The organism is Photobacterium sp. DNB22_13_2, from assembly GCF_052873915.1.
The window spans coordinates 1-57,671 of the sequence record NZ_JBNNXU010000018.1; the positions used below are offsets into that span (position 1 = coordinate 1).

At 44.6% G+C, this 57,671-nt stretch carries 53 protein-coding genes (1 of these 53 running past the window's edge); 25 read left to right on the forward strand and 28 right to left on the reverse strand.

Features of this window, described 5'->3' with window-relative positions:
- Positions 1-256: 256 nt before the first annotated feature.
- Complete coding sequence (locus tag ACVA58_RS20990) at positions 257-1,732, reverse strand: peptide MFS transporter (RefSeq protein WP_446512315.1); 1,476 nt, start codon at positions 1,730-1,732, stop codon at positions 257-259.
- A 554-nt stretch (positions 1,733-2,286) separates the two neighbouring features.
- On the opposite strand from ACVA58_RS20990, the gene ACVA58_RS20995 reads away from it, so the two are divergent.
- Positions 2,287-2,622, forward strand: a complete 336-nt coding sequence (locus ACVA58_RS20995) for a hypothetical protein (RefSeq protein WP_446512316.1) — start codon at positions 2,287-2,289, stop codon at positions 2,620-2,622.
- Between the two features lie 60 nt (positions 2,623-2,682).
- On the opposite strand, the gene ACVA58_RS21000 is transcribed toward ACVA58_RS20995, so the two are convergent.
- Together ACVA58_RS21000 and ACVA58_RS21005 are read right to left on the reverse strand one after the other, a co-directional pair.
- Complete coding sequence (locus tag ACVA58_RS21000; RefSeq protein WP_446512317.1) at positions 2,683-3,198, reverse strand: YgjV family protein; 516 nt, start codon at positions 3,196-3,198, stop codon at positions 2,683-2,685.
- A gap of 10 nt (positions 3,199-3,208) precedes the next feature.
- Positions 3,209-4,066, reverse strand: a complete 858-nt coding sequence (locus ACVA58_RS21005; protein WP_446512318.1) for a DMT family transporter — start codon at positions 4,064-4,066, stop codon at positions 3,209-3,211.
- Between the two features lie 140 nt (positions 4,067-4,206).
- Here ACVA58_RS21005 and ACVA58_RS21010 point away from each other — a divergent pair, with 140 nt between their 5' ends.
- The gene (locus ACVA58_RS21010) at positions 4,207-5,115 is read left to right on the forward strand and encodes a LysR substrate-binding domain-containing protein (protein ID WP_446512319.1); all 909 of its coding nucleotides are present in this window, start codon (positions 4,207-4,209) and stop codon (positions 5,113-5,115) included.
- 85 nt (positions 5,116-5,200) lie between these two features.
- Positions 5,201-7,459 (forward strand): peptidase U32 family protein, encoded by a 2,259-nt coding sequence (locus ACVA58_RS21015; protein WP_446512320.1) that lies wholly within the window; start codon positions 5,201-5,203, stop codon positions 7,457-7,459.
- 83 nt (positions 7,460-7,542) lie between these two features.
- Here the strand turns inward: ACVA58_RS21015 and ACVA58_RS21020 are convergent, their stop codons facing one another.
- Positions 7,543-8,607 (reverse strand): Preprotein translocase subunit SecY, encoded by a 1,065-nt coding sequence (locus ACVA58_RS21020; protein ID WP_446512321.1) that lies wholly within the window; start codon positions 8,605-8,607, stop codon positions 7,543-7,545.
- A 375-nt stretch (positions 8,608-8,982) separates the two neighbouring features.
- On the opposite strand from ACVA58_RS21020, the gene ACVA58_RS21025 reads away from it, so the two are divergent.
- Positions 8,983-9,438 carry an acyl-CoA thioesterase gene (locus ACVA58_RS21025; protein WP_446512322.1) on the forward strand — a complete coding sequence of 152 codons (456 nt, stop codon included), beginning with the start codon at positions 8,983-8,985 and terminating at the stop codon, positions 9,436-9,438.
- Between the two features lie 86 nt (positions 9,439-9,524).
- Positions 9,525-9,773 (forward strand): hypothetical protein, encoded by a 249-nt coding sequence (locus tag ACVA58_RS21030; protein WP_446512323.1) that lies wholly within the window; start codon positions 9,525-9,527, stop codon positions 9,771-9,773.
- A 65-nt stretch (positions 9,774-9,838) separates the two neighbouring features.
- On the opposite strand, the gene ACVA58_RS21035 is transcribed toward ACVA58_RS21030, so the two are convergent.
- The 3 genes from ACVA58_RS21035 to ACVA58_RS21045 form a co-directional block, all read right to left on the reverse strand.
- On the reverse strand, positions 9,839-10,102 hold the full coding sequence (locus ACVA58_RS21035) for an Lpp/OprI family alanine-zipper lipoprotein (protein WP_107347771.1): 264 nt from the start codon (positions 10,100-10,102) through the stop codon (positions 9,839-9,841).
- Between the two features lie 425 nt (positions 10,103-10,527).
- Positions 10,528-11,871 carry a TldD/PmbA family protein gene (locus tag ACVA58_RS21040; protein ID WP_446512324.1) on the reverse strand — a complete coding sequence of 448 codons (1,344 nt, stop codon included), beginning with the start codon at positions 11,869-11,871 and terminating at the stop codon, positions 10,528-10,530.
- Positions 11,871-13,253: a TldD/PmbA family protein gene (locus ACVA58_RS21045; RefSeq protein WP_446512325.1), complete on the reverse strand. Its 1,383-nt coding sequence runs from the start codon at positions 13,251-13,253 to the stop codon at positions 11,871-11,873. Before ACVA58_RS21045 ends, ACVA58_RS21040 begins: the two co-directional genes overlap by 1 nt.
- Positions 13,254-13,515: 262 nt before the next feature.
- On the opposite strand from ACVA58_RS21045, the gene ACVA58_RS21050 reads away from it, so the two are divergent.
- The 4 genes from ACVA58_RS21050 (at position 13,516) to ACVA58_RS21065 (ending at position 16,872) form a co-directional block, all read left to right on the forward strand.
- Positions 13,516-14,490 (forward strand): CobW family GTP-binding protein, encoded by a 975-nt coding sequence (locus ACVA58_RS21050; RefSeq protein WP_446512326.1) that lies wholly within the window; start codon positions 13,516-13,518, stop codon positions 14,488-14,490.
- Between the two features lie 176 nt (positions 14,491-14,666).
- Positions 14,667-15,041 carry a hypothetical protein gene (locus tag ACVA58_RS21055; protein ID WP_107347767.1) on the forward strand — a complete coding sequence of 125 codons (375 nt, stop codon included), beginning with the start codon at positions 14,667-14,669 and terminating at the stop codon, positions 15,039-15,041.
- A gap of 421 nt (positions 15,042-15,462) precedes the next feature.
- Positions 15,463-15,723, forward strand: coding sequence for a hypothetical protein (locus tag ACVA58_RS21060; RefSeq protein ID WP_446512327.1), 261 nt, complete (start codon positions 15,463-15,465; stop codon positions 15,721-15,723).
- A gap of 120 nt (positions 15,724-15,843) precedes the next feature.
- Entirely contained in the window at positions 15,844-16,872 is a 1,029-nt protein-coding gene (locus ACVA58_RS21065; protein WP_446512328.1) for a S66 family peptidase, read from the forward strand.
- Positions 16,873-16,894: 22 nt separating this feature from the next.
- On the opposite strand, the gene ACVA58_RS21070 is transcribed toward ACVA58_RS21065, so the two are convergent.
- The 4 genes from ACVA58_RS21070 to ACVA58_RS21085 all read right to left on the reverse strand — a co-directional run bounded on the left by ACVA58_RS21070 (position 16,895) and on the right by ACVA58_RS21085 (position 21,935).
- Positions 16,895-18,934, reverse strand: a complete 2,040-nt coding sequence (locus ACVA58_RS21070) for an acetoacetate--CoA ligase (RefSeq protein WP_446512329.1) — start codon at positions 18,932-18,934, stop codon at positions 16,895-16,897.
- 23 nt (positions 18,935-18,957) lie between these two features.
- Complete coding sequence (gene maiA, locus ACVA58_RS21075) at positions 18,958-19,614, reverse strand: maleylacetoacetate isomerase (protein WP_446512330.1); 657 nt, start codon at positions 19,612-19,614, stop codon at positions 18,958-18,960.
- Positions 19,615-19,715: 101 nt separating this feature from the next.
- Complete coding sequence (locus ACVA58_RS21080; RefSeq protein WP_446512331.1) at positions 19,716-20,747, reverse strand: fumarylacetoacetate hydrolase family protein; 1,032 nt, start codon at positions 20,745-20,747, stop codon at positions 19,716-19,718.
- Positions 20,748-20,798: 51 nt separating this feature from the next.
- A complete protein-coding gene (locus ACVA58_RS21085) occupies positions 20,799-21,935 on the reverse strand; it encodes a homogentisate 1,2-dioxygenase (RefSeq protein ID WP_446512332.1) in 1,137 nt (378 codons plus the stop codon).
- A gap of 387 nt (positions 21,936-22,322) precedes the next feature.
- Here ACVA58_RS21085 and phhA point away from each other — a divergent pair, with 387 nt between their 5' ends.
- The 5 genes from phhA to ACVA58_RS21110 all read left to right on the forward strand — a co-directional run bounded on the left by phhA (position 22,323) and on the right by ACVA58_RS21110 (position 27,254).
- A complete protein-coding gene (gene phhA / locus ACVA58_RS21090; RefSeq protein ID WP_446512333.1) occupies positions 22,323-23,177 on the forward strand; it encodes a phenylalanine 4-monooxygenase in 855 nt (284 codons plus the stop codon).
- Between the two features lie 9 nt (positions 23,178-23,186).
- Entirely contained in the window at positions 23,187-23,531 is a 345-nt protein-coding gene (locus tag ACVA58_RS21095; protein WP_446512334.1) for a 4a-hydroxytetrahydrobiopterin dehydratase, read from the forward strand.
- 165 nt (positions 23,532-23,696) lie between these two features.
- On the forward strand, positions 23,697-25,028 hold the full coding sequence (locus ACVA58_RS21100; protein ID WP_446512335.1) for a PqiA/YebS family transporter subunit: 1,332 nt from the start codon (positions 23,697-23,699) through the stop codon (positions 25,026-25,028).
- Positions 25,021-26,667, forward strand: a complete 1,647-nt coding sequence (gene pqiB, locus ACVA58_RS21105; RefSeq protein WP_446512336.1) for an intermembrane transport protein PqiB — start codon at positions 25,021-25,023, stop codon at positions 26,665-26,667. The genes ACVA58_RS21100 and pqiB overlap by 8 nt, the downstream gene beginning before the upstream one ends.
- 17 nt (positions 26,668-26,684) lie before the next feature.
- Positions 26,685-27,254, forward strand: a complete 570-nt coding sequence (locus ACVA58_RS21110) for a PqiC family protein (RefSeq protein ID WP_446512337.1) — start codon at positions 26,685-26,687, stop codon at positions 27,252-27,254.
- Between the two features lie 98 nt (positions 27,255-27,352).
- Here the strand turns inward: ACVA58_RS21110 and ACVA58_RS21115 are convergent, their stop codons facing one another.
- Positions 27,353-27,568, reverse strand: coding sequence for an acetyltransferase (locus ACVA58_RS21115; RefSeq protein ID WP_446512338.1), 216 nt, complete (start codon positions 27,566-27,568; stop codon positions 27,353-27,355).
- A 131-nt stretch (positions 27,569-27,699) separates the two neighbouring features.
- Here ACVA58_RS21115 and ACVA58_RS21120 point away from each other — a divergent pair, with 131 nt between their 5' ends.
- Positions 27,700-28,617, forward strand: a complete 918-nt coding sequence (locus ACVA58_RS21120; RefSeq protein ID WP_446512339.1) for an ROK family protein — start codon at positions 27,700-27,702, stop codon at positions 28,615-28,617.
- A 116-nt stretch (positions 28,618-28,733) separates the two neighbouring features.
- Here ACVA58_RS21120 and ACVA58_RS21125 read toward each other — a convergent pair whose 3' ends face one another.
- The 3 genes from ACVA58_RS21125 to ACVA58_RS21135 all read right to left on the reverse strand — a co-directional run bounded on the left by ACVA58_RS21125 (position 28,734) and on the right by ACVA58_RS21135 (position 30,679).
- Complete coding sequence (locus tag ACVA58_RS21125; protein ID WP_446512340.1) at positions 28,734-29,786, reverse strand: porin; 1,053 nt, start codon at positions 29,784-29,786, stop codon at positions 28,734-28,736.
- A gap of 3 nt (positions 29,787-29,789) precedes the next feature.
- Entirely contained in the window at positions 29,790-30,269 is a 480-nt protein-coding gene (locus ACVA58_RS21130; RefSeq protein WP_446512341.1) for a hypothetical protein, read from the reverse strand.
- An 89-nt stretch (positions 30,270-30,358) separates the two neighbouring features.
- Positions 30,359-30,679 carry a hypothetical protein gene (locus tag ACVA58_RS21135; RefSeq protein WP_446512342.1) on the reverse strand — a complete coding sequence of 107 codons (321 nt, stop codon included), beginning with the start codon at positions 30,677-30,679 and terminating at the stop codon, positions 30,359-30,361.
- A 25-nt stretch (positions 30,680-30,704) separates the two neighbouring features.
- On the opposite strand from ACVA58_RS21135, the gene ACVA58_RS21140 reads away from it, so the two are divergent.
- A complete protein-coding gene (locus tag ACVA58_RS21140; protein WP_446512343.1) occupies positions 30,705-33,134 on the forward strand; it encodes an ATP-binding protein in 2,430 nt (809 codons plus the stop codon).
- 625 nt (positions 33,135-33,759) lie between these two features.
- On the opposite strand, the gene ACVA58_RS21145 is transcribed toward ACVA58_RS21140, so the two are convergent.
- Positions 33,760-34,920 (reverse strand): MFS transporter, encoded by a 1,161-nt coding sequence (locus ACVA58_RS21145; RefSeq protein WP_446512344.1) that lies wholly within the window; start codon positions 34,918-34,920, stop codon positions 33,760-33,762.
- Between the two features lie 60 nt (positions 34,921-34,980).
- Between ACVA58_RS21145 and ACVA58_RS21150 the strand changes: the two genes are divergently transcribed.
- Positions 34,981-35,163: a hypothetical protein gene (locus ACVA58_RS21150; protein ID WP_446512345.1), complete on the forward strand. Its 183-nt coding sequence runs from the start codon at positions 34,981-34,983 to the stop codon at positions 35,161-35,163.
- A 482-nt stretch (positions 35,164-35,645) separates the two neighbouring features.
- On the opposite strand, the gene ACVA58_RS21155 is transcribed toward ACVA58_RS21150, so the two are convergent.
- Positions 35,646-36,557, reverse strand: a complete 912-nt coding sequence (locus ACVA58_RS21155; RefSeq protein ID WP_446512346.1) for a DNA ligase — start codon at positions 36,555-36,557, stop codon at positions 35,646-35,648.
- A gap of 275 nt (positions 36,558-36,832) precedes the next feature.
- On the opposite strand from ACVA58_RS21155, the gene ACVA58_RS21160 reads away from it, so the two are divergent.
- From ACVA58_RS21160 to ACVA58_RS21170, 3 genes are all read left to right on the forward strand, one after another.
- The gene (locus ACVA58_RS21160) at positions 36,833-37,894 is read left to right on the forward strand and encodes a PTS transporter subunit IIC (protein WP_446512347.1); all 1,062 of its coding nucleotides are present in this window, start codon (positions 36,833-36,835) and stop codon (positions 37,892-37,894) included.
- A 228-nt stretch (positions 37,895-38,122) separates the two neighbouring features.
- Positions 38,123-38,785 (forward strand): chromosome segregation ATPase, encoded by a 663-nt coding sequence (locus tag ACVA58_RS21165; RefSeq protein ID WP_446512348.1) that lies wholly within the window; start codon positions 38,123-38,125, stop codon positions 38,783-38,785.
- A 49-nt stretch (positions 38,786-38,834) separates the two neighbouring features.
- Positions 38,835-39,158: a cupin gene (locus ACVA58_RS21170; protein ID WP_446512349.1), complete on the forward strand. Its 324-nt coding sequence runs from the start codon at positions 38,835-38,837 to the stop codon at positions 39,156-39,158.
- 105 nt (positions 39,159-39,263) lie between these two features.
- On the opposite strand, the gene ACVA58_RS21175 is transcribed toward ACVA58_RS21170, so the two are convergent.
- Positions 39,264-40,757, reverse strand: a complete 1,494-nt coding sequence (locus ACVA58_RS21175; protein ID WP_446512350.1) for an NAD(P)-binding protein — start codon at positions 40,755-40,757, stop codon at positions 39,264-39,266.
- A 438-nt stretch (positions 40,758-41,195) separates the two neighbouring features.
- Here ACVA58_RS21175 and ACVA58_RS21180 point away from each other — a divergent pair, with 438 nt between their 5' ends.
- Positions 41,196-42,170: an outer membrane beta-barrel protein gene (locus ACVA58_RS21180; protein WP_446512351.1), complete on the forward strand. Its 975-nt coding sequence runs from the start codon at positions 41,196-41,198 to the stop codon at positions 42,168-42,170.
- 126 nt (positions 42,171-42,296) lie between these two features.
- Here the strand turns inward: ACVA58_RS21180 and sstT are convergent, their stop codons facing one another.
- From sstT to ACVA58_RS21215, 7 genes are all read right to left on the reverse strand, one after another.
- Positions 42,297-43,538 (reverse strand): serine/threonine transporter SstT, encoded by a 1,242-nt coding sequence (gene sstT, locus ACVA58_RS21185; protein ID WP_446512352.1) that lies wholly within the window; start codon positions 43,536-43,538, stop codon positions 42,297-42,299.
- Positions 43,539-43,802: 264 nt separating this feature from the next.
- Positions 43,803-45,497: a BatD family protein gene (locus tag ACVA58_RS21190; RefSeq protein WP_446512353.1), complete on the reverse strand. Its 1,695-nt coding sequence runs from the start codon at positions 45,495-45,497 to the stop codon at positions 43,803-43,805.
- Between the two features lie 4 nt (positions 45,498-45,501).
- The gene (locus ACVA58_RS21195) at positions 45,502-47,487 is read right to left on the reverse strand and encodes a vWA domain-containing protein (RefSeq protein WP_446512354.1); all 1,986 of its coding nucleotides are present in this window, start codon (positions 47,485-47,487) and stop codon (positions 45,502-45,504) included.
- On the reverse strand, positions 47,480-48,445 hold the full coding sequence (locus tag ACVA58_RS21200; protein WP_446512355.1) for a vWA domain-containing protein: 966 nt from the start codon (positions 48,443-48,445) through the stop codon (positions 47,480-47,482). Before ACVA58_RS21200 ends, ACVA58_RS21195 begins: the two co-directional genes overlap by 8 nt.
- Positions 48,438-48,941: a DUF4381 domain-containing protein gene (locus ACVA58_RS21205; protein WP_446512356.1), complete on the reverse strand. Its 504-nt coding sequence runs from the start codon at positions 48,939-48,941 to the stop codon at positions 48,438-48,440. Before ACVA58_RS21205 ends, ACVA58_RS21200 begins: the two co-directional genes overlap by 8 nt.
- Positions 48,934-49,896: a DUF58 domain-containing protein gene (locus ACVA58_RS21210; protein WP_446512357.1), complete on the reverse strand. Its 963-nt coding sequence runs from the start codon at positions 49,894-49,896 to the stop codon at positions 48,934-48,936. The genes ACVA58_RS21205 and ACVA58_RS21210 overlap by 8 nt, the downstream gene beginning before the upstream one ends.
- A complete protein-coding gene (locus tag ACVA58_RS21215; protein ID WP_446512358.1) occupies positions 49,893-50,849 on the reverse strand; it encodes an AAA family ATPase in 957 nt (318 codons plus the stop codon). Before ACVA58_RS21215 ends, ACVA58_RS21210 begins: the two co-directional genes overlap by 4 nt.
- A 568-nt stretch (positions 50,850-51,417) precedes the next feature.
- On the opposite strand from ACVA58_RS21215, the gene ACVA58_RS21220 reads away from it, so the two are divergent.
- The 4 genes from ACVA58_RS21220 to phaC all read left to right on the forward strand — a co-directional run bounded on the left by ACVA58_RS21220 (position 51,418) and on the right by phaC (position 55,719).
- Positions 51,418-52,158, forward strand: coding sequence for an SDR family oxidoreductase (locus ACVA58_RS21220; protein WP_446512359.1), 741 nt, complete (start codon positions 51,418-51,420; stop codon positions 52,156-52,158).
- 39 nt (positions 52,159-52,197) lie between these two features.
- On the forward strand, positions 52,198-53,406 hold the full coding sequence (locus tag ACVA58_RS21225) for an acetyl-CoA C-acetyltransferase (protein ID WP_446512360.1): 1,209 nt from the start codon (positions 52,198-52,200) through the stop codon (positions 53,404-53,406).
- A 79-nt stretch (positions 53,407-53,485) separates the two neighbouring features.
- Complete coding sequence (locus ACVA58_RS21230; protein ID WP_255043286.1) at positions 53,486-53,833, forward strand: phasin family protein; 348 nt, start codon at positions 53,486-53,488, stop codon at positions 53,831-53,833.
- A 68-nt stretch (positions 53,834-53,901) separates the two neighbouring features.
- The gene (gene phaC, locus ACVA58_RS21235; RefSeq protein WP_446512361.1) at positions 53,902-55,719 is read left to right on the forward strand and encodes a class I poly(R)-hydroxyalkanoic acid synthase; all 1,818 of its coding nucleotides are present in this window, start codon (positions 53,902-53,904) and stop codon (positions 55,717-55,719) included.
- Positions 55,720-55,949: 230 nt separating this feature from the next.
- Here the strand turns inward: phaC and ACVA58_RS21240 are convergent, their stop codons facing one another.
- The 3 genes in view from ACVA58_RS21240 to ACVA58_RS21250 are tightly spaced (at most 9 nt apart) and all read right to left on the reverse strand, a layout consistent with a single transcriptional unit that may run on beyond the window.
- A complete protein-coding gene (locus tag ACVA58_RS21240; RefSeq protein WP_446512362.1) occupies positions 55,950-56,633 on the reverse strand; it encodes a 3-oxoacid CoA-transferase subunit B in 684 nt (227 codons plus the stop codon).
- Positions 56,634-56,635: 2 nt separating this feature from the next.
- Positions 56,636-57,286 (reverse strand): CoA transferase subunit A, encoded by a 651-nt coding sequence (locus tag ACVA58_RS21245; protein ID WP_446512363.1) that lies wholly within the window; start codon positions 57,284-57,286, stop codon positions 56,636-56,638.
- 9 nt (positions 57,287-57,295) lie between these two features.
- On the reverse strand, positions 57,296-57,671 hold the 3' portion of the coding sequence (locus ACVA58_RS21250) for an acetyl-CoA C-acetyltransferase (protein ID WP_446512364.1). The gene runs 842 nt beyond the window's last position; 376 of the gene's 1,218 nt are visible here — the last part of the coding sequence; its start codon lies off the right edge, out of view — the gene reads right to left on this strand; its stop codon occupies positions 57,296-57,298.

The window sequence follows — 57,671 nt, forward strand, 5'->3', positions numbered from 1 at the left end:
GCAGACGCTCCGGTTTTCAGCATTATAGGCTGAGAAAGTTTTTTAACAAGTCTAATAATATGATTTTTTTTGTGTTATGTTTAAAAAGATAGTACCCACGCTTTCTTCACTTCATCCTCATTCCTTGGTTGAATTTCCACCAAATATCAATGTTTTGCTTGATGTCTCTTCAGCTCTTGTTGTTTATGAATTTTAGGTAATAAAAAAGGCCCATACAGAGCCTTTTAAAATCATAGTGTCATTGAATAATCACTGATTATGCTTCAGCCAACGTAGCATTTTCCTGCTGTTCCGTTTCTGCTTTTTTCAGCATTACTCGAATCAAACGAGAGGCGAGTAGGGCAACGACAACCATCACAACTGCCAATATTGTCAATAAGCTGAAGTAATCACCGTAGACTGTTTGAACCACCTCTTGGGTGACCTCCTGTCCTTTCTCCATTGCAATAGAGGTTGAAAATACTGCACCGACAATACCACTTAACGCGATAGCGACAGAGAACAGACTGACAGAAAAGTTTTCAATATGCTTTGGCGCAACCGACAGGATGAAAGCAACGACTAAGCTGCCAACAATCACTTCTGCCAATGCTTGGAAGAAATGGATCGCCAAGAATATTTCAGGGCGGATAATGACGTTTTCGCCGATGTTGTAGACCGCCATCGTCAAAATACCGAAGGCAATGGCAGTCAAAACAAAGGAAAAGCTCACTTTGGTCGCGGTAGAGAAATTGATATTTCTTTTTTCTAGCGAAGAGAAAGTCCAAGAGACCAGAGGACCGCCGACAATACACCATAGCGGGTTCATCGCCATTGACGCTTCTGGAGCGATAGGGATCATACCGAACAGATCACCACGCATGGTGTTGATGGTCACCATGGTCATCGAGGTCATCATTTGACCGTAATAGACGAAAAATGCAGTAGTGAGGGCTGTGATAATTAAAATAGTGCCCATTTTAAGTGAATCAGATCGGTTAGCCTTCATCATCAGCCAGATAAAGTAACCGATAGCGGCTGCACCAATGGCATAAACAATGTTTTTGCCGATATCCATGTTTGAAAACATGAAGAAAACCAGGCCGATCATAGATACTGAAATAACGCTGAAGGCAATCCAGTTTTTAGCACCAGTCGGTTGGTTATCCATTTCAGTTGCAACTGATAGCAGAGGCTTGCGCGAAATAACCAAAATGATAAAAGCGACTGCCGCCATTGCGCCTGAAAGGGCAAAGCTGCCATTGAAACCAAGGATCAAGACGAGCATCGGGAAAAAGTACTGGCCTAGGAGTGCCCCAATGTTGTTGACCGAGTAGTTAACCGGGTAGGCATTCTCAAAGTGCTCTTCAGTTTGGAATGTGCGCTTGTAGAGGCTAGGGTAAGAAGGTGACATCAAGCCGCGAGAGTAGCTTGCTAGCGCGATACCGATCAAGCTCATAGGCACGTTAAGGGTTGATGCACCCATTACCAACAGGGCATAGCCAACAGCAAAGCCCAGATAGCTGATTGTTAACGAGCGGTAGGCACCAAGGAATTTATCAGCAATAAATCCGCCTGCGATCGCGAATAATGGACCAATTGATGAAAAGGCACCGACAACCATCATGGTGTCGGCTTCACTGTAATTGAGGTTTTCCAAGAAAAAACGGGTGAGGATCACCATCACACCGTAGAAGGAAAGGCCAAACATCATCTGGCACACCATCATCGACTTATTGAGTCTATTCCACATAATACTTCTCTATGGTTATGGCTTTCGGGTTTGAATTGCTTACTTGCAGTTTGTAACGAAATGTAAATTCAAGGGGATGTTATCACTTCTTACCGTCAGGTACCCCTTAAAATGTGGTTTTAGTGAGCAAGTAATCATTAGTTATTTTTATCAATAACGTGAGTATTATTTATGTAATGGTTTACAGCGGATTATAATGGCTCCAGGTAATCAGACATATGGCTTATTTTTTAATAAGTTGCCTAAGGCGTGTCAGAGATGAAGAGGTAGATTCGTTATTATTAATAGTAATGATTTTTGTTTGTTTATTGATGGTGTGGTTAGTTGACGACAGGCAATAACAAGGATTATGTAAGGTTTGGCCTGAAGATGAATACACGGTTATCAGCCGTAAGCTATTCTCCGAAATCATGAATATTAAATACAAATAAATAAAAGGCGTCGAAAATTGTACAGTTATGTCAAAATTGACGGTTTTGAACGGTAATCTCTTCCATTCTGCTTCAATCCTTGCATAATTCAATTGATAGGCTGGTTAAGTGGATAAATAGACTTTGTTTAGTAAAAGAAAAACAAAAAATACTTTTCCTTTGGACTTCTACGGCGAGGATGGAAGCTGGCGATTTATTATTCGTGCTGAACGCCCGTCAGAAGTCGTGGATGCGATGTACTGGCGTGCTTATATCTCTTGCCACCGAAAAGAATTCGATCTGTTACATATCGCAACGGGGAAGTTTAACTATAAGTATAACTATTCTTCTTATGACGCATCAGAGATGCATTATGCATCCGGCAGTGATGCGCTGCGGGTTAACATGATGGGCCCAATTGTTCCAATTTCAGCCATTCTTGAAATGGTTAGGCTTAGAGCAGACTCGGCAACAGCTTGACATTGAATCATTGTAATACGAAAGGGCCTATACCCAAGTAGCTTGGGTATAGGCCCTTTTTTATATTGGATTGGCTGCTGCGGAAGGTGTTTTGATATAATAGCGATAATAACCAATTAAATTACTCGCGAGAAAGAGCGCTTCTAGTACTACAGCAGACGGTGAACCGATAAGGATATTGTGGGTTAGCCATAAGCTAGTACCAATGATCATAAACTGTCTTAACTGCTTATCATGTTTAGAAAAGGCGGCCACATTTTGGAACAGCGCTGCAGCACAACTCACAAGACTCGCCAAGCCAGAAAACGTCATGTAGGTAATGATGAGTGTGAAAAATGAGAAAAGGCCAGCCATTTTCTTAGAGCTGGTATATAAACTCGTTGTGTAACGAATAGCTCCTAGCGCCATTAAGCCTGCTGCTGTCCATTGCTCTAGCAGAGCAAAGTGGATACCAATTAGAGTAACTGCGCATACAAAGCATTTGATGATTTTTGTTTTGTCTTTAAATTGAAATGAAATCAGATCAAAGATAACAGCAAAGCCGATCATGATTTGAGAGAGTACAAAAGCTGACATATTCGGATCCTTAGTCTTTGATAGTTTTTTGCTTTTCAATTTTGGCAAGCCAAACCAACGGCAATATAATCATTGCAGTGCCAAGCAACGTAACCATGTCGGGTGTTTCCCCGAACCACACCAAACCCACTGCGACGGCGCCGAGCAAACCGCTATATTCCGCGCTGGCAATTTTATTGCTTTCCGCTGCCCGGTAGGCCACCACACAAATGCCGGCATAAACAAGGATAAAGCTGCTAGATCCTGCAGCTGTTATCAAAGGGGACCAGTCCCAAGCTCTTCCTTCCCACAAAGCTAGGCCAAGTGAAGCCGGGATCCCGGTTAGGTTGGTCAGCAGTAGAGTCTGGGCAACACTTTGATGTTTAGGCAGCTTGCGAATCAACAGGTTATTACCAGCAATGGTTAACGCCACTACCAAAGCTGCTAATGCTGACCATTCAAACTCTGTAGGCCTTATGATGACGATGACACCAGCAAAACCCAGTACACCAGCGGCAATGGAGTAGCGCGATAGCTTTTCGCGATATAACAGCAATGCTAAAGGCAACATTAATAGCGGAGCAGCGTAAAAAATGGCATTGGCGGTTGCCAGCGGCATGGCATTAAGAGAGAAAACCATAAAAATGGCACCCATCAACCAAATATGCGCCCGCAAGGCATGCCATTTCAGCCCATCCAGCAGTTCTTGTTTGCTACTGCGATAACAAAAAGGGAGCAAGATCAGCACCGCGGTCAGCTGCCTGAAAAACACAAATTGAAAAACCGCAATATCTTGACCAAGCGTTTTAATTAAGGCATCAGAAAAAACGGCAATAAGGTTCCCGACAATGAGTAAACCCATTGCCATTCCTACAGACATTGAAGGCATGACCAAGCTCCTGTCATTGACTGAAGTGTGTTCAGTGTTAGCGCAAAAAGAAAGTCACGAGTTGTGACTGGGTAATCTTAATCTATAAATACCCTTCATATATAATGATAAAAATTCACTTAGTATGAGCTTACCTAATAATGAAATTGCCACCATTGCGGGCTGTTCAATGTTTCGAATCTGTCGCCCGCTTAAATAGCTTCTCGCATGCTGCTACGGCTCTGAACGTAACACAGAGCGCCATTAGTCATCAGGTACGACTGTTAGAGGAGTACCTGGGTGAAACTTTGTTTGTTCGGCAGGGGAGGCGCTTGTCTTTAACGCCAATGGGTGAGAAATATTACGAAGAGATCTCCCATTCACTGCAGAATATTGCACAGGCCAGCCAGCAAATCCGAGAGGGGGAAAGTGGGAAGATTCGTCTTGCTATGTACAGCTCATTAGCAGTGAAATGGCTGGTACCAAGGCTGGAGAGTTTACGTCAGCAACATCCTGAAATTGATTTATCTCTTGCTATGTTTGCCGATGAACCAGAATTTACTGATCAGGTAGCAGATTGTTTCATTACAGCCCATCCTCCTAAGAAAAACTATGTCAGTGATTTTTTGTATAAGGAGTTGCTATACCCATTCTGCAGCCAAAAACTTTGGCTGCAGATTCAAGACAAGCCCTTGCCAGAGGCGCTCTGGGAGCATCCTTTATTGTCGGTACATTCGATTTTTAAAGGCGGTAATCAGGCCAAAGACTGGCAAGCTTGGTGCCAGCGAGGCGGGTTTATTCTGCCTGATGACGTAAAGGTCAGTCACTTTAGTCATATGGTTCTTGCCGCAGAGGCTGTGAAGTATCATCAGGGAATTGCCTTTTTGAATGACTACTTCCTCAATGAGCATGATCATCAGCAAAACCTAGTACGTATTCCGATGCATGAGCTGCCAACGGGTGACAACCTCTATTTTGTGTATAAGCAATCACGTGCCAAGCAATTTGAAATTAAAACATTGGGCCAATGGCTTAAGCTGCAGTGTTTTGAGCACGATAACGAAAGTTAACGTCGATTAATATCCTCAATGCTATTAATGGAATTTTAGCGCCGTACCACGTAGAATACGCCCCCTTTGAAGATGTGGTTGGTAAGTGGGTATTGTTGTGAATAAAAACCAATTCGAGCTGTTGGCACCGGGTGGTGACATTGAATCGATCAAAGCGGCTATTGTCGCAGGTGCGGATGCAATCTACTGTGGGCTTGATAACTTCAATGCCCGAAACCGTGCAACGAATCTTACTTTCGAGAATCTTAACGGTATCATCAACCTTGCCCATCAATATGACTGCAAGATCTTTCTTACTCTGAATATCATTATTTTAGAAAGTGAAATTCCTACGCTTATTCGTCTGCTAAATAAGTTGGTAAATACGAAGATTGATGGTGTCATTGTTCAAGATTATGGCTTGTTTTATATCCTAAAAGAGCATTTCCCGACCCTTGATGTTCATGCTTCGACTCAAACAAATACGCATAACGAAGGACAGATTCAGTTCTTACATCAACTCACCGCAAGCCGTGTGAACCTGTCTCGTGAGTTGAATATCCGGGAAATTAAACACTTAGCCCAGTTTGGGCTTCAACACAACGTGTTGATGGAAGTGTTTGTGCATGGCTCTTACTGTATTGGGTTCTCAGGCTTGTGTTACATCAGTTCGGTACGTAATGGTAATTCTGGTAACCGTGGCCGTTGCAGCCAACCTTGTCGTGATCAGTACCAAACGACTGATGCGGGTAAGGATTATCCGTTGAACATGAAAGATAACTCGGCTTATTCGGATATGGCTGCTTTGGCTGATGCTGGCGTTTATTCACTGAAAGTCGAAGGGCGAATTAAAAAGTCCCACTATGTACATACAGTGGTTGATAGTTGGCGCAAACAAATTGACAACTATTGCCAGTCTGGCGAGGTCTTAACGGATACCACGGGTTTATACACTGTGTTTAACCGAGACTTTTCGAATGCTTATCTGCAGGGCGATATCAATAAAAGTATGTTTATTGATAACCCGAGAGATCATTCGGCTAATCACTTTTCAAAGATCTATAGCTGTACTAGCACTGAGCAGGTAAAGCAGGTCAAGAAGAAGTTATATGATGATAAAACAGAGATCATCAATAAGGTTGATGCACAAACAAAAGATCTTGATATCAGTATCAACTCTTTGAGTGTTTCTGTTTCAGGCTCTGAAGGTGAGTTGCTTTCAGTCACTATCAGCACACCTAATGAAACTTGCACTGTCACATCGTCTACACCATTGATAAAAGCGGGTAAGCACAGCTTAGATGACGCAACCGTCACCAAGTGGGCCAATGGTTTTGCAAATGCTGACCATTATGTTGCTAGCGTTGAGCTCACAAATCTCGATGATGGATTGTTTATCCCTTATAAAGAGCAAACGGTTATAAAAGAGCAGGTTGCTTTCATCTTAAATGGTTCTAGACCAACGGTGAGCCCTGTTGAGCTTCCTAAGCTGGTTGCACAGCAGCACGACAGTAAAGCGACCCCAAGCTTAAACGTATTGATTTCGTCTGAAACGGATATTGAGCTGGCACAAGATAATGAAGTGAATGTGTACTATCAGCTACCTGAAGCGATGCACAGCAATTTAGCAAAAATGGTATCGCTGTTTAACTCAAATACTGCGCTTATCCCATGGTTCCCTGCTATTTTGATTGGCGAAAATTATCAGGCTGCGGTTGAATTTTTGAAAAGTATCAAGCCTGTTCGAATCGTGACCAACAACAATGGTGTGGGATTTGCTGCGTCACAGCTTGGGATCCATTGGATCGCGGGTCCGCAGATGAATGTGACCAACTCGTATAGCTTGAAGTGTTTAAAAGAAGAGTTTAACTGCGCTGGCTCGTTTATTTCAAACGAGATCAAACAGCAGCAAATGAGACAAATCGTTAAACCCGATGGTTTCGAGCTGTTTTACAGTATTTACCACCCAATTATGCTGTTAACAAGTCGCCAGTGTTTATTCCACCAAACGGTAGGCTGTAAGAAGAAGCGCTTTGATGACAAGTGTTTGAGGAAGTGTGATAAATCAGCATCGATTCTGAGCATGAAAGAGTCATCTTTCGTGATTGATAAACAGCGTGGTGATCATAACTCACTGTACAGTCAAGAAAACTTCCTGAATCTGGATGTTATTAAGGATCATGCACAGCTGTTTGATGGGTATTTAGTTGATCTAAGAGATATTAAAACGTTAACCCAAACAGGGCTGGATAAGCCGGCGTTGCTTAAAGCTTTCCGTTCGCAGTTGAATGGCGATGTTGAACCTACTTCGCTGTATGAAGAGGTTTCCCCAACTACGATGGCCCAATACCGTAAAGGTCTTTAGAGGTACAGCGTTCGCTCGCTATAAAAAAGCCCGACTTCATTATGAAAAATAAAGTCGGGCTTTTTGTTATTTGTCCAGTGAGCTTATCCGTTTTGTGGAACACCGTGCCATTGATAATGGTTGTTAGGTTTTTTGCTCACGATCCCTTCTGTCATGAATTGGCTGAAGATCTCATCAACCTCATCGCTGCTGGTCTTCAGGTACTTGGTGACAGCGCGCTTAGTGCAGTTGACCTGATTAGTACTCAATGCATCGATCGCTTGTTCATACAGTGATTTAGGCGTTTCTGGCTCAGTAGGAATATCCGGCGTTAGTTCCGGTTCTTCGCTATTGCCTGCAGCTTGTTCTTGTTGCTGGTTTGTCAGCAATTCAGGCTCTTTGATTTCATTATCGGCGAAAGTATCTATGGTAATTGGGCCGACACGTCGGAATTGATTTTTAAAACGAAGTTCCTCACCAATCAAGCCAACGAAAAAGGCTGCAAAGAAGTCTAGTAACACTGATAAGAAAATTACCAAGCTTAGCTGAGCGGTTTCAGTTTCGACCTTTAATGATTTCGCTAGGCTGTCGATAAGGCCAATCACTGAACCTTGGTTGACGACCGGTAAGCTGTCACGCTCTGCAGCAAGCTTTAACTGTTGTTCGCGTAGGTCATCATTTTCACGTTGGATGCGGGCAACACCGGTTGCGATACGCTCCATCTCGATATATTTTTCTGCTGCAGTGTTATTGAGCTCGATCTGTCTTTCAATCGCAGAAATCTGCATATTGTAATTGTTGACCGTGCTCTGCTGAGCATTGACATGACTCTGGGCTTGATTGGTTGCGCTATTGATACCACCAACAGAGCCGCCAATTGAAATAGCCGCGAGTACCGCATAAAAAGCAAAGGCAGAAATGGCGCCAGCGTAGTTGCGTCGTGCTCGACGCTCGCCAAATTCATACCAGGCAAAAAACTTTCCTAATTCGAAAATGACGGCAAGGCCGGCGAATAAGATCTGCATGACCGGATCTTCATCGATAGAAAGGAATAGCAGCAATGAAAAAATGATGGATGCAAGGATGGATGCACCGGTAAAGCTGTATACCGTGCCCATCGCAAAGACCCCTTTGGGGTAACGAACTGGAATATTGTTATCGTAAAGCATAATGTTTGATCGTTTTAACTGGCTCTAAGCCGACTGAAACCTGCCGAAAAATGAATCATGATTCGTCAGGTCGAAAAAAGGTGGCTTAGGATACCGTAAATCTACCCGCTAGCCCTTATAAATTAAGGCCTTTGCCGTTTTTACGCTGAAAATTTACACGCTGCTTTCATAACTGTAGAAAAGATACTCATCATCTTGGGCATATCCCTTTCGGGAATGACGGGAATGAACCGAACCGACAAGAAACAAGTTCGTATGTTGCAAAGTTGTTATCTCAGGTATAGGTTAGTAGTCGAACGCTTGTTTAAAATAGCTGTTTGTCATAACAGCTGTTTCGTTTAGAGAAAATTCATAACATTTAGCAAGGATCAGCATATGTCTAATTTACTTGAGGGTTACCCTGTTGTTACTGAAATTCCGGTGGCATGGGGTGAGATGGATGCACTAAACCATGTCAATAATGTGGTGTACTTCCGTTATTTTGAGACGGCGAGACTGGAATACTTTGCCGGGATCGGTCTGATGGAAGAAATGAAGGCGACTCAAACGGGCCCCGTACTCAGTGAAACCTCAAGTCGATACCGACGCCCAGTGACCTACCCTGATACCTTACTGGTCGGAAGCCGAGTGGCTGAATTGACAAAAGACAGTTTCGTGATGGAATACAAAATCGTCAGTAAGCAGCAGGGGGCGGTGACAACGTCGGGGGAAGCGAAAGTTGTGATGTTTAATTTCGCACAACAAAAACGTGCAAACTTGAGCCTTTCCTTGATAGAAAAAATGGTATCGATGCAGCCAGATCTCAGTGGCTATGCCGTAGCAACCGATTGATTCACTTCACAGTTGATACATATCTGCTCCCTAGCTTCGCCTATAATTTGGTATGTTAACTGTTGAAGCTGCATTAAGGAGTAGGGATGTTTATCGTTATCCAGCATGAGATCACAGACCCTGAATTGTTTTGGCAGAAAGCAAGCGGGATGCTAACTCATCCGCCGACAGGTATGCGGCTACATACAACGATGGTGGTTGAGAGACATACATTGTGTCAGTGCATGTGGGAGGCTGATTCGATTGATGTGGTCAGGGATTACCTTGAACCCGAATTAGGTGAGGCGAGTATCAATACCTACGGCTTGGTCGATCCTGACAATGCAATTGTCTGAGAAGGTACTCGTTAATTGGAAATGCAATTTCAAAGTGGCGCAACTTATCGCGCCACTTTTTTACATTACTTCTGGTAAGAGCTAGCAATGTTATCAATGCGCTGGTTAGCACGCATTGCTTCTTGGTAAGCTGCGTCAGATGCAGCACGTGTATCATTTACTGCGCCGGCCATTTGATCTTGCTGACCTTGTAGCGATGCAACTTGATCAGATAGAGCGTCAACTTTATTTGTCAGCTGGCTCAGTTGCTCAGCTTCTTCGCTGCTTGAACAGCCCATAAGTGTTGCACTTAGAATTAGGCCAGCGACTAGAGTCATAGAACGTTTCATCATTATTCTCCACAATTGGTTGATATTAACTACTGCTACAAACACTGAATAAGCATTACACAAATCAATTCTATTTAACAAGAGAATAAGCAAAAATTTGCACTGTGTATTTATGCCATATACAGATTTTATTATGTTTATCAGTATGCGTGTATTTAATCAGGATTTATGCAAGCAATTGTTATGGGAAGTTCAGCAAATGATTGTTTTTTAGCAGGTAAAGTCAGGATAAAGTAAAGAAGCAGTTAAGTGTGATTCAGATCACGCTTGTGAACTGTGTGCTATTTTGATTTATTGAATATGTAAAATAAGAAGTGACGATGTCACTCTGAAATAAGGGTTAATGAATGGCCTTAATAACAATCTTGTCATTAAGGCCACCAGCAGGTAATTAACCTGCTGGTGGTCATTCGGTTATTTTCGCATTATTTACCCGCAATACTGAGTTTACTAAAGCGGATAAGAGGGGCGAAGAAGCTTTTACCATGATCGTGAGTCAATGTATCGCCTACAGCATCAATTTCTTTGATCATCTGATAGAAATTACCTGCTACGGTGATACCTCGAACCGGTTGAACACGCTTGCCATCTCGGCATAGGAAGCCGCTTGCGCCAAACGAGAAGTCACCGCTTACCGCATCGGCACCGGAGTGAACACCCTGAAGTTCGATCAACTCCAGATATTCACCGCCGGTCAGTTCAGCTTCGCTGCTTTGTCCTGTAGCAATAACAGTATGACGGGCAGACACGCCCAAACCGCCTTTGGCTGAGCGAGAGCCGTTGGCGGTATTCTCAATACCGAAGAAACTGGCGGTATGGCTGTTATGCAGTAGGTTCTGCAGTTTCCCTTCACCAATCAGAATGGTATCGCAAGTCGCAAAGCCTTCGCTGTCGAAGGCTTTAATGGCCGAGCCGCCTTCGATATAAGCTGTATCTGAAACCGTTAATAACGGACTCGCAACCACGGAGTTAACGGAGTCGCGCCATGGGTTAATTCCCTTCATTGCTGACTGGCCCGAGAAGCACATGCCAAACGCGCCAAACAAGCTGCTTAGGCAGCTGAGGTCAAACACCACACTGTAGTTGCCCGTACTGATCGGTTCGCCATCGAGCAGGGCTTTGGCCATGTCATAGCCATGGTTGATACAGTACTCTGGATCGAGTTCGTTGAAACGACGACCAGTCGACATACCACCATGCATCGACTGCTTACCGTCCTTTTCATACAAGGTGTAGGCATAACAGTAGGTAGAGCGCTCTTGGTGATAACAACGTGTGCCGAGTGTATTCGCTAGAATCACTTGGCTGTCTGATTCCCCGAAGCCGTTGTACGGTGCTGAGGTTGCGTTCGGTTTTTCAACGACACCTTTTTCCAGAGCCAGTGCAAGAGAAATCTTGTCATCAACCGTGGCTGCGTCTGTTTGATAAATCTCTGGATATTCCGTTACAAGCTGGCTGTTAGCACACGCGATCACTTGATGAGGATCTTGCTTGGTGAAGGCGGCATTGGCGAGAGCGTGCTCAACCATCATATCTAGGCTAGCTGGCTCCAATGACTCAGAATAGCTGGTAGCAATGTGCTGATCTTTGATGACACGAACGCCAATCACCTGACCTGATGTCACTTTGTATTCGTCCAACTCTCCCGCATTGGCTTTCAATGAGAAGTTGTTGCTGCCGCTTGCAATCACATCGGCTTCGGCGCCTGCTGCTTTGGCACGCTCAAGTACTTGATCAATCGCGCGTTGAAGTTGTTGTTGATCCGCCATTAGTTACCCCCTACAAGAATGTTGTCCACTTTAAGTGCTGGCTGGCCAACCGTGGTAGGCACCGAGCCGCTTACAGAGCCACACATTCCTGCGGCCAAGGCGAAATCACGCCCGATCATCGAGATCTCTTTCAGTACTTTAGGACCTGTGCTGATCAACGTCGCTGATTTTAATGGTTTGGTGATCTGGCCGTTTTCGACCAAATAAGCTTCTTGTACGGCAAAGTTAAACTCACCTGTACCGGGTTGAACTGATCCACCGCCCATCTTCTTGGCATAGATTCCTTTTTCAACGCTGGCGATCATTTCATCCAAAGAGCTGTCACCCGGTTCGATGAAGGTATTACGCATCCTTGAGGTTGGTGCATACTTGTAGGATTCGCGACGGCCGGAGCCGGTTGGGGTTAATCCGGTTTTCAGTGAGCCCATGTGATCAACCATGAAGCTAGTCAGCTTGCCGTCTTTGATCAACTGGGTACGCTGGGTTTCCATCCCTTCGTCATCGATATTGATTGAGCCCCACTCATTGGTCATGGTGCCATCATCGACCGCACTTACTACTGGATTAGCAATCATCTCTCCCATCTTATCGTGGAAGACAGAGGCTTTTTTGGCAACCGAGGTGGTTTCCAGTAGGTGACCACAGGCTTCGTGGAAGATAACGCCACCAAAACCATTGCCGATAATCACTGGCATTTCACCCGATGGGCAATTTTCGGCGAATAGCTTCACCATTGCTTGTTTCGCCACTGCATGACCAAGCTCTTTGGCATCCAACTGGGTATTGAATTCCCAACCTGTTAATGCGCCAGGCGCTTCAAATCCGGTTGATTGCTCACTACCGTTTTGTGCAATTGCAGTGGCAGCAACACGGGTGTAATGGCGGGTATCGCCAATGTGTAAGCCTGTTGAATTGAAGATCTCGATTTGTTGCTCACGTTGCAAAATACGACCGATGAACTGATTGATTTTTTCATCTTCATCTCGTGCGGCAGCATCGCACTGACGCAGGAAGGCAATTTTGGCATCAAGGTTAGGGCTTTGGCTTAAAGGCTGCTGACAAGCATGTTTGGTCTGGTAGCGGCTCAGGTTAAGCGTGCCAGCATTGACGATTCGGTCGCGTTTATCTTTGGCGGCTAGTAGCCCTGTGACTCGCTTTAGTTCTTCCTCGTCGGTGCTGTTGGTGTAGCCGTAAAGCACTTTGTGGCCGAAAAACAGGCGCACGCCGATACCAAAATCGATACCGGAATTGACCTTGTCAATGTCACCGGACAGAAGTTCAACTGAACTAGATTGATGATGTTCGATAAACAGTTCGGCAAAATCGGCGCCAAGGAAGAGGGCATGGTCGATCACTGCTTGCGCTGTTGCAGGGTTTAGCATAGATGCTCCTTGCGTGTTAGCAATCTCACGAAAAAAGTTATGTAAACAAATTGTGAGCGGAATTGCCATTAATGGCTTGGTTTAACGGAATTTATGGTTGGCAAGCGCTCAAAAAGGGTGACTTTTCACCCAACGCTCTAATCTTGGATAATAAACTAAAATAAATCAAAAGCCTTAGCCCCACAATAGAGCCACAATGATTTGTGGCGTGGGCATATTTCATGTAAATTTCCCGTCAATGTTTACGGAATCATGACTCATTATGCGCATACCAACGAATGTCATCACCGGATTTCTTGGTGTTGGAAAAACCACGACAATCCTTAATCTGCTTAAGAACAAGCCAGCCAATGAAAAGTGGGCTGTTCTGGTTAACGAATTTGGCGAAATCGGTATTGATGGTGCCATTCTTACTGATTCTGGCGCGATGATCAAAGAAGTCCCTGGTGGCTGTATGTGCTGTACTGCCGGCGTGCCGACATCTGTCGGGATCACTGCGTTATTACGCCAGAATCCAGACCGACTGTTGATAGAGCCAACCGGACTTGGTCATCCTCATAAAATCATCTCAGTGCTAACGTCTAATCAGTTTAAAGATTACATCGATTTGAAAGCGACTGTTGCTTTGGTTGACCCTCGAAACCTCTCTAATAAAAAGTATACGGAAAACCAGAACTTCAATGATCAACTCGATGTGGCTGAGATTGTTATAGGCAATAAACTTGACGAGTGTGACGAGGTGGATGCCGGAATTTTTGATCACTGGGTGGCGACGCAGCAGCCTAAGAAGCTGGCGAGTATGTTGGTCAAACAGGGCGAGTTTCCTATAGATTTGCTAGATACTGACCGAGCAGAGCAAGATCAATCATCAACGATAGATGCTCACCATCACGAGCATGCTGATATGGAGCCGCAGTTCCAGCTGCCGCCAAACCAGAAATATATCCGCAAGGAAAACAAAGGTCAGGGCTACTTTAGCTGCGGCTGGCTCTTTGGCGCCGAGGTCATTTTCGACTTTGACCAACTGTTTTCTTTGTTCTGTAACCTGACGGCAGAGCGTGTGAAAGGCGTCATTAATACGAACAAAGGCTGCCATGCCTTCAATGTTCACAAAGGCGTCGTCTCGGTCAATCAAATGACCCTTGAAGGGTTCGAAAGTCGTCTTGAGGTCATTGATAACCAACTCATGCCTTGGGATGAGCTGGAGTCTATCTTGATTAAGATCTCAAATTTATAACCCTTTATTTATAAAAATGAAAATTGCTCCTACAGTTTTTACGCAGTGAGCTCTGCGATTTGTAAGATGAGGTAATGCAATTCAAGTGTTATTCTTGATTATTCAAACGAGTAATCGAAACATCACCAGATTACCGAGGCTGTAGGTCAACCCGAGTTAGAGCAGGAGAAACAACGATGACTCATGAAACTAAAACAATGGAAGTGCCTTTAGCTATCGCTGAGAGAGTTCAGGCTCTGATTGATGGCCACATCGCTAAAGAGAAGTTCAATGCTGAGCGTCGTGAGGTGGTGAACAACTTCCTTGCAATGGATAATCTTAGCTGCGAAATGGCAGTATATAGCTTACCTCAGGGAGAGCTGCTAGACACGCTTAGGTTCGTGTATGAGCTATCAGGGACTAACAGTAAGTTTATCAAAAACATACTGACATTATGCCGCGAGAACCCGAAGAAAGCGCTATCAGACGCCCAGCGAGCATCAGCAAAGAGCATGCTATTTAATCTGCTCAATGATCCATCGGTTGTTTCGGCGATGAAAGAAATTTCATAACGCTACTCTTTCAAGTGCTTTTAAAAACGCCCATACCGATAAATCGGTGTGGGCGTTTTTTTGTGCGTTGGTTTCATAAACAGAAAAATTGGAGTTAATGAAAAGTACTACTACTTTGAATGGATGTGTCAATGTTACAAAATGTGACTTTGCTGCATTCCCATTGTCAGTATGAGTTACTAAACTACTTTTTTAAAAGGATTTTTACAAAGTGATAGGTAAGCGGCGAAACGAATTGTGTCGGCCTAAATGCATCTCTTTGGACTTATGGGCAACGGAGGGCGCAGAACATGAATTCTGACGATATTTTGCTATTTTCAACTGTTCGAGCTCCGTTTAATACCTAAGGTGAATTACGCGCGTCTATGAGCCATTCTGCGCATGAAGCGCTGAAAGGTAAGCTGTCTCTACGCCTAAAGATATGATCAAGGCTGTAATGGAAGATCTAGGTATATTACTTAGTGTCTCTTATGGTGGGGTTACCTTCTTAAATAACGAAACAGGCGCAACCGGGTTTTGGTCTGAAAATGGCAACGGTTATGTTACTCAGTACTCTTCACTCATTCATATTGAGCCCATAGTGTATTTGCAATTAACTGTTTTACCCGAGCAAGCGGATCAGGCATTGGCCGATATTAAGAAATCCATCAAGGTTGTGTATGACAAATACAACACAGGGTAAATATAGATTCGACTAATGTGCAAGCGTTGCATTTTAATTTGGATCAGATTTAATGAACAGCTAGATATACCCATGTGTCTTGAAGTCATTTGGGTATAGTAATCAAGGAAGAAGATAGTTATGGCAATATTCCCTCCAGCACTTAAACAAGGCGATACCATTGGCTTTTTCTCGCCATCATCGCCTGCGACCTGTTTTGCTCCTAAGCGTTTTGAAAGGGCAAAAGTGTATTTACAGCAAAAAGGGTTTAACCTGAAAGCGGGAAAATTGACTGGTCAGTCAGACTATTACCGGTCGGGCAGTATCCTGGAAAGGGTTGATGAACTAAATGCGTTAATCCGCGATCCTGAAGTCCGGTGTATTATTTCTACTATCGGCGGAAATAACAGTAATGCGCTACTGCCTTATATTGACTATGCGGCGTTAAAGAAAGATCCCAAAATTATTATCGGTTATTCGGACGTTACCGCCTTGCTGTTGGGCATCTATGCTCAAACCGGCCTTGTTACCTTTTACGGCCCTGCCTTAGTGGCGTCGTTTGGTGAGTATCCGCCGCTCGTCGATGAGACGTTTGCCTCCTTTGAGGCGCTGTTATGTGAAACAGCATATGAAAGTCTATGTCAAAAGCAAAGCCTGCCTTATCAATATCAAATGCCAAACAATTGGACGGATACAAAAATTGATTGGGAAAGCCAATCTGAAGCCAAACCTGTGCAACCGAACGAATGGGCGTTTCTTGGCGCTGGTGTGGTGCAGGGAAGGATCATTGGTGGGAATTTGAATACTATGTCCGGGATATGGGCAAGCCCATATATGCCGGAAATACAGCAAGGGGATATTTTGCTGATAGAAGACTGTTTAAAGGGGATCGAAACAGTCGAACGTTCATTCAGCCACTTAAAGATTTGCGGCGTGTTCGACAAGGTATCCGCCATTATTTTAGGAAAGCATGAACTGTTTGATAATAAGAGGACAGGTCGCCAACCACTGGATGTATTGATGGAAGTGCTAAATGGGCAACCTGTTCCTATTTTAAATGGTTTTGATAGCTGTCATACCCACCCGATGCTAGTTACCCCGCTGGGTGTTGAAGGGAAGATAAATTTCGACCTGAAAACGATTTGTATTACGTCACCATGGTTGAAGTAAATTAGTTTGTAAGATGAATGACTTAAGTTTTCAACTCATCTCTATCCCTAAACTCTTCCAGAGACTCAGGGTTGGCTAGCGCGCCGACGTTTTTCACTGGCTGGTTGTGGACGATATTGCGAACGGCTAATTCAACCAGCTTACCTGATTTAGTGCGGGGCACGTCTTTTACTGCCAGAATCACTTCGGGAACATGGCGGGGGGAGCCGTGCTCGCGGATCTTTTGCTTGATGTTGGTTTTCAATTCGTCTGTAAGCAGTTCACCTTCTGCTAGCTGAACAAACAAGATAACGCGGACATCTGTGCCTTGGTTTTGTCCTATGACTAGTGAGTCTTTAATTTCATCCAATCGGTTTACCTGACGGTATATTTCTGCGGTTCCAATTCTTACCCCGCCGGGGTTAAGTACGGTATCGGAGCGACCGTAAAACACCATGCCACCGGTATTCGATACGCTAACATAATCACCGTGGTGCCAAACTCCGGGGAAGGTATTCCAATAGGCAACATGGTACTTGCTGCCGTCTGGATCGTTCCAAAAGCCAATTGGTTGATTGGGGAAGCTATTGCGACAAACCAGCTCACCGTGTTGCTGGTGTATTGCTTTGCCTTGTTCACTGAATACCTGAACATCCATGCCAAGCGCGAGCCCTTGGCATTCTCCTCTATAAACCGGATTAATGGGATTGCCAATGGCAAAGCAGCCGCAGATGTCGGTACCGCCTGAAATGCTGGCAAGTTGAATGTCGTTATGAATTGAATCATAGACATAATCAAACTGCTCAGGCGCAAGCACCGAACCGGTAGAGCACAGGGTTCGGAGTGCTGACAGGTTAGCGTTATCTTTTGGGTGATAGCCTTCCTTTTCCAAAGCCTCAAGGTATTTGGCTGAAGTGCCGAATAACGTCACTTGTTCTTGCTCGGCCAGCTTCCATAAAACATTACCATCGGGATAGAAAGGGGAGCCGTCATACAGAATTAAGGTCGCGCCAGAGGCGAGTCCTGACACTAGCCAGTTCCACATCATCCAACCGCAAGTCGTGAAGTAAAAAATTTTGTCACCGGTGCGGATATCCGTTTGTAGCTGGTGCTCTTTAAGGTGATTAAGTAAAGTACCGCCTACGCTGTGAACAATGCACTTGGGCTTACCGGTTGTGCCTGATGAGTACAGGATATAAAGCGGATGGTTGAATGGGACAGGTGTAAAACCGAGCTCACTGGGTACTGTGCTATCGAGTATATCGCTCCAATAGTGGTGGTTTATGGTATCAGGAATGGAGGCTGACTCCTGTGGCATCAGTTCAGGCGCTGCGGGGATTTCGATTAGATGTGCGAGTTCCGGAATATTGGCACTGACTGCAGCGACTTTGTCGACATAAGAAATAGCCTTGCCGTTGTACTGGTAGCCTTGGGCAAAAAACATCACTTTAGGTTGAGTTTGTCCAAAGCGCTCGATAACACTGTCGGCACCGAAATCCGGTGAGGTCGATGTCCAAATCGCTCCTAACGAAGCGGTCGCCAGCATAGCCACGACCGTTTGGGGGATATTCGGTAAATACCCCGCAACAACGTCCCCTTTTTTGATCCCGATCTGATGGAGAAAGCTCGCGACCTGAGACGTTTGTCGGTATAGCTGCTGCCAACTAATGTGTTGACGTTGCTGAGGATCGCCTTCGCAATGGAATATGATGGCATCCGCCGCCGCGTGAGTACGCCAGTTTCGGAGTAGGTTATCGGCATAGTTGAGTTTTGCGTGCGGGAACCACTGGGTATCTTTCGCTGGTGCAGTACTATCTGGTGGGCAAAATGTTACAGGGGGCTTTTTTGCTCCTTCGACTAGGCAAAAGTCCCACACCATACTCCAGAACTCTTCACTATGGCCAACACTCCAATGATGCAGCTGATTGTAGTCATGAAAAAGGGTGTTCTTTTTCTCACTTAGCGCAACCATGAATTGATAAAGCTTACTGTCGTGAATGCGATCTTTCTCCGGCATCCATAGCAACTGGGGCTGATTATCTGCTGGATGACCAATGCTAGAAGATTCTGGGGTTGTCATCATTTTCTCCTTCATTGAGCTTTTATTTATTGGTTATCCGGGTGGGCTTGCTGAAATGCTGGTAGTGCTAGGCAACGCTTCTCTACCTCTAGCAATCGTGGGTAATGATTGGTTTCAAAGCCGAATCGCTTGGCGTTGTAAAGTTGGGGGATCAGGCAGATATCGGCCAGAGAGGGGGTGTCAGTACAAATAAATGGGGTATGGTATCGTTCAGATAGGCTTTCTAAGCTTTGAAAGCCTTGCTTGAGCCAGTGGTGATACCAAATCATTTTCTCGTTTTGGTTTACTCCAAAGTCACTATTTAAATAGTTGAGCACTCTCAGGTTGTTCAGGGGGTGAATGTCACAGGCAACAATGAGTGCAATTTCGCGGCATTGGGCCTTATGCCAAGCATCATTAGGCAGTAAGGCGGGCTCCGGGTAGGTCTCGTCAATATACTCAATAATTGCTAGAGATTGGCCTAAGACGGCGGTGTCATCGTCAGATGCTGTGTTTGCGTTTTCTGTAACATCACGCGAAAATCCAGGTACAAGTTGATTGGGATTTAGCGCGGAGTAGGAGGCACTGTTTTGTTCTTTGTCCAATAGAGAAATGGCCACCTGCTCGTAGCTAAGTCCTTTTATATTTAGCGCAATTCGCACCCGGTACGACGCCGATGAGCGATAGTAATCATACAGTTTCACGGTATTGTATCCTTAGGCTCAATATTCAAGGTCCAGCCTTATCCCCAAGCTATTCTTGCTGAACCAAGCATCTTGAACTGAATTGGGTATCGTATTTTTAATTATTGTTGATGATGTGGGTTATGGTGGTTTAAATCCTCGTCATGATACTGATGCTCATACTGAACTACCGTTTGCTCAATCGCACCGAAAATGGAATGGCCGTTGTCGTCAAACATTTCAATTTTGACGGTATCGCCAAATTTCATGAATGGGGTTTCAGGGTGGCCAAACTCCAAGGTCTCTAGCATCCGGCGTTCCGCTAAACAGCAAGAGCCGCTGCTGCGATCAATATTAGAGACAGTACCTGAGCCGATAATGGTGCCTGCACAAATGTTTCGGCTCTTTGCCACATGTTGGATAAGCTCAGCAAAATTAAATGTCATGTCGGTGCCGGCATGGGGCTGTCCGAATAATTTGCCATTGAGATGAACTGTGAGGCGGTGGTGGAGTTTGTAATCATGCCAGTTATCGCCTAGTTCATCAGGTGTGACGGCAACAGGTGAAAAGGTGGAGGAGGGCTTGGACTGGAAAAAACCGAAGCCCTTGCCCAGTTCACTTGGGATCAGATTGCGTAGGGAAACATCATTAACCAGCATCAGCAGTTTGATGTGTCCATGGACTTCTTCGGTACGGGTGCCCATGTCTATATCGTCGGTGATGATGGCAATTTCACCTTCAAAATCGATGCCCCATTGCTCATCAGCAACCTTGATATTGTCAGTGGGGGCCAAGAAACCGTCCGACATCCCCTGATACATCAAGGGATCGGTCCAAAAGCTTTCCGGCATTTCTGCTCCTCTGGCTTTGCGCACTAACTCGACATGGTTGACGTATGCGCTGCCATCCGCCCATTGATAGGCGCGTGGCAGTGGGGAGCTACATAATGTTGGGTTAAACGGAAAGCTATGCTGTGCAGTTCCCTCATTGAGGTTGCGGTATAAATGCTTTAAGTCCGTTTCGACTTCGTGCCAGTTATCAAGAGCAAACTGCAATGTTGGGGCGATATCGTGGGCATGGACTGCTGTTTGCAGGTCACGGGAAACTACAATGAGTTGGCCGTCTCGACCATGGTTAAGCGATGCAAGTTTCACGTTCGTCTCCTTTCTCTTTGTATTTGGCTATTCAACTATTCAACTATTCAACTATTCAGCGGTTTGTCCCTGCCATGAAAAAACATAATCTTTGTTTTCAGCGCCTTCGGGTAAAGGTGCCACTTCCAGTGGCCAGCGGGCATCAATCATAACCGCGACTTCATCTGTTTCTTTTTTTGGGGAAGTCATGCTGGTAGCGAGCGCTTTGGGGTGAGGGCCGTGGGAGAAACCGCAGGGATGATGAGTGATCATGCCTGCTTCAATATTGTCTCTGCTAAAGAAGTTACCCTTGTGGTAGAACAGTACTTCATCGAAGTCATCGTTGTTATGATAAAAGGGCACCTTCAAAGCATTTGGATCACTTTCGATAGGCCTTGGCACAAAAGTACAAATCACAAAGCCATCAGCAACAAAGGTGGTATGTGCTGAAGGGGGAAGGTGGTAGCGATGGCTCATCAGCGGCCGGATATCCCGCCAGTTAAGCTTGAATGCGGTTAGGTTCCCCTTCCAACCTAGGGCATCAAGCGGGTTATAAGGATAGGTAATCGTATTGAGCTGGTTACGGGCTTTTAGTTGTACCTTCCATTGCTGATCGTCACTCTGCTGTTGGAGGAAGGTATCGTTGATTCTTGCGTATTCCAACACCGCTGGATCATACACCGCATGTTGGCCGACAATGCCGCGTTCGGCCATTTGATAGGCACTGTTTGATGCCTCGATGAGCAGCATGGTGACAGGCTTTTTGGGTTCAATACGCCAACTAGTTGCCCTTGGCAACACGATATAATCGCCATCTCGGAAGGTCATATGGCCGTAGTCGCAAAACAAGTCACCACTTCCCTGATGGATGAACAACGCTTCATCACCGTCGCCATTTCGTGCAAGGGCTCCCATGGCACGGTCACAATGCCATACCCTGAGTTTGAGGTTATTGTTGTACAATATCAGTGAAGCATCCCAAGGTGACAGTCCTTTAGAAGGCATTTTGGATGTATCTATGGCTCTAGGGCGAAGTGGCCCGTCCCAGTCTATCCAGCCTGTTGGGGGATGGCGGTGGTACATGTGGCTCGCTGGGCCAAAAAAGCCTTCTCTGCCACATTCGCGTTCGAATGTGCCTTTAGGCAAGTCACAGTGTGCTTGTCGTGAAGCCTCTCCTTCGGTAATAGGAAATTGAAACCATTGCCGCATTACACATCCCTCTCTATCACAGTCATTCCATGACCCTGTTAATAAAATGTTAGTTCAATGGCTTAACTCTGGCGTACTCATGCAAGCAAGGCAAATCAGAACCTGAACGGAATAGCGCGAAGGGTGTTCTTGATTTTTTACAAAAATATTGGTCTAGCATGCTCGTTTGTTGGCTTTTTTAAGCAGTTGAATGAATTGAGATCGACAATGTTACGGCTATTAACTGACATTTTGGGTGTAAAGTAATTGTTACATTTGGTGGTGTTTTCATTGCTGAGAACCACTATCCGTGCTTTCGCTAACCGACCTAATCTAAAGGAAATGAACATGAAACAAGCGGATTGATAATTTGCCAGGGCGAGGCAGAATCACAGATGAAGGTCTCTTATGGGTAGCGGAACAAAATATGTATCTAATAAGCCAGATGAAAAGGGCGTGGTTCACTGGGAACGCTCAGAAAACCAAGTTTGGCACGATCTGGTGCAACGACAATTGGCGTGTATAGAGGGGCGTGCATGCCAGGCATACATTGACGGGTTGGATTTGCTGAAATTGCCTCAGGATCGCCCCCCTCAGCTATCGGAAATTAATGAGGTATTGCAGTCAACCACTGGGTGGGAGTGTGTTGCCGTACCCGCGCTGATCAATTTTGACCGTTTCTTTGCCTTGCTGGCAAATAAGCAGTTCCCCGTTGCTACTTTTTTGCGGCGAAGAGAAGAATTTGATTATCTTCAAGAGCCTGATTTTTTCCACGAGATTTTCGGCCATTGTGCGATGCTGACTAATCCGGCTTTTGCTGCTTTCACTCATACTTACGGAAATTTGGGAGCAAAGGCAAATTCTGCACAAAGGGTGTATTTAGCAAGGCTATACTGGTTTACAGTTGAATTTGGATTATTGCAGCAGCAAGACGGTTTGCGGATATATGGTGGTGGGATCTTATCATCGCCGGGTGAGACGCAATACTCGTTAACAGGAAAAGGGGTATCAGGGACAAGCTCGGCTAGTGATCAAGACTTAGTGATAGATGAAACAAGGCCTCTGTATAAACCGTTTGATCCGGTTGATATCATGCGTACACCTTATCGTATCGATATTATGCAGCCGCTCTACTTTATTCTTGAAGACATCAAACAGCTCTATGAGTTGGCGCATCAGGATATTATGTCAATGGTGGCCCAAGCACAGAAAATGGGGTTACATGCACCTTTGTACAATACAAAAATCAAGGAAGTGGGTTAAGGGGAACTGATGACAGAATTACATCAACAAAAGTGCGAAGCGTGTCATGCCGGCGCACCAAAAGTCACAGAAAATGAAAAAATCGCCTTACTGGCCACCTTACCTGAGTGGAAGGCGATCGAAGTGGCAGGCGTCGAGCAGTTGGAGCGTCAATTTACTTTCAAGAATTTTAAATCGGCGTGGGCGTTTACCGACAAGGTCGCTGCATTGGCTGAGGAAGAATTTCATCACCCAGAGATTACCTTGGAGTGGGGGAAGGTTAAAGTTCGCTGGTGGAGTCATTCAGCCAAAGGGCTTCATAAGAATGATTTTATCTGTGCAGCAAAGACTGATCAGCTTTTGAATACCGATTAGTCTAGGGCGAGATAACTTTTCGAGACCGAGTCCGCCCTCTTATTTCAGAGAAGCACCCGAATAATCCGGGTGCTTTTTCTGTTATGTGCTAATAACTTAAATAGAGTAATATACTGCTCACTAAGAGGACAGCCTTGCCGAATCATCAAGGCAAATGAGGTACAAATGGGTGAACCACAACAACAAGCGTTAGTCAGCTGTGAAGAATGTGGATTAGTGGTAGCGTTGCCAGAGCTCAAAGATGATGAGAAATCAGTTTGCCCAAGGTGCCACCACACACTGGTAAAACGTATTGCCCAGCCATTTCAGAGACCCTTGTCTTATGGCTTGGCAAGTCTCGTTATGTTGGTAGCCAGCATCAGCTTTCCTTTTATGTCTTTCAGTGTAAAGGGGATTAGCCAGGAAATCACGCTGATGCACTCTGCTGAAATGCTAAGTGTTTTTCAAAATAGCTTGCTGGCATTATTGCTTTTATTGACCGTATTAGTATTGCCGGCTTTGTATTTACTCTCATTGCTTTATTTATATTTCCGTGCAGGTCAGCGATTAAAGCAGCAGGATAAAAAACCAATCGCGATGTGGGAAAAGCGATTATGCCGATTAATGATACGCATTGAACCATGGTTGATGGTCGACGTATTTTTGATTGGGGTGCTAGTTAGCTTGATTAAAATTGCCTCATTGGCAGATATTGGTTTGGGAATGTCCTTTTGGGCGTTTTGTTTATATACCATGCTAGTCGTGAAATGCGTATCGATGGCTGATCGAACTTGGTTATGGTTGCAGTTTCTGCCACTTAAGCCGCAAGATGGCGTGAAAGCTGGAGACTGTCACAACAGTTATAACCATATTAGTTGTCATGTCTGCTCGCAATTAAACCCGATAACTGAAGAGAAACATGCACGTTGTATTCGCTGTCATGGGCGCCTTCATCCTTATGATCCACAACAAATGTTACAACGCTCATGGGCATTACTTATAGCATCGGCGATCTTTTTTATTCCAGCCAACCTTTATCCCATGATGTACACAGTTAGTTTGGGCAAGGCCGAAGGTTCGACCATACTTGGAGGGGTAGTGCTTTTGTGGCAATTAAAATCGTACCCCATTGCGGCGGTGATTTTTATTGCGAGTGTCGTGATACCGCTGGCGAAAATTATTGCATTGACTTGGCTGTATATTATGGCAGGAAAGGGCAGTAGCCCTGATGAAAAGAAAGCGGTACAAAAGCTGAAGGTGTATCGAATTACAGAATTTATCGGTCGCTGGTCGATGATTGACATTTTTGTTGTAGCAATCTTGGTAGCCTTGGTTCAACTTCAGAACCTTATGGCAATTTACCCTGGCCCAGCGGCATTATCTTTTGCCTGTGTTGTTCTGTTAACCATGATATCTGCAATGACTTTTGATCCACGTGTGTTTTGGCCCAAGGATTCGGCGTTTGTCTCACCCGCAGGCTATGTGAATAAGAATAAAGAGAAGAATAGTTATGAGTGAATCGTCACCTCCACAGGCTAAGAAAGAAGCCATAAAACAAATATCTTCTATTTGGTTAGTGCCTGTTATTGCTGTCGGTATTGGTATTTGGATGCTGTTTCAATTTATTACCAGTCAAGGCCCAGAGATTGTGTTGAGAATCGACACGGCAGAAGGGATTGAAGTGGGTAAAACTGAAATAAAAGCGTTGAATGTCAAAGTAGGCGTCGTGACTGGTGTGACATTGAATGAGGACTACAGCGCCATTGAGGTGACAGCCCAAATGGACAAAGACGCGGCACGTATGCTCAAGGATGATACCTTGTTCTGGGTCGTGAAACCGCGTATTGGTAAATCAGGGGTATCTGGGTTAGATACTTTGTTATCGGGTGCTTATATACAGCTGCAACCGGGAAAAAGTGGTGAAGAGCAGCGTACTTTTGATGTGTTGGATATTCCGCCGGTAGCACCACCAGATGCTAAAGGATTACGTCTGGTTTTGACGCACAATGAAGCGGGTAAATTGGGTGTTGGTGACCCGGTGCTTTATGAAGGCTTTACGGTTGGCCGAGTAGAGAATGTCACCTTTGATACGGAAACAAAGAAAGCCCATTATCAATTATTTATTTTTGAGCCGTACGACAGCCTTATACGGAAAAGTACTCGATTTTGGCTGACCTCGGGGGTTGATCTTCAGATGTCTGCTGAAGGCTTCAATTTGAAAATTGGCTCAATTGAATCGTTAATCACCGGTGGTGTGAGTTTCCGAGTCCCCAAAGGGCGTGAACCGGGAGAGCTCATTACGAAGAGTAAATCCAAGTTCCGTTTGTATAACAATATTAAGCAAGTACGCGAACGCTTTTTCGAGGACTACCTAGAATATGTGATGTTGTTTGATGAATCTGTCCGAGGCTTGAAACCAGGTGCGCCGGTTGAGTATCGCGGTATTCAAATTGGTACCGTCCGCAAAGTGCCGCTTGATATCATGGCAAGTGAGAAAAATTTCTCCAACCGTGAAATTCCAGTATTGGTTCGTATCGAATTGGACAGGGTAATTGCTCATGTGAAGTACGATAATTTGGATATGTTAAGAGCGAGCCTTGAGGAAGAGTTCAAGTATGGGTTACGAGGGTCACTGAAAACCGCGAACTTGTTAACAGGGGCGCTCTTGGTTGATGTTGGCGTGTTTGCGGAAGAGAAAACCTATAAACATGAGAATTACGGTGAATATGATGTGTTCCCGACCAAGGCTGGTGGCTTTGCTCAAATTCAAAAAGAAATTTCTTCAATGTTGAAGAAGATCAATAATTTGCCCGTTGAAGACACTTTGCTGACTCTTAACAAGACTCTGGAAACTTCTCAGAAGACATTACAGGCTGCTGAAAAGGTTTCGACAGAGCTCAGTGGCTTACTTGCTCAGAAAGATACCAAAGCGATCCCGGGAGAAATTCGGGAAAGCTTGCGGCAGATCCAAGATACCCTTGATGGTTATGGTAAAGATGGGGCGACCTATCAGAGCTTGGATCAAGCATTGATACAGTTTGAGCAAGTAATGACTGAGCTTCAGCCAGTATTACGGCAGATAAATGAGAAACCAAATTCACTTATCTTTAGTGGTGAGAAAGCCGCCGATCCAATCCCCGTAGGAGGACGTCAATAATGTACAAGGGAATTTTTATGGCATTAGTCCTGCTGGCGGGAGCTGGGTGTAGTTCAACGGAGCCTGTGACGAAAACGTATCTGCTTCCTGATCAAAGTAGCGAGTTAACCATGGCATTTGCCAACAAGCACCAGCCGGTGGTCATTGTTCGACCAATAGAGGTTGCAGAGCACTTAGCAGGGACTGGACTTGTTTATCAAACAAGCGAAACGGAAGTTGTGCAGGCGCAGCAGAACTTATGGGCAGAGAGCCTTTCTCGTCAGCTAACTCGCATCGTTACTGACGATTTACGCCAAAAACAATCTAGGTATTGGTTTGATGAGTTAACACCTGCGGTTAACAGTAGTACGTTGCCCAAACTGCAGGTGAAATTTACCCAGTTCAATGGTCATTATTCTGGGTTAGCAAGGCTGAGCGGACAATGGTTGTTAGTTGACCAACAAGGTGAAGCCTTGGCAAGACAGCCATTTTTCATTCAGGTGCCTTTAGAGCAAGATGGCTATGATGCTCAAGTGAAGGCACTTGCTGAAGGGGTGGAACGATTAACCAACCAGATCAGTCAGAGTATGAATGGGCTTACATTTTAAGCCTTTTTGAATCAGCGTTAGATTGCTAGTTATTTGGTAAAAAAGAGCCCTCATCATGAGGGCTCTTTTGTAGTGGTCGCCTTGTCCCTAAGCAAGGGTCAACGCTGACCATGTCGGTAGTAACCGTTGATCCAGCACTCTGGTAGTTCTTCACCGGACGGGAAGGCTAAGTTCTGTTTGTCGATAGCAACAGGGTCGGCCAGATCTTCACCTGATTGGTACTGCACTTTGACATGTGAGGAGAACGGGTTGATCAAAGAAGACATGTCGATGACGTCAACTAAATCACCAGTGCGTGACTCTTTTAGAAACATCACAAATCTCCAAAATATATTGAATTAATGACGATAAAAAACCATCAGTAGCCACTATGTTTTGGTATAAGTATGGCTGATTTTACGGGCTTTGCAGAGCATGTGTGAAAAGCAGACCGAGCAGGAGAGCTATGAGTAAGTATTATTGGGGCGTTGACCTTGGCGGCACGAAGATTGAGTGTGCTGTAATGCAATATGATAATGATCATTGCGTGCTGCGCAAACGCCTCCCCACAGAAGGTGAAAAAGGGTATCAGCATGTTCTGGGGCAGATAAAACGCCTAATTGATCTTTGTGCAGAGGACGTTGGAGAATATCCTGACGCTGTGGGTTTTGGCACACCTGGTACCTTAGACCCAGCGACCGGTACCATGAAAAATTGTAACTCGACGCATCTTAATGGCCAACCTTTGGATCAAGATTTGACATCTCTGCTAGGGATCCCTGTTCGTTTGGCTAACGATGCGAACTGCTTTGCATTGGCTGAAGCAAGGCTGGGTGTCGTTCAGGATATTAAACCGGATGCTGAAGTGGTTTTCGGTATCATCATGGGCACTGGGGTCGGAAGCGGTATTGTTGTTAACGGTAAGGTGCTTAATGGTTGCCACGGTATCGCGGGTGAGTGGGGACATAATGTACTTGAACCTAATGGCGCGCCTTGTTATTGCGGTAAACAAGGGTGCGTCGAAACGGTTATGTCAGGAAAAGGCTTGGAGCGCTTCTATCGGGAGCAAAGTGTATCTGGTGATGAGTGTTCGTTAAGATTACCTGAGATTGTAGCGTTAGCAGAGCAGGGTAATGGACTGGCACAAGCAACAATGGAGCGGTTATATAAGAACTTTGGTCTTGCTGTTGCTTCTATCATCAATGTGTTGGATCCGGATGTGATCGTCGTGGGGGGCGGAGTGGGTAATATCGACTCTCTTTACACCAAAGGCAGAGAAGCGATCTTACCTCATTTGTTTAATCCAGAGCTAAACACAGTGTTGACCAAGCCGGCATTGGGCGATAGTGCGGGGGTATTTGGTGCAGCGATGCTCGTGAAGTAGCGTAACGCTACTCGATCAAAGTACTTTTTCTTGTAGGTTCGAAAGAAGAAGCGCCTCAGGCTAAGAACCGGAGACGCTTATGTTTTTTCGGGTTGCCCAAATGGGCTTAGTGGCAGCTAGAAGATGAAATTGAGCATCAAGGTATAAAGTTGGACATCTTTGTCTTCATTATATCGAATCGGTGCTGTGACAAACTGGCCATCATTGCCTGCGTTATAATCTTCGCGATCCATATAAACGCCTTGCCACTCAGCATTGAGTGAAATTTTATGGGTTAGATCATAGCGCACCCCCGCTGTAACACTGTTTGATTTACGGCGATGATGACTCTCTCCGTATACCAAGTAAGGGGTGAATTTATTGATGTTGTAGGCTGCGCTGATATACCAGTTGGTTTGTAAATCATCTGTTTGCACTTCTGACATAAACAACCAGTCATTCATTGAATATTCACCACCGAGTGTATAGATGTTCAATGTTTCTTTGTCTGATGAAATACTCGGGCTAACTGAGTATGTTGAATTCATATAGCCAAAATGAACGCGATAGTTAAAGCCACTCACTTCTGCAGATAAACCCGCCATATGGTCCGTTTTGAAATTAAACTTTTGACCACTGAATTCAACTTTGTTGTCATTTCCTAAACCGTAGTAGGGAGTTAATGTGACAACGGCTTCATCGTTGACCTCCAACAGCCATGAGGCACTGATCCCTTCATAGGATGTAAAGCCCAGAATGCTGTCATATACCTCCTGCGGTGGGCGAGCCCAAGGATAAGCCTGACCAACATAGAAGTACTCTGAAACCAGAAAAAGAGGAATGCGTAATTTACCTGCACGTACAGAGAACTGGCTGAACTCGTAATTTAGGTAGGCCCACTCTAATTCAGGACTGGACCAATCATCTTGTGGTCGCTTAACTACTTGAACGGAAGCGTTCAAGTGGTCGATGATGGATAGGTCAGCTTGTATTCCGAAGATGGTATCGCAGTCATAACAGGTTTCATCGGTAATCTCACGATTTACAAATAAAGGGGCGCTGTTATCAGACTTTGCGATTGAGGTTGAACCAAAGCCACTGATTGAGAAGTTATCCGTTATCTGTATGGCTGCCACACTGGTTAAAGGGGATACAAGCAGAGCGACTGCGAGTAATGATTTCTGAGTCATACCTTACTCTCCTTGTAAGACGGTAATGAGTATATTGGCATTTTCAGGAACGGCACTAACAGGGGCATAGGCGATGCCGTTAGGGTTGTCGTTTAGCCACTCAATGATATCTCTGATATCATCGCTGCTAAGCTCTTCTGGTGGTGTGCCTTTCCCAGAAAATGATAGGCTTGCCCAATAGCCATTCATTTGCGTAACCGATTTTCCCAGCAGCATATTGTAAAATTCTTCCCGGTGAATAGATCTTTCCGGTAAATCCACTAATACAATCTTGATGCTACCGTTGAGCTTTTTGGTTTTTCCTTTATACAACATCCTCGCTTTACTTTTTGTTAGTGCAGGGATCTCATTATTTAATGAAAAAACAGCAAACTCGATATCTTTGATATTGTCGTTACCGTATGCCGGTAGTGTTATTATTGGCAATGTTGTCAATAATAATGTGAAAGACAATAAACTTTTTAAAGTCAATCCTTTGATCATTGATTTAGTTCCATCATTAGTGTCCATTCCTGCTATAAATGTTAGTAGACATTGACGTTAGTACAAATATACAAAATTGGATTTTTTGATCAAGGTGAGGTTATGGGGCTGCTTAATCGTTTTTCGATAAAATTTAGGTTGATTTCTCTTGTTGTTCTGCCACTTACATTCTCTGGCGTGTTTGCAGCAATAGAGATTTCAAGCTTATTCGACAAGGTCTCTTCTTTAAATATATTAACGGCACGAATGGAGTTGCTGAAAGCTAATTCACAGTTTTCAAATGCAGTCCATGAATTAAAGAATAATAAACTGTCCGGTGTTGAAAATAATGAAACGGTTGCAAGTTCTATTGAACGAATATCACAGTATTCAGCTTTGATTCCACAAGCATTCCCAAATATTGATTCCACCGAACAGTTATCTTCCAGTGCTGAAATGAAAGATTTGATCGGCGAGTATGAATCTGTCGAATCGATAGATATCAATGATTGGTCTGATTGGGGGTTTGATCTCCTTATACAGAATTTAGTGTCGTTAGAAAGGACTCCGTTGAATGTAGCTGATACCAATATTGAGCAAAAGCTAACAGTTTTGTATCAGCTTCAATGGCTACAGCTTTGGGCTCAACAAGAAAATTGGTATATCCGTATCATTGCTAACCAGCCAGAACAAGCGGAAGAATACAAGGAACAACTTGATACGATAATCGAAAGACAACAACTGATCATCGAACGGTATTTATCCGTTAATGCAACGCCATCACAGATCGAATTGTTGCGAAAAACATTTGCAAACCCCGTTTTCTCCACAAGCTACCAATTACGAGCAAGTATTTTTTCAAACTCTTTTACTGGATTCACCCAACGCGATTCGTTTTCGGCATTGGATGAACGGTATACCTTAATTCAGTTTGTGGTGACTGAGATAAGCCGTGAATTAGCCCAGGATATACAAGGGAGTATCAGTCATTCTAAGAACTTGATTTGGCTCTATACCTGTGTGATTTCACTTTCTGTAGTCATGATTATCTGGCTTGGGGCAAACTTAATAAGGCGTATAGGTTCATATTTAAGCCGGATCCTCAAAGCAATGTCATTACTGGAAACCAGCAGCAATGATCATTCCGCTGCCAAAGTTAAGATTGATGGTAAGGATGAGTTTACTGTCTTCAGTCATCAGTTAAATGGCATGATTGAGGAGAGGATTGAAAACCATAATAAGCTGATTATTGCCAAAGATGAGGCTGAAAAAGCTAACTTGGCTAAGAGCTCTTTCTTGGCCAATATGTCTCATGAAATTCGTACTCCGCTTAACGGTATTATTGGTATGTCCGGTATTTTAGCCGATACAGACTTGTCTCCATCCCAAGTGGAGTATATCCAGACCATTGAAACCTCTTCTCAGACCTTGTTGCTGCTTATCAATGACATTTTGGATTTATCGAAAATAGAGTCGGGTAATCTGGTATTGGCTTCGAGCGAAAGTCGGGTTGATGAGGTCGCATACGATACTATGACAGTCGTTCTTGCTAAAGCGGCAGCCAGCAAGCTTAATCTCGATGTGAAAATCGCTCCCGATTTGCCTGCGCTGGTTATTTTGGATGAACACCGTTTGCGACAAGTGTTGATGAACTTGGCGTCAAATGCTGTGAAATTTACTCAAGAAGGCGGGGTGACTCTGGAGATAGATTGTGTGCTGCATCAAGATGACCGTGCCCAACTTATTTTTTCAATGATCGATACAGGTATTGGTATTGAGAAAGATAAACAAGCGCAGGTGTTTGCCCCATTTATTCAGGAAGACAGTTCCATTACTCGTCAATTTGGTGGAACAGGGTTAGGTTTGGCTATTTGTCGCCAGTTAGTTGAACTTATGGGGGGACAATTAGCCCTAGAGTCTGAAAAAGGGGTTGGGAGTCGCTTCTATTTCAGTTTGGACGTGGAAGTATGCAAACCACATGGCAGTTCACTGAATGCCTTTAAAGCACGAAGAGCGTTAGTGCTTGGGGCTAATCAGATAGCGAAGTACCGAGTTGATAGTGAGTGCAGAGCATTGGGGATGCAAGTGCAGTCAGCAGATGTTGCCGATTTATCAATCAAGCAGGAACACGATTTTGATGTGATTTTTTACTGTCAGCAGAGTATCAAGCAAACCACGTATGATCTTGGCCTGATTAACTCATTGATGCCAAGTTTGAACATCATACTCTGCATAGACCATCGTGATGAGCAACATGATTTCGGTAATTTGATTTCAGGCATTGTCACCCTGCCTTTCTTTGGCAAACGCTTGGTCAAGTCGCTCAATAAAGCTCTGGATGAGAAAAAAGTCGTTGGTTTGGGCAAACATGCAGATGAGGTTAAAGAGCACTCGACTGCCAATGGAAGGAGCTCTGGTACTCAACTTTCAAGCCCTGAAGCTAAATCGGTTCATGCTCCGCAAGAAGATACGTCTGATTCAGATAAACCAATGGTTCTTATCGTTGAAGATAACGCTGTGAACCAAAAAGTCGCGAGCCTGTTTTTGAAAAAAGCGGGTTATAAATTTGAGATTGCCAACAACGGGCAAGAAGCCGTTGATAAGGTAAAAGAAGGCAATACCTACTATGCCGTATTGATGGATTGCATGATGCCTGTCATGGACGGTTTTACCGCGACAAAAGAAATCCGTGAACTGGAAAAAACAACAGAGCGGCCAAGCCTGCATATTATCGCCCTTACAGCCAGTGTTCTCGATGACGATATTTCGAAGTGTTATGAAGTTGGAATGAATGATTATGTTGCCAAGCCATTTAAAAAAGACATTTTGTTAGAGAAACTAGCAACGTTTAAGCAGACTGAAGGGGTCGAAGGCCAAGCGGTATAACTGAATATGGTGTAATTATCCCACCGCGTTGTAAGAGATCTCTTACAAAGTGGTGGGATTTTAATAATTATGCGTGTCAGATGTTTTTCTTGCCAGTTGTTGAGTACTTGTAAATCAACCACTTATAGGTGGCATGTTGTATAGTAAGGAAGTGGATATCAAAAATGTGATCTTTAACGGTTGTTTAGAATTTCAGTTCACGTAATCTTAACTGCGTCGGAAGGAACTGACGGAACGGAACAGGAAAGCGGCCAAGGATGTTGGCACCCTCAGGATGAGGGCGGTGGATCAGGATGATTTATCGAACAGGGACTGTGAAGGGAAAATCGAATGGAAGCGATACAGTAAGTAGGAAACTTACTGGTCAGGACGACAGAAATGGACCACTTCAGGATGAAGTTAGGGACACCTCCAGGATGGAGACGAGAGTCGAGACAGGAAGAATCGACGGGTCAAGGCGAGACCAATAGGACATGTCCAGGACGGATATAAAAGGGAAGCGCTGAAGGATACAGCTTTATCATGGAGTGATGCAGGGAGCACTATAGTAGCCGGATTGCTGCATGTAAGACCAAAGGGCGCGACGAAAGTCGCGCCCGCTCTTTTTCTGTCTTATTTAAAAATGCTATTGAGCCAGCGCTGTTGGCTTGGTTCGCAAACTCACCATCAACATGTAAATAGCTGTTGCAAGTAACACCGCAAAGAAAAAACCAGTCAACCCCGTTTCTGTATGCATCAAGTAATTCGCCGCAACAGGGCCAAATGCCGACCCCACACTGTAGCTAAACAGCATAATTTGCGTAGCAGATACAATTGAAGCCGACTCTAACCCGTCACAAGCTAACGTAATCGCAATCGGATAGAGCGCAAATGCCGACATACCCAGCAAAGCCAAAGCCACCACTTGAACCCCGTAACTGTTATCGAGGTGAAGTAAGCCCATGGCAAACACGCCCAGTAGGCTCATCAATGCCAGCAGCAGTGTCTTGGGTATACGATAAGACAGCTTACTAAGAACTGGCTGAATGCTCATTCCGCCTAATACCGTTGCTGCCATCAAACTACCTACTTGATCTAGATTGCTGGTTGCAGCTTTAAGTGCAAGCGGCAATAAACCATAGATAGAGCCCATTACAACGCCTGAAACCAGACAGCCAATTAATGCTGGTTTACTAAGTGCCAGGATTTGCTGCAAGCTTAAGCTAACATGCTCTTCTTGGGACGGGTTTGCTTGTTTGGCGGTCATTGCCGGAATCATGGCTACGACCAGTAAAGTGACGGTAGCAATGAATGGCATAGCACCACTGGTCCCAATCAGACCAATACCAAACTGACCGACTGTAGTTCCGCCATATAATGACGTCATATAAAGACCGAGGTTCTTCGCTCGTTCTTCTTTGCTATCGCCTATAAGTAGCCAGGATTCAATGACGACAAAGATCCCCGCAACCGAAAAACCTGCGATAAATCGGCTTGCCATCCACAGGCCAAGCGTTGAAGTCAGCCCCATAAAAGCCACAGAAGAAGCAAGGATTCCAACGAATCCCATAAAAGCTATTCGGTGTCCTACTTTTTTAATCACGGGTTCAATGAGCATGGCACCTGCGAGCAAGCCGAAATAATATATGCTGGCAAGCCAACCAGCTGCGACATTTGGTATTTGGTGGCTGGCCAAAGTCAGAGGCAGCACACTCATGAAATACCCTGAGGCAACGGCAAAAATAGTCAGACCTAATATTGGAACCCAAACAGGGTTCTTTACAGGCGTTGTAGCGTGCTCAATCACTACAGTGATCTCCAAAAGCAAAGTTAATACTGACCGTTTATCTAAATGGAAAACGGCAGAATGATAAAATACCCAAGCGACAATGTGTCGTTTGGGTTGGTTTGGGTAAACAGATATACAGGCAATGATGTCGGCGCTGAAAAAGCCTCAAGAATTGTCGCTGATCCGGAATATGGCGATAAAATGCCAATGAGTAAAATGACTATTTCTAATGCGAAAAGGCAATCAGATTTATATAACTAATGTAAGGTAATTAATGCTTTGATTAGAAATATTAAGTAAACAGTCTATTGTTTTTGTTTTTATTATTAACAATATGAATTTAAATAAAATTTTTGTTTAGTTATCTAAGTTTTTACGTTATGACGAGGTGGTTCAATCATTAGAGTGCTAAATAATTAAAAGTGGTCATCTACATTGATATTGTTGATGCTTAAAAATGAGTTTTATATTATTTCTATTGACTGTTTTCTCATCAAGCCTGTAATAGGATGTTTTAGTTTGGTGCAGGTGTTCACAGTCGTGGGGCAGAAATACTTTACGAATATACGTAAGCTATTGATTTTATATGAATACAAAGTTGGCAAGGATTGTGCTTTGTCTATTATGCAACCTTAACATTTTAATTGGATAAAGTTGCAGCAGATGGTACACAATCACATCTTTTACGTACTACTCTCAGTAGCGGGGGGGTAGTACTTTTTTTATCTGGAGTTTTTGAATACTCATGAGTCTGGACTAGTGCGCAATCGAAGGTAGCGCGCAAAGCGAGGTATTCCACTGTCTGTATAGCCATTAAACCGGTAATGAATGATAGATCCCAGAGGAGGTGGCGACTGCCTATCGTGATCGCTAAAGCCTGTTCCAATCTTGAATTTCTTGTTTTCAGGAGTAATGACCCAAACCGCTCCCATCATCCCGTTGTATTTACCTTTGCCAGGCTCATACCCCACGACGACAGCTTCGCTATCTAGGTATTTCTTCATTTTAATGAGGTTGTTATTAGGTCCTGGTTGGTAAAGATTATCTTTACGGTGAAGCATAATGCCTTCGCCATTTTTCTCCTCAATCGTATCTTGAAGATGTTCTAGTTCAACAACATGGCTGATTTTATACTGTGGGATTAACTGTATGTATGATTGGTTTATGGATTGGATCTGTATCTCAAGCGCTTTCAAGCGATCTTCAAATGGCGTATTCATAGAAGGTGAATCAAAAACCATAAAATTTACTTTTTGCCATTCTGTTTCGTTGGGTTGCTGATCGCGGACAATACTGCTAACTAATTGAAATTGCTGGCGGCCTACCCAAAGCTCACCTTCTAACCAGGTGTTTTTGGGTAAAGCATCAGCAAACCACTGTGGGGCAATGATTGGGTTTCCTTGGCGGGTGACCAATGACGTACCGGTCCAAATGGCTCTGATTCCATCTAGCTTCTCACTGGCAAAATAGTGGTGCAGTTGATCTTTGAACTCATTACTCAGCGATAAGGTTTCTGTATTCATACTTCTAGCGTGCATCAGATCTTGGTTTATTGGGTTTGAAGCCACCGCAGGATTAAAAGGGCTGATTGCAAACAAAATAATTGATGACAAAGAAGTGAGTTGTATGTGTGGAGGGAAAAGAGGGAGACTCATCGTTTATGGCCTTATTAAATGCAGAACAATAATCGGAACAATAAGGACTGATTCAACGTTGATAAAAATGATTTTATTGGTAGGTGCCTCGATATACGACACACGAAGCATTCCTATCGGATGTTTTATAAAAGGCGCTAGCTTTTTTGTGAAGTGCTACCTTGTTTGAGTCAGATGATTCTTATTTTGACGTTATTGGTATATTTTGTTGCATCCTGCCTAGACAGAGATAAAATTGCTCGTTTGTGCTTTCGAAACCTAATTACGATGTAACCATGTCAGATATCCAGCCAGAAACGCTCTATTCCCAGTGCCATGCTTTTTTTAAGCGTAAAGGGGTGACACTCTCACCACGAACCTATTTCATCCATGCAATGAGCTTTATGGCGTTGGGTTTGTTTTCCTCACTTCTTATTGGCTCGATATTGAATACCGTGGGGATCAAATTTTCTATCCCATTGTTTACAGATACCCTTTGGCCATTAGCGAAGCAAATGACAGGGCCTGCAATCGCGGTTGCCGTCGCTTTTGCACTAAAAGCGCCACCACTAGTAATGTTCTCGGTAACAACGGTAGGAGCGGCTGGGGCGATGCTCGGCGGTCCTGTTGGGGCTTTTGTCTCGGCGCTAATCGCCACTGAGTTGGGTAAGCTGGTCGCGAATGAAACCAAGGTCGATATATTGGTTACCCCAGCGATTACCATGGTGAGCGGTGTCTTAGTCGGAACCTTTATTGGACCTTATATCGGGCAGCTCATGACTTCTCTTGGCGATCTCATCATGTCTGCAACGCTTCTACAGCCATTTTTGATGGGGGCTGTGGTTGCTGTTCTGATGGGGATGGCGTTGACTCTCCCGATCAGCAGTGCTGCAATTGCCATAATGCTAAGCTTAAACGGCCTTGCCGCTGGAGCGGCGACAGTAGGGTGTTGTGCTCAAATGGTTGGCTTTGCGGTCATGAGTTTCCGTGAAAACCGTTGGGCTGGAGTGATGGCACAGGGGTTAGGAACATCTATGCTGCAAATGCCTAATATAATAAAGAATTATCGAGTTTGGGTTCCAACGATTTTGACTTCAGCCATTCTTGGGCCAATCGCAACGACTATCTTCGAGCTAGAGAATACGCCTTTAGGCGCTGGTATGGGAACATCTGGCTTTGTTGGTCAAATACAGAGTTTCACTGCCCTCGAAGGAGCTGGCTGGGACAGCATGACGATGTATAGCGTCATCCTACTAATGCATCTTGTGCTACCAGCGATGCTGACACTGGCATTTTCTGAGTTGTTCAGGAGGGCGGGTTGGATCAAGCCTGGTGATCTAAAGTTGAATTTGCAATAGCCCTAAATACCCAAGTAACTTCAAGGTGATTGGGTATAGTAAGTCATTTAGGCATATATAAATTTTTAAAAATATGATTTAAGTCTGACATTGGTTTTCTCTATACTGGTAGTTTAACTATCGGTACTAAGGGGGGTTACCTTTCCTTAGTAAATAGGTTGATGGCGTACAAGGCTGTATTGCTACTCAGTAAAGGGATTATTTACCGTACTTTATGGATATTGTGATATGGCATCTTGGAAATTATCATTAGTCGCCGGTTTGGTGGTTGGCGGTTTGCTGGCAACGGCTGTTTGGCACCGTTCGCCTAGCCCTAGCCCAGAAGAATTTGCGGAACTTCAATTACTAAATCAGCAATTGACGACTGAAAAAACAGCTGTTGAATTGAAGTTCGAGCAGTTTCAAACACAAAGTGCGCTTGAGATTGAACAGGTTCGTACCGAGTTGAAAGCATCTCAACAAATTATTGAAGATCAGAAAGCACAATTTGATAAGCAAATCGCGGCATTGACGACTGAACAGAAAACGCTGGTGGTGACTAAGAAAAAACTAGACACTCAGGTTGTCAAACTGACCAGTACTGCTGAGCAGCAAAAAGAGGTGTTGAATAATTCTAAGGCTTTGTATCAACAGCAGCTTGAACTCCAGAGACAAATCACTTCGGCCAAGACCGACGTCAAGAAAGCAAAGCAGGTGGCGGCCGAGTTTAAGCAGGCCTGTGATGAGTTTAAATCTGGAACCAGTTGGAACTGGGTATCGCAAGCTGATTGTGATAAATACGATGCGAGGTTAAAAGTCGTTGAAGGTGAGCAAGCCCAGCTCGCCGCACTTGAGCAAGAGTTGGATTTGCTGAACCAACGCATAGAAATTGAAATTCCAAGACCGAATTAAAGTATTGAAAAGAGGCGAGCTAAGGCTCGCCTCTTTTTTTGGAGTGTTTATGGATAATCTTTTTGCTGCAATTCCGTCATCTTTACCTGATGAGCTGTTTGAAGAGCTTGTTAAGACTGATGCGATTAGGGTTGAGCGTATAGTCTCTCGTGGCCATGTGACTCCAGAAGGGGATTGGTACGATCAAGACGAATGTGAATGGGTTATGGTGATGAAGGGACGCGCTACAATCTTGTTTGAAGAGGGGATGCAAGAGGTCAGTATGGAAGCCGGTGATCACCTTAATATCCTTGCCCATCAACGCCATCGTGTATCATGGACTGACCCGGAACAGGATACAATCTGGCTCGCGGTGTTTTATTCAGGTCATTGATATTACAATAAACGGGATAGTATCTGTGCGGCACTGGGCTATGACGGTATAAACTAACAAAGGGGCACCGAAATACCCCAAGTTAATTTTAAGTGCTAATTGCGGTTAATCGTCTAATTCAAATGACAATGTTTTGGCTAATGCTTCTGGGTAGTCACGCTCTTGGGCGAGCTGCATAGCATATTGTTCGACATCTGCTGCAGAAAGTGACCGTGTCACAGGAAAAGACTGCTCAATGGCTACTTCGTTAATCTGTGCTTGAAATAGGTTTTCGAATAGTAATTGCTCAATAATACTGTTTGCGGCTGAAAGAGCAGAAGAGGCTTTGACTATTTCGGTGCGGGCATAGCGTTTGCCTGCAAAAGACACGTCAGCGGCACGAAGGGTAATGTCGTCACCGGGGATCTGTTGAGCGCCAAAAAGAGGTTTTCCACCTACAGTCGCTGTTTTGTAATTAGGTACAAAACGTGACATATGTTTAATCGCGCGAGTGGAGCGGATGTCAATTTCACTATTGTCCCAACCAGATTTTATTTTACGAATGAAGCCGTTAGCAAGTTTTGGCTGTGCGCTGCTAGGGGTACTTTTTGCGAGGCCCTGCTTGAATAGAGTGATCTCTTCAGTCATGCCATGTAGCTGAAAATATCCGCCAGGGTATGGAGTAAGCTGCGCCATGCCGTCTGGTGTACCTCGCTCTCCATGGAAGATCACTTCAGGCCAATAGCCTTGGCTATCCGGCCATTGAGTCACATAAGCCGCTTTGAATTCTACCAAGCGGTTTCGTTTTTGTTTTGCCATGTCATCAATCTCACCGGTTTGAAAACCACACGCATTGACTAGATAGTCAACTTGGGTACGGTGAGTGATATGATCTTGCTGAGATTTATCGTATTGCTGGTATTCAATCTGCCAAGATTGATTTGCTTGTTGCTCTACGTGAGTTACCTTGCTTTGGGTATGTACCTTGCTAGTATTTAATTTTTCTAATGCAAGGTTTGCGGTTGCTGCTAGACGGAAGACACTCCAGCCATACTCTTGAACCAAAACCAAAGGGTATTTGAATTGATCAAGCTCCAGATTCTCAGCCAAGGGGATCATCCAGTCGTCAAAAGAAGTAGGATGCGTTGGCATTGGCTGGTGCGTTAGTGCTTCCAAGTCCTCTTTTTGGTAAAGCTTAAAATAGTGTTCGGGGTTACCGATAACTCGGTTGGCGGGGTTGTCTTCGACTAGTTGTCTATATACTTGTTGCAATTTTTCCAAACGAGGCAACAGATCGTTTGGGTTACCATTATCATGTTTAGGCACCGCTATGACTGTTGGGCGGATATTCACCGTATGTGGGAACACTTTCAACGAATCAATAGACTGCTGGAGAAGGGTGGTGCATTGTTCGTCAGATATTTCACGATATAAATTTCCACCAGCATGAAGGTGACAAATAGGTGGACCATTAACTAGGCTGGTACCTTCCTCGAATATCTCTACGTTGATCCCCAACTCAGCTAAACGGAGCGCAATAGTTGAGCCTGCTATGCCACCACCGATAATGCCAACCGAAAAAGAGGAGCGGTGATTGTGCGGGTTAGCTTGTTCTTTCATATAAATGCGCTTCGTAAAAATACAATGTGTAAGTTACCCGATTTTACTGTGCATAGATCACATTGAAAACCGAAAAAGAATAGGGTCATTAGGTAAATTGGTAAAGGAATGCAAAAAAATGTGCAGTGGCGCTGTTTATTACTTATAGTTGGCGGAATTTCAGACGGTTTGTGACAAAAAAGTACATTTCCATTGGTTTTTTTTTATGCAATTTATCTGAGCTCTGCTCACAGTGTTTAACTCTGTTTTAAACATACCTCATGTCAGACCTACAAAGACAGAGAGTCCAGCCTTGAACTGAGTGATGTATCAATGTGAAAAATATCACGTTATGTGCTCTTTTTATTGAAGAATTTTGTTATCTAAATTTGTACAAAAGCTGTTCTTTGTTCTACACCTAATGTGGTAGTGGTAAATAATAAATAAGGACAGTTAGTTATGAATAAAGTCTTCAAGATACTCCCGCTTGCATTATTAATATCCGGCGCTGTTCACGCTGCCACAGACAACCCATGGTATGTGGGCGCACGGGTCGGTGGTACTACGTACGATAATCTAGATGGTGCAATCAAAGGCACAAATGCCGATAAAGATGATTGGGGCGGAGGTGTATTTGTTGGTTATAACTTCAATTCCTGGTTTGCGCTAGAAGGTGGTTATACCTACTTAGGGCAAGCTGACATCGGATCTGATGGCTTTGAAGTGCAAGGTATTGACCTGCTAGGTAAATTTACCTATGAAGTGTCTGACTCGTTTGACGTCTACGGTAAGTTGGGTGGTTTTGTGTTTGACGCTGATAACAGCGTTATCAATGATGATAAAAGTGGTTTGGCAGGCACTGCTGGTGTGGGTCTAGAATATTTCTTCAATAATGACCTTTCTGCTCGTGCAGAATATCAATACTACGCGCAAGTGGGTGATACCCAGTCGCCGGGTGAGAGTGATATTCACTTCTACGGTTTAAGTTTGGTTTATCATTGGGGTGCGCCAGCTCCATTACCAGTTGTGGAGCCTGAGCCAGAGCCAATGCCTGAACCGGTTCCAGAAGTCGTGAAAATTGAAGCGGTTGGTGCTGTTTTGCCTTTCGCCTTTGACAGTAACAAGTTGACTCAAAGAGACATCGAGCTACTCCAGCCTGTCGCGCAACAATTGGTCACATACCCTGATACTCAACTGTATGTTGTCGGTCACACTGACAGCCGTGGTGCATTGGAATACAACCAAAAGCTGTCAGAAGAGCGTGCAGCGGTTGTTGCGGGCTATGTTGGTAATCACTTCGGTATTGATAAGAACCGAATTGTTGCCCAAGGACGTGGTGAGCTAGAGCCAGTTGCTACCAACGATAACGAAGAGGGTCGTGCACAAAACCGTCGTGTCGAAGTCTTTGTTCCTGGGTTTGAAATGAACCAGTAATATCGAAAAAGGCTTCAATTCTAGAATTGTCACTTTAGAGCTTAAATAAAAATCCAGCATCTTGCGATGCTGGATTTTTTTTCGCTCTATCTTTTTTCTTTAACCAATGGTGCTTAGGACGTCGGCTTAAACTGCCTTAATATCAGCACCCTCTACTTTAGCTTCAGCAGCTTTACAAGCAGCGGCAGTAAAGAGAACATCAGTTGAGCTGTTCAGGGCTGTTTCAGCAGAGTCTTGAATAACACCGATAATGAAGCCAACAGCAACAACTTGCATCGCAACATCGTTAGGAATACCGAACAAGCTACACGCCAATGGAATGAGTAGTAGCGAACCACCGGCAACACCAGATGCTCCACATGCTGATACCGCCGCAACAACACTCAATAGAACCGCTGTCGCAACATCAACCTCTATGCCCATAGTGTGAACAGCTGCAAGTGTTAGTACGGTAATCGTGATTGCTGCACCTGCCATATTAATGGTTGCACCCAGAGGAATTGACACAGAGTAAGTATCTTCGTGCAAATCAAGATCTTTACAAAGCTGCATGTTTACAGGGATGTTTGCCGCTGAACTACGGGTAAAGAAAGCGGTAATACCACTTTCGCGGATACAGCGAAGAACCAGTGGGTATGGGTTTTGTTTGGTTTTAACAAAAACAATGACTGGGTTAACAACAAAGGCAATCACGGCCATCGAGCCCAATAGTACTGCAAGTAAGTGCCCGTAGCCGAAGAGTGCATCGAACCCAGTTTCAGCGAAGGTGTTTGCAACTAGGCCGAAAATACCGATAGGCGCCAGACGGATCACAAAGCGAACAATCAGCGTAATGCCGTTAGACACATCGTGGAAAACCTGCTTTGTCGCATCGCTGGCTTGGTGAAGGGCAAAACCAAGGGCAATGGCCCATGCCAAGATACCAATAAAGTTACCAGACATAAGGGCGTTAACTGGGTTATCAACAATCTTGAATAGCAAGGTATTCAATACTTCGGCAATACCTTCAGGTGGCGTTGCGCCCGTTGCACCGGTTACCAGAGTCAAAGTGGTAGGGAAAAGGAAACTCATGGTTACGGCAGTCAGCGAGGCCATTAGAGTACCGAAGAGATACAGCACAATGATCGGCTTCATGTTGGTGTGGGCGCCTTTCTTCTGATTGGCAATAGAAGAAGCAACCAGAATGAAGACCAAGATTGGAGCAACAGCCTTTAGGGCGCTGACGAATAAACCGCCGAGAAAGCCGACTTTAACGGCTGAGTCGGGGGCGAGGAGCGCAAGAAGAATACCGGCGACAATACCAACGAGTATTTGTACGACCAGGCTTCCATTCGCAACTCGGGCTAGAAAGGGTTGTGTTTGATTCATAATACATCCTGCATATTTATAGTTTTGACGCTAAGCATTAAATCTCGTTAGCGATACATTTTGTAACAGGAATTCTGGCACATTTCCACTATCTATTAAAGAAACTTTTGGTTTACCTGATGTTAACAACTTATTTCTGCTTCTCTTGAAGTCTTTAATTCTACTGGGTCCTAGGAGATAGGTTGTTAAGGGAGGGAGTTTTAAGCTTGGGTTGGATGTTAAAAAGCCCACTGTGGGGTGGGCTTTGCGGGTAATAAAGTGCTGTTATTGCGGGGTTATTGGTGCAAGAGCACTTGACTTCTCATTTACATCTCTAATGGTTTTTTTATTCAGCTTATTCATAATTAACAGCGCATCCATCTTGGTATCTTCTTTTTTGTGGCTTTTATCTTTGCTGTATTCTCGCTGCATAACATTTTGTATTGCCTTGTGAAGCTCGTCATGTAATGGGTGGTTAGGGGAGTGCTTTAACCATTGTTGGTAGTAGCTTTGCAATTGAATGGGTTGATCTTGCTCTAGCGCTTGGATCATTCCATTCACCGGTGACAGTGGTTGTTTGGCCTGACCTGATGCAATATTGCGAGGCTGCTGTTTACGCTTGTATTTTTCAATGAGTAATAAGATAAGCGTAGCGAACCAAAGCATGGCTAAACACAAGCTTAGCCATGGCCACCAGCCACTGTCTCGAATGATTTCTGACTGAGCTGTGTTTTCTGCGGGCACCGTATTATCTGATTGCAAAGCTTGTGGCGGCAAAAATGCTTGAGTGCTTGGGTCTCCGGGCTGCACGTCTAGTATTAAACCATCAATTATGCTCGTTTCTTGTTTTGACGCTTCTGTGTTCCACCAGTTGATTGATAAAGCTGGTAACGCGATCTCACCAGCCTGACGGGGAATGATGACTTGTTTGATGGTCATTGATGTAAATTCATTGTCACTGCCATACACAGGGCTCTCATCATAAACACGAACAGAATCAGGGTATTGCAAGTTGAGATTGGGTAGGGTGCTTTGCTCTGCATTTTTGATTCGCAAAGTAATGGTTCGGCTAATTGGTTCGCCGACTTTCATTTCTTTGACATCAGGTTGCCATTGCTGCTCTAGTTCGAGTGCCTCAGTCGGTAGCCATAGCCCTTTGTAATCAGCGGGCTTAGCTAAAACGGATAAGCTCAAGTCATCTGCTTGCTGCTCGAATGGAATTTGAAGCGTGGACCCAAACCCTCGGTTCCCTTTGATAAGGTTACCGGTAAACTTTGCACCACGCAGTAGGATATCACCGTCTTTGTTAGCGGTAATTTGATAATCACGGGTAATAATGAGGTAGCGACGGCCGTTAAGCACGGTTTCGACCTGTCTGTCTTCCCCTAACTGTTTAACATTCAGGCCATCACCTGAAGGTGCTTGCAGTGCCGCTTGGCTCATCTGCTCACCAATTCTAACTCTTACCGTATAGCGAAAACTTTCACCGACATAAAGTTGGTTCTTGTTACTTTCAGCATCAATCTTTATCTCGGGTTTTGATGGGGTCGCTGCTGACTTGTTCGTTGACTTCATGATTGTCATCGTAATGGGGTCAGTCTGGCTGGCACCGACACGAAAACTGGGAATCGTAAACTCACCAATCTCCTTTGCCGCAACCGCTATCTTCCACTCTGTCTGCCTTGTCACAACACCATTAACAAAGCTAGTCCCGCTGCTCACAGACGGTGTGCCGTAATTGAAATGGACATCAAGATTGCTGAGATCGAGCGCGTTAGTATTGACGTTGTCATCGATATTAATGGTGAGCTGGAACACCTCGTTAACACCGACAATATTCTTCGATACCGTCGCAACCGCCTGCGCAGCGAATGAAGACGATGAAAATGCCAGAAGCCAACCTAGAAATAACCCTTTTAACCAAAACTGCCGGCAAAGGAATGAATGTCGATAATTGTTAAACATATTTTTAATGATCATATATTTACCATGAGTTTTCTGTTGCGTCAGGTGCTTGTTTTTCTCTAGCTTGCAAGATGAGCTGAGCACGAATCAGTGCGCTAGTATCGTTAGGCACCTGTTCTAATTTTTTCAATACGGGATCGCTGGCGGTGACGCTTTCTGGCGTTCCCTCATTTGATGACGCAGTCGAGATCGAGCTAGGGTTGTCATCATTCTCTTTTTGATCGCCTTTGGAATGACGCTCAGCTTGCACCGGCTGTTCTTCGGATTGATCCTGTGAACTTGAGGGTTGCCCCTGTTTCTGGTTGAGCTCATTATTCTGATTCTGCTGTGATTGCTCTTGCCCTTGCTGCGATTGACTATGTTCCTGTTCCTGTTCCTGTTCCTGTTCCTGTTCCTGTTCCTGTTCCTGTTCCTGTTCCTGTTCCTGTTCCTGATCTTGTCGATCCTGCTGGGAACTATTGGACTGGCTTGAGTGTTGCCCTTGCTCGGGTTGAGAATCCGGGTTTTTCTGATCCTGTAGGTCAGTACTCTGGTTTTTGTCTTGATTATTTTGTTGGCTGTTTGGCGATTGTCCCTGCTGATTTTGCTGTTGCTGAGACTGGTTTTTATCTGGCTGAGATTGTTGGCCATCTTGTTGCGAGTTACTATCCTGTTGCTGCTTCTCTTGTTGCTGCTTTAGAGCTTGAACCAATGATAAGTTCTTTTGGGCATCCTGATGATCTGGATTCTGTTCCAAGATTGATTGATAAAGTGATTCTGCCTTATCTAACTGACCAGTTTGTGCGTAAGCATTAGCAAGGTTGTATTGCGATTGTTGATCTGAAAGCGGCGAAAGTGTGTCTATTGCATTCTCATAATCACCTGCACGATATTGAGCGGCGCCTCTCCATGCAGGAGAAGAAAATTGCTCAGCTGCTTCTGTATAGTTTTCTTGCTCGAAAAGCTCATACCCTAAGTTATCGCTATTGGTAAAAGGGGCAGACCAACTTGACGCAAAGGCATGATCAACGGGTGTAATAATTAAAACAGCGGCAATGATAATTCCACGACGAAATCCGAGTAATGACAGAAGCACAATGGGGATTAATAACCAAAAGCCACCGTTGATGCGTTCTTCTAGCTCTTTACTCGCATCCGTGTTGTTATTGCTGATCGGTTTTTCAGTTGCTTTGATGAGGTTGTCAATATCATGGTCCGTTGGTTGAGAAATCTGAAATAGGCCTCCCGTCCTGCGTGTTAACTCACGCAGAGGGGCTATTTCAACTTTATCAATCACGGTTTTCCCGTTGCTGTTAGTCAGTAGTGTGCCGTCAGGTAGCCTGATCGGGGCGCCTTGGGTCGTTCCAACGGCTAAGACTGAAAGTCGATACTGATTACCATCGAGAAGTTTTCGAGTTTCACTGCTTTCTTTACTGCTCAAGCCGTCGGTGATCAAAATAATGTCACCTTGCTGATGGCCCGCTTGCTTCAACAAATTAATTGCTTCCTGGATACCCGCTGCCGCATTGCTACCTTGAATTGGCATAATTTCAGGCGATAGGTGGGGGATCAAACTTGCCAGTGTCGAACTGTCTTTTGTCAGTGGACTGACGATGTAGCCATCCGCGGCATACGCAACCAAACCTGTGCTACCTTCTTTCCAGCCAGGTAACAGGTCAAGGGCTTTGAACCGTGCTTGGCTGAGGCGGTTTGGTACGATGTCGTCGGCATACATCGATCGTGACATATCCATGACCAAAACGCGTGCGCCGGATAAGCTAAATGCGGGAAGTGGAGATTTTTGCCAACTTGGCCCTGCAAGTGACAGAACAGTCAGAACCCACAACGTGCCGATAGCCGGTAAGGCTATTCGGGTTTGCGATTTATTTGATAAACCGAGCTTTTCGGCCAAATGGGGGGCGATAAGTCCCTGTTTACGACTCTTTTTGGCTAACCACGGTAGTAGTAGTCCCAGCGGGATCAATGCGATCAACCAATAGGGATATAGGAAAGTAAAATTAACCATTACGCTTTCTCATAATAACGATGATGACTGAAAGTAGTAGCGAGAGAGCCAAAGGAAAACGGAATAATTCCTGACGAGGTCGCCACGTTTGTTGCGCTGTATTAATAGGCTCTAGCTGATCAATCATCTGGTAAATTTGTTCTAACTCCTGCGGGTTTCGAGCTCGGAAATATTGCCCTCCGGTCATTTCTGCAATGCGAGTTAACATTCGTTCATCGAGATCCTGGGAAGGGTTAACGGTCCGGGTTGAAAAGAAGGTACGTTGCTCCATTTCTTCGGCACCCACGCCAACGGTGTAGATAGTGACATCACTTCTTGCCGCGAGCTCTGCTGCTTCCAAAGGTTCAATCACCCCAGCGGTATTGGCACCATCACTGAGTAAGATGATGACTCGCTGAGGTGCTTCACTATCAATGAAGGTTTTGGTTGCAATCCCTAAACCCTCACCGATTGCCGTGCTTTGACCAATAAGTCCTAATACCGTTCTATCAAGCTGCTGTTGGACAGTATCACGGTCAAACGTGAGTGGAGTTTGTAAGTAGGCATGGTTAGCAAACAAGACTAGCCCAAGGCGATCACCACTGCGTTTACCAATGAATTGATGAAGTACATCTTTGACGGCGGTTAGCCGGTCAATGGCCTCATCATCCTCAGTGATCATATCTTTGATCGACATAGATCCTGACAAATCGACAGCAAGCATCATATCGCGGTGATCTGGGTTGATCTCAATTGGATCCCCATACCAAACAGGTCGCGATAGCGCAGTTATCAAGCTAATCCAGGCAGTAGCCATAAATACGATTAACCAACGGCTTACCGTTGCTTTTTGCCCAAGACCTGCAGGTAGCTTGGGCAGCCGAATCGCTGAAGGTTGCGTCTGAGGCTTGCTCAATAAATAAACAGCAATAGGCAGTGGGAGCAACACAAAAGCCCAAAGCCAAGTAAATTCAAACATTGCCAGACTCCTTGGAAACGTCTGGCATACTTTGGAAGTTGGCTTTACGAATCCATTTTTTTGCTTGTTGATAACACATAGCAAACTGTTCTTTTTCTAGCGGGGCAGGGGAAAACAGTCCTTGCTGCCAAACATCAGACAATCTGGTGAAGCCCCGGTCCCTTTCTTTTAAGTGCAAATCGAGAAACGAAAGCCATGATTGTCCCGTTAAGCCTGCGACCTTAGCTCTGGAATGGTATGACATTGCGACCTGACGCAATAACAGGTTAAGTTGATTGAAATCGGTGGGTGATTTCAATGTAGCCAACCGGTGTAAGGCCTCTCGTCTGGCTAAGTTTTGACGACGACGTTTTAGAATGGCCAATATCAGGTAAGTTAAAGCGATAACAGTCAGCAATATAGCGACCCACCATCCCCATGCCAGAGGCCATAGACCAGGTAATTCTGGTAAGTGGATATCAGCAAGTGGTAACGCAGGCATTGTTGTTTCAGCCACGTTGACCTCCTTTATTTCCTTTAAACCCGGAATGACCGAGTTGATCCATCAGTGTCTGAGCGGCAGAGAGGTGATGCAACGGAATGGCTAAGCTTTTACACATATTTTGTATGAAATGTTGATGCTCTTGATACTGCTGGCTGAGGCTGTCACGGGTACTTTTGGCCGAAAAGTCTAGCCAAGTTGCTTGCTGGTCATCCGTAACGAACTCGATACCATTGAATGGGGTATTGCCAAATTCAAGTGGATCAAAGAGCTGAACAAATTGTAAACGATTATGCTGTCTAAGTTGGCTTAACCGTCTTTTATCATTTTCTTGCAGGTGATAGAAATCACTCAGAACGACAATTTCACTTCCTTTCGGGCATAGGTGGTGGAGATGCTTTAGTGCGTCAGAAAAGCTCAGGCGCTGTTCATTAAAGTTCTCATGTTCACCATGCGCATCAATCATGGCGTTGATCACCGTCAACGGCCCTTGCTGGCGAGCTGTCGGCTTACACTCATACATGCGGTTACCGTTGAACACTATTGCCCCAATTCTGTCTTGCTCACTGACAGCTAACCAGCTAAGTAAGCTAGAAAAATGGGCCGCTTGTACCGATTTTAGCAGTAATTGCGTACCAAATTTCATACTGGGGCTGACATCAATCAACAGCATAACGGGTTGTTCGCGTTCTTCGGTAAATAGCTTGGTGTGGGTTTTACCGGTGCGTGCAGTCACGCGCCAGTCAATAGCACGTATATCATCACCTGCCTGATAAGGGCGAACTTCAGCAAAATTCATGCCGCGGCCTTTATGACGGCTCTGGTGCTGGCCATTAAGTTGTGACCAAACACTTTGGGCGGGTGGTAGCCATCGTACTGACTGGTTTTTGTATTGCAGAAGTTCAGCAAGACACAGGTTAACACCATCACTATGGGCAGGAAGTGTTGGGGTTAATTCCTTGGAATTCATGCGCAGGCAACCTGTGAAATTAACTGTTCGACGATGGTATCGGGTGATATGGCTTCAGCTTGCGCTTCATAGCTAAGTAGTAAGCGATGTCGGAGTACAGGATAAGCCATAAGCTGTACATCTTCAGGTGTGACAAAGTCCCTGCCGTGTAGCCATGCATGAGAACGGGCACAGCGATCAAGCGCCAGAGTCGCACGTGGGCTGACGCCCATTTGCAGCCAATTGGCAAGCTGTTCGCTATAGCGATGAGGATGGCGAGTGGCCATAATCAAACGAATGATGTACTGCTCGACTTCTTCTGCCATGTGAATATTGAGTACTTCTTTACGAGCCGCAAAAATCTCTTCTTGGGTAACCTGTACTGTTTCCTCAGCGATAATTCCCAAAGCCTCGCCTCTGTTAAGTCTTAGGATTTCCAACTCGCTGGTTTCATTTGGGTATTCAACATTAAGTTGTAGCAGGAAGCGGTCAAGTTGTGCTTCCGGTAGGGGATAGGTGCCTTCTTGTTCAATAGGGTTTTGGGTTGCCATAACCAGAAATAGCTCAGGAAGGTGATAGGTTTTACGACCTGCGGTGATCTGCTTTTCCGCCATCGCTTCAAGCATTGCTGCTTGTACTTTGGCTGGCGCACGGTTGATTTCGTCGGCTAATAATAAGGCATTGAAAATTGGGCCTGGCTGAAAGGTAAAGTCGCCGGTTTCGGGACGGAAAATATCGGTACCCGTTAAATCAGCGGGTAATAGGTCAGGGGTAAATTGAATGCGGTGGAAATTCCCCTCGATACTGTCGGAAAGCACTTTTACTGCACGAGTTTTTGCCAATCCAGGAGGACCTTCTACCAAGATATGGCCATCGGCAAGAAGTGCGATCATTAACTGTTTAACAAGATTCGGTTGACCTATGACCTGAGTGTTCAGGTGTGATTGAAGGCGTTGGAAAGTCGTTGTCAACATGGGGTTTTATTTTCCTTAAATGAAACAGTTAAATATGAAAATTAAGACTCGATTTAGCAGCGTAAGTTCATCTGCATCATTCAGTTGATGAATTTTTGCCCTTTTGACTCGCTATCTCAACAGGTCAGATGTGCTGTAATTGGTGATAGTTGATGCATACTGTTAACGCAAGTTTGACCAAATCGTAGTCAAATTTTGGCTTTTAGCTAATTCTATATCATTGTTTTTCAACATATAAAACATGGCGCTTATTGTTCTTACAAAAAATAACATTATCGACACATTTAAAGGTTGCCTTTGGTTTCAGTTATTAGCGTGATTCTATGCAGGAATATTGGTACGACCATTGATGCTCCATGTTGATATTGCTATGTGCATGTGTTCTTATAATATTCGTGCAATGTAAAAGTCACCTAAGTGTCTTTTTCACACGCTAGGATGCAACAAGATAAAAAATAAGACTGATAAACAGTCTGCGTTGGTTAGTGGTCCTTATTGATAGAATGCGTATAAGTATTTGAAATTAGGGATGGTATGTCATCTTAAAGATGGAATGGAGTCTTCTGTAATGAGTAAAAAAGCATTAGTAACTGGTGCAAAAGGTGGTATTGGTTCATCGATCACTAAAGGATTGGTTGATGCGGGTTTTCGTGTGATTGCCACGTATTTCCCGAATGGTGAAGCAAAAGCGAAAGAATGGTTTAAAGAGAATAATTATTCAGATGAGCAGGTTCGTTTGTTCCCGCTGGATGTTACAGATGCTGATTATTGTGCAGAAGCGTTAGCAACATTGCTGCAAGAAGAAGGCAACATTGATGTTCTTGTCAATAATGCTGGTATTACACGTGATACAACGTTCAAGCGTATGTCGAAAGAGCAGTGGGGTGATGTTATTACAACAAACCTGAACAGTTTGTTTAACGTTACTCAGCCATTATTTGCTTCAATGTGTGAACACGGTAATTGTCGAGTTATCAATATCTCTTCAGTCAATGGCCTGAAAGGTCAGTTTGGTCAGGCGAACTATTCTGCAGCTAAAGCTGGAATGATTGGCTTTACAAAAGCACTGGCAGCAGAAGGTGCGCGTTCAGGCGTAACGGTTAATGCAATCGCTCCAGGTTATACAGGCACACCGATGGTGGAAGCAATTAAGCCAGAAGTCCTAGATAGCATTAAAGCTGAGATCCCAATGAAGCGTCTTGCTGCACCAGCTGAAGTTGCGGCTGCGGTAACTTTCTTGGCAAGCGATGCTGCGGCGTATATCACAGGTGAAACCTTATCTGTGAACGGCGGCTTGTACATGCACTAACGGGTTAGTTTCTAAAGTTTGAAAGGACGCAAAAAAATCATGTCAAAAGTATATATCGTTGCGGCTAAACGTACGCCTATCGGTAGTTTTAGCGGTGCGCTGAAAACTGTTCCTGCATCTCAACTTGCTGCTGTAGCAATTAAAGCGGCGTTGGAAGAAGCAAACGTAGACCCAGCGAATCTTGATGAAGTTATTCTAGGTAATGTTATTGGTGCTGGACAAGGAATGGGGCCAGGCCGTCAGGCTGCCATCTATGCCGGTGTCCCTCAGGAAGTACCAGCTTATAGTCTAAACATGGTGTGTGGCTCGGGAATGAAAGCGGTAATGGATGCTGCTGCTCATATCAAAGCCGGTGATGCAGAGTTGGTTGTTGCTGCAGGTGCAGAAAACATGTCACAGATTCCATTCTGTGCGCCAGCTACTATCCGTGACGGCCAGAAAATGGGATCTCTAAGCCTTGACGACCTGCTGATTTCTGATGGTCTTACTGATGTGTTTAATCAGTATCATATGGGCGTCACAGCTGAAAATGTTGTTGCTAAAGTGGGTCTGACCCGCGAGCAGCAAGATAACTTTGCATTAGCAAGCCAGCAAAAAGCGGTTGCCGCTATTGAGCAAGGTAAGTTCGCTGGTGAAATTGCACCGGTAGAAGTGACTGTTCGCAGAAAAACCAGCGTTGTCGATACTGACGAATACCCGAAAGCCGATGCAAGCATTGAAGGTTTGGCAAAACTACGTGCCGCATTCAAGAAAGAGGGCGGCTCTGTAACGGCGGGTAACGCGTCTGGTATTAATGACGGTGCCAGCGCCATTATTGTTGCGTCAGAAGCAGCAGTAGAGAAATACGGTCTAACGCCGCTTGCTGAAATTGAAAGCTATGCTCAGGCGGGTATCGCTCCAGAAATTATGGGTCTAGGTCCAGTTCCTGCAGTGGTTAAAGCGCTTGATAAAGCACAGCTTAATATTGGCGAAGTGGGTCTATTTGAATTCAACGAAGCATTTGCTGGCCAGGCTCTAGGTGTGCTTCACGAATTAGCCGATGAGCTAGGGTCTCAAGTAGAAGACTTAGCCGAGCGTTCTAATGTAAATGGTGGTGCGATTGCATTGGGTCACCCACTGGGTGCTTCAGGTAACCGTATTATTGTCAGCCTTCTTCATGAAATGCGTCGTCGTGGAACGGAGCATGGCCTAGCTACCTTGTGTGTTGGTGGTGGTATGGGTACCGCGATTGTTCTGAAGAGCGTCTAATTCAATTGTAAAGCTAAACAATACCTGTATTCACCATGGCACAGGTACTTAATTAATCTTTAAATGAAGGAAATAAGCTATGTATACGGAAATGTTTAAATCTTTTTCTGAGCAGACTGAAAAATCACTAGCACCATACGTTAAGTTCAACAAAATGTTCACTAAGAACGTTGAAGAGCTAACTGAACTTCAGCTTGCTGCTGTTCGCGCTTACAGCGATCTAGGTCTTAACCAGCTTAAAGCTGTAAGTGAAGTTAAAGATGTTCAGTCTTTCGCTGAATTCAATAGCCAACAGCTAGAAACGCTAACTAAGCTTTCTCAGCAGCTAATTGACGATAGCAACAAATTCAATGCTGTTGCTCAAAGCTTCAAAACTGAAGTTGAAGAGCTAGTAGCAGAAAATGTAAAGCAAGCAACACCTGCTTAAGTTGCAAGACCAATTCTGCCGCCCCACTCGTGGGCGGCATTTTTAGTCCTGATATAGAGGTCATTGCAATGAATCATAACTTCTTTACGGACTACTTTGCCAAGCTCCAAGATATGAACCAGATGTGGTGGAAGGAGCTGGATTCCGGCAAGGCAGCCATGAATACTCCCTTAAATAAAGCGCTCAATGAAATTAGCTTAGAAGATACGACTAAGCTGATCGAACAAGCATCAGCGCAACCAGCCGTTATTGCTAAAGTGCAAATGGATTGGTGGGAGAACCAGATGAAGATCTGGCAAAACGTTACCATGAAAACGGGTGACGAAGACGATCTTGTTAAGCCTGAAAAAGATGATAAACGTTTTACTGACCCTGCTTGGGAAAATGAAGCGTTTTACAATTATATAAAGCAATCGTATTTGCTGTTCAGCAATACGATGAAAGAGACAATAGACTCGATGGAAGGGCTAGACGATAAAGCGAAAGAGCGTTTAAGCTTTTTCTCTCGTCAGGCCATCAACGCTATGTCTCCAACGAACTTTGTAACGACAAACCCAGAACTGGCTAAGCTGACCGTTGAAACTAATGGTGAGAACTTGGTGAAGGGAATGGAACTTTTGCAGCAAGATATGCAGTCTAGTGCAGATGTTCTAAAAATTCGCATGACCAATGATGCGGCTTTCCAACTTGGTGAAAATGTGGCCAATACAGCAGGTGATGTTGTATACAAGAATCACCTGTTTGAGCTGATCCAATATAAGCCACTAACTGAGAAAGTGAATGCAACTCCGTTGCTGATCGTGCCGCCATTTATCAATAAGTACTATATCTTGGATCTCCGTGAGAAGAATTCAATGGTACGATGGCTGGTTGAGCAGGGACACACGGTGTTCATGATGTCATGGCGTAATCCTGATGCCAGCATGTTTGACGTTGATTTTGACGACTACGTGGTTGATGGTGTCGTTAAAGCCGTTGACGTTGTTGAAGAGATTACAGGTGAAAAGCAAATCAATGCAGCCGGTTACTGTATCGGCGGTACATTGCTAGCAACCACATTGGCTTACTACTCAGCCAAGCGAATGCGTAACCGCATTAAATCTGCAACCTTCTTCACCACGTTGTTAGACTTCTCCCAGCCTGGTGAGATTGGTGCGTACGTTAATGACCCGATCATTTCAGCAATCGAAGCTCAGAATGAAGCTAAAGGTTACATGGATGGTCGCTCATTAAGTGTGACATTCAGCTTGCTACGTGAAAACAGTCTGTACTGGAACTACTACGTTAACAATTACCTGAAAGGTAACAGCCCAATCGACTTTGATTTGCTGTACTGGAACGGTGATAGTACGAACGTTGCAGTAGCATGCCACAGTACATTGTTGCGTCAGTTCTACCTTGAAAACCGTCTTATCGATCCAAAAGGGTACAAGGTGGGTGGAGTGTATATTGATCTTGCTAAGATCAAAGTCCCAACCTACTTTATCTCAACCCAAGAAGATCATATTGCGTTGTGGCAAGGTACATATCGCGGTGCGAACAAGTTAGGTGGAAAGTCTACATTCGTATTAGGTGAGTCTGGTCATATAGCAGGTATTGTTAACCATCCGGCAAAGAACAAATATGGCTTCTGGACTAATGCTAAATCCTCGGCTGATCCTGAGACTTGGCTAGAAGGGGCTAAACGCCAAGATGGTTCATGGTGGACTCACTGGAACACGTGGATGGGAGGCTTCGAAGAAGCTGAAGCCATTGAAGCTCGAAGTGCAGGTAGTAATACATATCCAGCTACGGGTCCAGCGCCAGGTAACTATGTTATGCAGAAGTTGCCAATTGAAGTGTCTAACGTGCTGCAAGGGCAACCTGAAGAGGCTCAAAAAGCTTAACTTCAACAGTAGATCTATCAAGAAAGCCAACGCTCGTCGCGTTGGCTTTTTCTTTTTGTTCAATCAGCAGAACACTGACGGTAACTAGTCGTTGTAATACCAATCTGGATAAGTAGTTGATCAAATATTTATGTAGGTTGGTATAAGACCGTTTTCGTGTATTCCAAAAAACACCGAGCAACTGGCTCGGTGTTTTACTTTTTCATTAAGTGCAATAGTGATCGTTCGCGTTATAAATCGTTAGGGATCGGCATGGCTTTCAAGTCAGGTGAAATAATTAACTCGGCTTCTGTGGCAGCCTGAATTTCATCAATCGTTGTGCCAGGAGCAAGCTCAGTTAGCATCATTCCTTGTTCGGTGATCTTAATTACGCCCAGCTCTGTCACAATCAAATCAACTTGATTGGCCGCCGTTAGAGGCAGTGAACAATGCTTGAGCAGTTTAGGTTTGCCTTTGACTGTGTGCTCCATAGCGACAATTACTTTCTTGGCACCCACTACAAGATCCATTGCACCGCCCATTCCTGGCACCATTTTTCCAGGGATGATCCAGTTAGCAAGGTTACCTAACTGGTCAACCTGCAATGCGCCCAGAACGGTAGCATCCACATGACCGCCACGAATGATGGTGAAAGAGTCAGCACTGTGGAACGTACATGCGCCTGCCGTTGCAGTTATTGGTTGTCCACCGGCATTGACCAAATCTGGGTCAATATTGGTTTCATCAGGCATTTCACCAATACCAATTAATCCATTTTCAGCCTGAAGTAAAATTTCGATATCAGAAGAGGTCTCATTAGCCACAAGACTTGGTAGCCCAATGCCAAGGTTGACTACATCGCCATCGTGAAGTTCTTGAGCAACACGCCAAGCAATCATTCGGCGAATTTGATGTTTTTCTCGTTGAATGGCCATGATTATGCTCCTTGATAAATGTGGTCAATAAACAAACTCGGTGTGTGTACCGCTTCTGGAGCAATTTCACCGATGTTGACCAAGTTTTCAGCTTCGATGATTACGGTGTCAGCAGCCGTCGCCATTAACGGGTTGAAGTTCTGCGTCGTGCCTTTGTAAACAGTATTGCCTTTGCTATCGACAACAGATCCACGGATCAAAGCAAGATCAGCGTGTAATGGTGTTTCCAGCAGAAAGTCTTTGCCATCTACTTGAATCACTTTTTTTGATTCGGCCACTAAAGTGCCAAGTCCGGTAGGGGTCAATACGCCACCTAAGCCTGCGCCTGCTGCGCGGATCCGTTCAGCGAGTGTGCCTTGTGGGACCAACTCTACATCCAATTCGCCGCTATTCATTTGTGCGCCCGTTTCAGGGTTGGTACCGATGTGCGAGGCATAGAGTTTACTGATACGTTTTGCTTTGATCAGGCGTCCAGATCCTGATTCTGGTGTACCGGTATCGGTGGTGATCAGGGTGATGTTTTTGATGTCAGACTCAAGGATGATATCAATCAGTCCTTCCGGTGCGCCGTTAGCCATAAACCCGCCTATCATGATGGTCATATCATCGCGAAGAAGAGTGGCGATCTCGTTTGCTGAGATAGATTTTTTCATAATATGCTCCTATTTATTCACTTGGCATCGACGGATGATTACAGCTGTTCCCATACCACCACCGATACAAAGAGAGGCTAAGCCGTAGGTCTGCTGTGAACGTTCTAGTTGGTAAATCAACGACGTTAAAATTCGGTTACCTGATGCGCCGAGTGGGTGACCGAGGGCGATGGCACCACCATTGAGATTAGTGCGTGATTCGAGCCAAGATTTGTCGACGCTATGCTTTTCACATAGCTCTTTCATTACGCCGAGAGCTTGTGCTGCAAACGCCTCGTTGAGCTCGAAGCATTCGATATCAGCCAACGTCAGTTTGGCCTTATCAAGGGCATTGGCGATAGCGGGTACAGGGCCAAGTCCCATCACTTTTGGAGACAATCCTGCT

Bases quoted from the DNA above. Each gene is read 5' to 3' on its own strand.
- ACVA58_RS21170 (WP_446512349.1), top strand. From the start codon at position 38,835: ATGGATAATCTTTTTGCTGCAATTCCGTCATCTTTACCTGATGAGCTG.
- ACVA58_RS21025 (WP_446512322.1), top strand. From the start codon at position 8,983: ATGTCTAATTTACTTGAGGGTTACCCTGTTGTTACTGAAATTCCGGTG.
- ACVA58_RS21195 (WP_446512354.1), bottom strand. From the start codon at position 47,487: ATGGTTAATTTTACTTTCCTATATCCCTATTGGTTGATCGCATTGATC.
- ACVA58_RS21020 (WP_446512321.1), bottom strand. From the start codon at position 8,607: ATGCTTTACGATAACAATATTCCAGTTCGTTACCCCAAAGGGGTCTTT.
- ACVA58_RS21140 (WP_446512343.1), top strand. From the start codon at position 30,705: ATGAAAGATTTGATCGGCGAGTATGAATCTGTCGAATCGATAGATATC.
- ACVA58_RS21070 (WP_446512329.1), bottom strand. From the start codon at position 18,934: ATGATGACAACCCCAGAATCTTCTAGCATTGGTCATCCAGCAGATAAT.
- ACVA58_RS21240 (WP_446512362.1), bottom strand. From the start codon at position 56,633: ATGGCCATTCAACGAGAAAAACATCAAATTCGCCGAATGATTGCTTGG.
- ACVA58_RS21115 (WP_446512338.1), bottom strand. From the start codon at position 27,568: ATGTTTCTAAAAGAGTCACGCACTGGTGATTTAGTTGACGTCATCGAC.
- ACVA58_RS21045 (WP_446512325.1), bottom strand. From the start codon at position 13,253: ATGCTAAACCCTGCAACAGCGCAAGCAGTGATCGACCATGCCCTCTTC.
- ACVA58_RS21040 (WP_446512324.1), bottom strand. From the start codon at position 11,871: ATGGCGGATCAACAACAACTTCAACGCGCGATTGATCAAGTACTTGAG.
- phaC (WP_446512361.1), top strand. From the start codon at position 53,902: ATGAATCATAACTTCTTTACGGACTACTTTGCCAAGCTCCAAGATATG.
- phhA (WP_446512333.1), top strand. From the start codon at position 22,323: ATGGGTAGCGGAACAAAATATGTATCTAATAAGCCAGATGAAAAGGGC.
- ACVA58_RS21155 (WP_446512346.1), bottom strand. From the start codon at position 36,557: ATGAGTCTCCCTCTTTTCCCTCCACACATACAACTCACTTCTTTGTCA.
- ACVA58_RS21095 (WP_446512334.1), top strand. From the start codon at position 23,187: ATGACAGAATTACATCAACAAAAGTGCGAAGCGTGTCATGCCGGCGCA.
- ACVA58_RS21200 (WP_446512355.1), bottom strand. From the start codon at position 48,445: ATGTTTGAATTTACTTGGCTTTGGGCTTTTGTGTTGCTCCCACTGCCT.
- ACVA58_RS21110 (WP_446512337.1), top strand. From the start codon at position 26,685: ATGGCATTAGTCCTGCTGGCGGGAGCTGGGTGTAGTTCAACGGAGCCT.
- ACVA58_RS21060 (WP_446512327.1), top strand. From the start codon at position 15,463: ATGATCAAGGCTGTAATGGAAGATCTAGGTATATTACTTAGTGTCTCT.
- ACVA58_RS21125 (WP_446512340.1), bottom strand. From the start codon at position 29,786: ATGACTCAGAAATCATTACTCGCAGTCGCTCTGCTTGTATCCCCTTTA.
- ACVA58_RS21000 (WP_446512317.1), bottom strand. From the start codon at position 3,198: ATGTCAGCTTTTGTACTCTCTCAAATCATGATCGGCTTTGCTGTTATC.
- ACVA58_RS21190 (WP_446512353.1), bottom strand. From the start codon at position 45,497: ATGATCATTAAAAATATGTTTAACAATTATCGACATTCATTCCTTTGC.
- ACVA58_RS21005 (WP_446512318.1), bottom strand. From the start codon at position 4,066: ATGCCTTCAATGTCTGTAGGAATGGCAATGGGTTTACTCATTGTCGGG.
- ACVA58_RS21085 (WP_446512332.1), bottom strand. From the start codon at position 21,935: ATGCGGCAATGGTTTCAATTTCCTATTACCGAAGGAGAGGCTTCACGA.
- ACVA58_RS21180 (WP_446512351.1), top strand. From the start codon at position 41,196: ATGAATAAAGTCTTCAAGATACTCCCGCTTGCATTATTAATATCCGGC.
- pqiB (WP_446512336.1), top strand. From the start codon at position 25,021: ATGAGTGAATCGTCACCTCCACAGGCTAAGAAAGAAGCCATAAAACAA.
- ACVA58_RS21230 (WP_255043286.1), top strand. From the start codon at position 53,486: ATGTATACGGAAATGTTTAAATCTTTTTCTGAGCAGACTGAAAAATCA.
- ACVA58_RS21100 (WP_446512335.1), top strand. From the start codon at position 23,697: ATGGGTGAACCACAACAACAAGCGTTAGTCAGCTGTGAAGAATGTGGA.
- sstT (WP_446512352.1), bottom strand. From the start codon at position 43,538: ATGAATCAAACACAACCCTTTCTAGCCCGAGTTGCGAATGGAAGCCTG.
- ACVA58_RS21055 (WP_107347767.1), top strand. From the start codon at position 14,667: ATGACTCATGAAACTAAAACAATGGAAGTGCCTTTAGCTATCGCTGAG.
- ACVA58_RS21030 (WP_446512323.1), top strand. From the start codon at position 9,525: ATGTTTATCGTTATCCAGCATGAGATCACAGACCCTGAATTGTTTTGG.
- ACVA58_RS21215 (WP_446512358.1), bottom strand. From the start codon at position 50,849: ATGTTGACAACGACTTTCCAACGCCTTCAATCACACCTGAACACTCAG.
- ACVA58_RS21035 (WP_107347771.1), bottom strand. From the start codon at position 10,102: ATGAAACGTTCTATGACTCTAGTCGCTGGCCTAATTCTAAGTGCAACA.
- ACVA58_RS20990 (WP_446512315.1), bottom strand. From the start codon at position 1,732: ATGTGGAATAGACTCAATAAGTCGATGATGGTGTGCCAGATGATGTTT.
- ACVA58_RS21160 (WP_446512347.1), top strand. From the start codon at position 36,833: ATGTCAGATATCCAGCCAGAAACGCTCTATTCCCAGTGCCATGCTTTT.
- ACVA58_RS21225 (WP_446512360.1), top strand. From the start codon at position 52,198: ATGTCAAAAGTATATATCGTTGCGGCTAAACGTACGCCTATCGGTAGT.
- ACVA58_RS21050 (WP_446512326.1), top strand. From the start codon at position 13,516: ATGCGCATACCAACGAATGTCATCACCGGATTTCTTGGTGTTGGAAAA.
- ACVA58_RS21245 (WP_446512363.1), bottom strand. From the start codon at position 57,286: ATGAAAAAATCTATCTCAGCAAACGAGATCGCCACTCTTCTTCGCGAT.
- ACVA58_RS21210 (WP_446512357.1), bottom strand. From the start codon at position 49,896: ATGAATTCCAAGGAATTAACCCCAACACTTCCTGCCCATAGTGATGGT.
- ACVA58_RS21120 (WP_446512339.1), top strand. From the start codon at position 27,700: ATGAGTAAGTATTATTGGGGCGTTGACCTTGGCGGCACGAAGATTGAG.
- ACVA58_RS21175 (WP_446512350.1), bottom strand. From the start codon at position 40,757: ATGAAAGAACAAGCTAACCCGCACAATCACCGCTCCTCTTTTTCGGTT.
- ACVA58_RS21165 (WP_446512348.1), top strand. From the start codon at position 38,123: ATGGCATCTTGGAAATTATCATTAGTCGCCGGTTTGGTGGTTGGCGGT.
- ACVA58_RS21130 (WP_446512341.1), bottom strand. From the start codon at position 30,269: ATGATCAAAGGATTGACTTTAAAAAGTTTATTGTCTTTCACATTATTA.
- ACVA58_RS21220 (WP_446512359.1), top strand. From the start codon at position 51,418: ATGAGTAAAAAAGCATTAGTAACTGGTGCAAAAGGTGGTATTGGTTCA.
- ACVA58_RS21010 (WP_446512319.1), top strand. From the start codon at position 4,207: ATGAAATTGCCACCATTGCGGGCTGTTCAATGTTTCGAATCTGTCGCC.
- ACVA58_RS21065 (WP_446512328.1), top strand. From the start codon at position 15,844: ATGGCAATATTCCCTCCAGCACTTAAACAAGGCGATACCATTGGCTTT.
- ACVA58_RS21150 (WP_446512345.1), top strand. From the start codon at position 34,981: ATGATAAAATACCCAAGCGACAATGTGTCGTTTGGGTTGGTTTGGGTA.